Source organism: Aerococcus sp. UMB7834 (assembly GCF_030215145.1).
GTDB lineage: Bacteria > Bacillota > Bacilli > Lactobacillales > Aerococcaceae > Aerococcus.
This window is the reverse complement of record NZ_JASOLI010000009.1, coordinates 1-57,671: the sequence shown is the minus strand read 5'-3', so window position 1 is coordinate 57,671 and position 57,671 is coordinate 1. Positions and strand designations below refer to the sequence as shown.

Here is a 57,671-nt window from a genome sequence, read left to right as displayed (position 1 = left end):
TGTCTCAGTTTCACCCTGTGAATTACGAAAGTTGCGATCACAAGCTACTGTAAAGTTAGCAACAGCGATGCCGCTTTGCGTATAACGTAAATCGACTTCTCGAGTTAATCGGCCAACTAATACGACATTGTTAATCATATGATAATCCCTCTCTCGTAATCTTAGTCTTCATTAAGCTTCAATTTTAGTGATCATGTGACGTAAAATGCCGTCGTTGATCTTAGCGAGACGGTCAAATTCGTTGATGCCTTCAGCATCTTCAGCTTCACATTCTACGATATGGTAGATTCCTTCGCGGAAATCTTCAATTTCGTATGCGAAACGACGTTTTTGCCAGTCTTTTGATTCAATGATTGAAGTCCCGTTTGAAGTTAAGATATTGTCATAGTTTTCAACTAAGGCTGATTTTGACGCATCATCTAAATCTGGACGGATAATGTATAAAACTTCATATTTAGTCATTGGCTTTCGCACCTCCTTTTGGTCTTGTGGCTCTCCTCATTAGAAAAGAGCAAGGAGAGTATATTCATACTCACAATATTATATTTTAACAGACTGGGAAAAATGACGCAAGTAATTGCTCAGTATTTTTACATAATTATTTCTCTGATAGCTTCTGGGGCCCATCTAGCATTTTAGGGGCATTCCACCAAGCGATGGGCTATAATGGAGATAAGAGCTTTTATTGAAAGGGGTTTTTCCATGCAATTCTTTAACTATTTCCACCAGGGACAAGCTAGCTTGGGTGCTTACATAAACGACAAGCACTACGCCCTCAGTGACTGGATCTTTGACCATGAAAATTTAATAATCCATTCGATTGATGACCTCCTGCAGGCTGACCAGGCCAAGACCTTAATTGACCGGCTTAGACCTCTAACTGGACAAGACTTGCCTACTTTAGAAGGGGACTTTGACTTTTTGCCCGCTGTGTTAGAGCCAGAGAAAATTCTCTGCGTTGGGCTCAACTACCAGGACCATATCGATGAAGTGGACCGGTCGGATGCTCGGGAAGAACCGACGATCTTCTCTAAGTTTAATAATGCCTTGGCAGCGGCTGGACAAAAGATTCCTTTTCCAAGTTATGGCAGCCAGCTCGACTATGAGGCTGAGCTTGTCGCAATCGTGGGGGAAGAAATCAAAGACATCCGAGCAAAAGATTTCCGGACAGACATGATCTTTGCCTATACGGCAGGTAACGATCTCTCCTTGAGAGACCGACAATTCGCCAGTAGTCAGTGGTTGGTCGGGAAGACGGGAGATGGTTTTGCGCCAGTCGGTCCCTATGTCAGCTTGTCGGACCAGCTTGATCCCCAGCAGCTCGCCATTAGCTGCCAGGTGAACGGTCAGACGGTCCAGACCGCTTCGACCCAACAAATGATCTTCAGCATTCCTGAAATTGTCAGCTACCTGTCCCGTCATATGACACTTAAGCCGGGTGATCTCATCTTCACTGGGACGCCGGATGGGGTCATTGCGGGTAAAAAAGCTGAAGACCGAGTCTGGCTGCAGCCGGGTGATCAGGTCTGTGTGACGATTGAAGGGATCGGCAGACTGGAGAATACTATTGCTTGAGCGAGCCCTTCATTTGCGCTAGTTTGACAAAGACTGTCAGGTAGATGAAGGCTGCCACAATAAGTAATAAATAGGCCGGTAAGTGGAAGAAATAAACGATAACTAAAATAAAGGCTAGAACCGTTCCAGCAAATAGGAGGCTAACCCCCAATCCCTGGGCAAGTAGGTGGTTGTGGTCGGCCTGGTTTTGGTCAAGACTGTAAAAAGCGATCCGGTCCTGCTTCAGTGCCCAAAAACCAAGTCCTAGGGTCACTACAGCCAGGATAAGAAAGATAAGATAAAGCATCACGAGCCCTCCTTTCTTAGGCTTAACTATATTCTACCGGATTTATTCTCTTGGCTGCAAATGGGAGGACTGAGTTCTTTTATTCGCTTGCTGGCCTGGCTTGTGATAAAGTGGAGGGTACGCAATTATGATCAATAGTGATCGTTTGATTAGATTGGAGGCACTCGATTGTGCAAGTATTTGCTTACCTAAGAGCTTACCGTTGGCGAATCTTACTCGTTATTTTACTGACCTTCGGAAATGCTCTGGGTGAACTTTTTCTACCCAAATTAATGTCTACGGTGGTCGACCAGGGGGTGGCCAATGGGGATACCCAGCTGATTCTTAGGATAGGGGGCGTCATGTTGCTCGTTGTTCTTGTGACCGTCCTCTGCCGGGGCTCAGCCGCCTACCACTCGGCTAAGGCAGCTATGGGCTTCTCCCGGGACGTCCGCCACCAAATGTATACCAAGGTCAACCACATGACCTTCGATGAGACCGAAGACTTCGGGATTTCCTCTTTAATTACCCGAACAACGGATGATGTCAATCAAATTGAACAAATGGCCTTGATGGGCATGCGGCCCTGGGTCCGGGGACTCTTAATGTTTGTGGGTGGGCTGATTATGGCCCTGACCACCAATCTCCGCTTGTCTTTTGTCATTTTTCTCAGTTTACCCTTAATTCTAATCGGGACCTATATTGTCTTTCGAGTGGCCTTGCCTTATTTTCCTAAGTTGCAAGCCTATCTCGACCGCATCAACCTGCTTTTCCGCCAGCGTTTGACGGGGCTGCGGGTTATTCGAGCCTTTTCCCGTAACCGTTATGAAGAAGAAATCTTCAGTGAGGCCAATGAGGACTACTACCAAACCGCTCTCAAGGTGAACCGTATTATGATTACCGTTATGCCTCTTTTGACCATTATCTTGAACTTCTCCCTAGTTGGGGTGGCTTATTTTGGTTCTCACCTGATCGACCAGGGGGACTTGCAGATTGGAGATATGATGGCCTATCTCCAGTACATTACCCAGGTCCTTTCGGCTTTGATTATGATCTCCCACCTCTTAACCATGCTGCCGCGGACCTTTACTTCGGCCCAGCGGGTGAATAAACTCTTGACCTATCCAACGCGTGAAATTGGGGGGCAGACTTCCCTCCAAGAGCCGATTCAACGGATTGAAGCCCGTGAGTTGACCTTCTATTACCCAGGCGCCAATCTGCCAGCCTTAAAAGGGATTAACTTTAGCATCGAACGTGGCCAGACCCTGGGCATTATTGGGGGAACCGGATCAGGGAAGTCGACCCTACTCAAACTCCTGCTCCAATTCTATGATCCAAGCACCGGCCACTTACTCATTAACGACCAAGATATTGAAGACTTAGAAGCCGCTAGTGTGCGCGACCAGATGAGCTATGTGCCCCAGCAAAACTTCTTCTTCACCAAGTCTATCCGTGACAACTTGTCCTATAGTAACGAGGGAGTTAGCGACGATCAATTGCTTAATAATCTAAGCATTGCCCAGGCACGTGATTTTCTGCCCGCAGAAAACCCACTCGACGAAGCTATGATTCGCGGGGGGAACAACTTCTCGGGAGGGCAACGCCAGCGTCTAGCCATTGCCCGGGCCTTGAGTCGTCAGGTTCCTGTCTATATCTTCGACGACTCCTTCTCTGCCCTCGACTATCAGACGGACTATGAGCTCCGCCAGGCCCTCCAGGAAGCCCTAGACCAGGCCATCTTAATTATTGTCGCCCAGCGTGTGGCCACAATCCGCCATGCCGATAAGATCCTAGTCCTCGATAATGGCCAGGTCAAAGGTTTCGGCAGCCATGAGGACTTGCTAGCTCATAATCAAATTTACCGTGAAATTGCCCTAAGCCAAGGAGAGGAGGCGGCTGACCATGACTAAGAAAACACAAAAAACTTTACCCCGGCTCCTTGCCTATCTCGGCCAATACAAGCTCTTCTTAGGGCTTAGTGTTCTTTCTACCTTAGTTATCGCTGCTTGCGATATCATCGCCCCACGCATGATGGGGGACCTAACCAGCCAGCTCTTCCACGATGTCCAATCGGGCCAGGCTATTAACTTCCAGGCTGTAGCTAGGCTCTGTGTAATTTTATTGGGGATCTACTTGGCCCTTGGTATTTTTAATTTCATCCAAGGCCAACTGCTCACTTATATCTCTCAGAACTTTATCCTAAGGCTCAGAGAAGAAGTCTCCCGTAAAGTCAAACACATCCCCCTAGCTTACTTCGACCAATCCCGTACAGGTGATCTCTTGAGTCGGATGACCAGCGATGTCGAAATTTTGGGTAAGAATATCCAACAGACCATCAGCCAAGTCTTCTATGGGATCATTCTCCTCCTAGGTATCATCGTAATGATGCTCCGGATTTCCGGTGTCATGACAGCTATTTTCTTCATCACGATACCTATGAGCTTCTTTGCTACTCGATTTATTACCAACCGGTCGCAGAAATACTTCCGTGCCAAGGCAAAAGGACTGGGAGCTATGGTCGCCTACGTTGAAGAAAGCTTTACTGGGACGGACCTGATCAAGGCTTATAACTATGAAGACCGGGCCGACAAAGAATTCCGTACCTACAATGACAAGCTCTATGATGTGTCTTACAAGGCCAGCTTTATGGCGGGGGTCCTCCTACCTGTGATGACTTTTGTCAGCAACATGGGCTATGTCGCTATTGCCATCGTCGGCGGCCTCCTCGTCCTCAACCGGCAGATACTCGTCGGGGACGTTTTGGCCTTTATCCAGTATAGTCAGAAGATGACTCGCCCCATCAATACCATGGCAGAGATGGCCAATCTCCTCCAAGAAACCCTGGCTTCGGCCGACCGGGTCTTTGAATTTCTGGATGCACCTGAAGAAGTCGACTGCGATGAGGCACGAATTGAATCGCCTATCGAAAGCATCAGCTTCGACCACGTGGGCTTTGCCTATGAAGCCGGCCATCCCATTATCAAAGACCTGAGTTTAGAAGTGGACCAGGGGCAAACGATTGCCATTGTGGGGCCAACGGGGGCCGGTAAGACCACCCTGATCAACCTCCTCTTGCGCTTCTACGATGTCAGCAAGGGGGCGATCCGGATCAACGGAACAGACATTCGCCAGGTACCGCGCGATAATCTGCGCCAACATTTTGGCATGGTCCTCCAAGACACTTGGCTCCTCCAAGCCAGTATCGAAGAAAACATCCGCTATGGTAAGTCCGGAGCTAGCCAAGAAGAAGTGATCCAGGCGGCCAAACAAGCCTACTGCTACCACTTCATTGAGAGCCTCCCAGATGGCTTCGACACCCTACTCAACGAAGAAGCCTCCAACATCTCCCAAGGCCAACGCCAGCTCCTCACCATTGCCCGGGCCTTCATCTCGGACCCTGATATCCTCATCCTGGACGAAGCTACCTCCTCCGTCGACACCCGGACAGAAGGCCTCATCCAAGAAGCCATGGCCAATCTCATGACCGGACGAACCAACTTCGTCATCGCCCACCGCCTCTCCACAATCGTCGACGCCGACCGCATCCTCGTCCTCGACCAGGGGGATATCGTCGAACAAGGCAGCCACCAAGAACTCCTCGCCCTCAACGGCACCTACGCCAAACTCTACCAAAGCCAATTCGCGGAATAGTAAGGGTGTGAGCAAGAGCGTTTAGACTTGAATGATTGGAAGCTCATCGAAAAAGGCTGACGATAGTCAGACGTTTCGATAAGCTGAAATCACTTCAAGTCTGCTCTTGCGAACCCGACTAAGGGTGTGAGAGGATGCGGGAGAAAGGGACCTCTGGAGTAAAAGATCAGAGAAGGCTGCAAGCCTTCGACAGACTTTTGCGAAGAGGAGCCCTTTCTGCATCCTCGAACCCGACTAGACCAGGGTGTGAGCAGAGGAGGTTAGAAGCTTACCACTGGAGCACGAACGAATAAGAGCAAGCTCTGCTTGCACGTTTCGTTCGTGTGAAGTGGAGAAGCTTCTGCCTCTGCGAGCCCAACTGGAAAGGGTGTGAGGACGCACGTTTAGAACTGGACCTCTGGAGTAAAAGACCAGAGAAGGCTGCAAGCCTTCGACGGACTTTTGCGAAGAGGAGCCCTTTCTGCATCCTCGAACCCGACTAGACCAGGGTGTGAGCAGAGGCGGTTAGAAAGGAATGACTGGAGGCAAAAGAGACAAGAGCGGCTTCAGCCGATCGGTCTCTTTTGCTGAAGTCACTTCCTTTCTTCCTTTGCAAACCCGACTGGAGGGTGTGAGACTTGGCGCTTAGCTTTGGATACATGCAGTATCAATCTTGAAAATATAAAATAAGAATCAACAAGCTAGCAAGGGCCCTTGCTAGCTTGTTTACATTATGAGGAGGCTAGGCAGCTTGCCTAGCAGGGGGCCAACTTGCGAACAAGATCTGTATTCGAAAGTTAACACAAGCAAGTCGCAGGTCAACAAATCCCTACACGTCAAACTAAATCTTGAGTCCTAAAACTGAATCTTTCAATCTATACCTATAGTCTATATTTCACAGCGATAATTTTTTATTAAAAAGTAAGCGTTTTATTTTTTAATTTAAGGCTTTTATGTTAATTTAAGAGTATAAAGAAAGTGTTTTCATTAAGCTTTCATTATTCACAGAAAAGGAGAAAAATTATGTCAGCCGAATACAAAGCACCTTCTGAGGTGAAAGATTTAACTATTTACAATACGATTGAATTAGAAGATTTAGCTAAAGAAGTCATGCCTAAGGGAGGCTTTGACTACCTAGCCGGTGGTTCTGGGGAAGAATTCACCTTAAAACGCAATGTTCAATGCTTTAAATCGCAAGGCATCCTTCCTCGTGTCTTGGCCGATGTGGAATTCCCAGAGACAGAAACTGAAATTTTTGGCCAAAAACTTAAAGTACCTTTCATCATGGCGCCTATCGCTGCCCACGGTCTAGCCCACGAAAGTAAAGAAGCTGGGACAGCCAAGGGAATTTCTGAATTTGGTGGATCCATTATGTCCATTTCTGCTTATTCTGGCGCAAGCTTCCAAGAGATCGATGAAGGGCTCCAAGGTAACCCACGCTGGTTCCAAATTTATATGTCTAAAGATGATGAATTAAATATCAATATCTTAAACGAGGCTAAGGCAGATGGTGCCTCCGCTATTATTCTAACAGCTGATGCCACGATTTCTGGTAACCGGGACCGCGATGACAAGAATGAATTTGTTTATCCCTTTGGTATGCCAATTGTTTCCCGCTACCTAAGCGGCACTGGGGAGAATATGTCCCTCAACAATATCTATGGCCAGTCTAAGCAGAAGATTACGCCACGTGATGTGGAATTTATCAAGAAAAACACAGACCTCCCTGTCTTTGTTAAAGGTCTGCAAACAGCTGAGGATGCCAATGTGGCCATCGGAGCAGGGGCTGACGGTGTTTGGGTATCCACACACGGTGGCCGCCAATTAGACGAAGCACCAGGCTCCTTTGAATGCTTAGCCGAAGTTGCTGATGCGGTTGCTGGCCGGGTACCAATTGTCTTCGACTCAGGTGTCCGCCGCGGTGAACACATCTTCAAGGCCCTAGCCCAAGGTGCCGACCTGGTTGCTCTGGGCCGTCCTGTCCTCTTCGGCTTAGCCCTAGGCGGCTGGAAGGGCGTGCGGTCCGTCTTTGAGTATTTCGAGACCGACCTCAAACGCGTGATGCAATTGGCTGGAACGCAAAACATTGACCAAGTCAAAGCAGCCCGCTTAAAAGCCTTAGATAACTGGAATTAGGACCAAAGTCACTGGCTTCCTCCTTTTGGGGAAGCCAGTTTTTTTTCTAAAGTAAATCGTATGAGTGAGCATGCCTTCTGCTCACAATCCAAATTGTAATCGCTATCATTTAGTTAATCACTGTCAATACACAAATATTTTTCCCCAGAAGATCTAGTCTTTAATTTATGTCTTTGGGTACACATGCTATACTAGGGATAAATTAATTTTAAGAAAAATTAAAGGAGTGAGGGAAATGCTTGAAGCTAAGCACCTAACCAAGACTTTCGGGCAGAATGTTGCGGTTGATGATGTCTCCTTCCAGCTGGAGAACGGAAAGATTCTTGGCATGATTGGCCGTAATGGGTCTGGAAAAACGACCATCTTCCGGATGATCTTGGACTTTTTGACACCAGAAGGCGAGGGTAGTGTGACCTGGAATGGCAAGGCCATGAACACCCAAATTTATAATATTATCGGCTACCTACCAGAGGAGCGGGGGCTCTACGAGAAGATGTCCATCGAAGAGCAGATTGTTTACTTCGCTGAATTGCGGGGGATGAAGCGCCAGGATGTCTTGGGTCGGATTGATGAGTGGATGGACCGCTTCAAGGTTAAGGGCAAACGCCAGGACAAGATTAAAACCCTGTCTAAGGGGAACCAGCAGAAAGTCCAACTGATCGCCACCCTCATCCATGAACCTGAATTTGTGATCCTAGATGAGCCTTTTTCTGGCTTGGACCCGGTCAACGCTGACTTGCTCAAGAATGGCATCCTCTATCTGAGAGACCAGGGGAGTTCTATCATCTTCTCCAGCCATAATATGGATAATGTCGAGCGGCTCTGTGATGAACTGATTATGATCCATGATGGCAAGCGCGTGCTCTATGGCCCCATCCACCAAGTCCGTGAAAGCTTCGGCAATACCCGGCTCTACCTGGAGACAGACAAGTGGACAGCTGAACAATTGGCCGGATTAGAAGGTGTGGACAAGGTTGAAAGCGACCGCCCTGGCGTCTATCAATTGGAGCTCCAGGATGAAAGTTATGGCTCGCAGATCTTCGACCAAGTGACCCAGGGCCATTATATTAAAGCCTTCAGCCAGCAACCGCCTACACTCGAAGCAATCTTTAAAATGAAAGCAGGTGGCTCCAATGAGTAAATTATGGACTGTCGCTAAGAATGTTTACCGCAAGAATGTCTTTTCTTGGTCCTTCGTCTGGATGGTCGTCTCACCCCTGGTTATGGTCGCTGTCTTTGGCCTCATCGGCTACTTCATTGGTCAGAGCGAGGCTACTAAGTCGGGGGATATCGCCTTGGTCCAGGCTTCTCCCGAAATCCAAGAGATTGTAGAGGCGAATAAGGGCCACAATCAAATTATCTTGGACCTCAACCAGGAAGAGGCCCAAGCTGCCTTACGCGATGATAAGATTGATGGCTACCTGGAAGTTGGCGAAGAAGAAGGGCAAATCAAGGCCAACTTCTTCCACAAGACCACTTCTAGCGATGTTAATTTAGACACGATTGAAAAAGGCCTCCAAGATTTACAGGTCTTAAGTCTGGCAGAAAGTCTAGGCCTCAGCCAAGCTGACCTGGCCAAGCTCCAAAACCAATCGGTAGCAATCAATGTCAATAATTTGAATTTCGGAGACGATGGTCAGCTTTCCCAAGAAGAGGGGAATTCAGTCAAGTATATCATTCGCTCATTTATGGCCTATTTTACTTGCTTTATTGTTTTCTTCTTTATCATCTCCTATGTCAACATCATTGCCCAAGAGATTGCAGCAGAGAAGGGCTCGCGGATTATGGAAATTATCCTCTCCAGTATCCCAGCCCGGACCCATTTCTTCGGCAAGATGATTGGGGTGGGGCTCATGATCCTAACTCAAATTGGCTGCTACCTAATCCTCTATCTCCTAGGAGCGGCTGCCTTTGCTAGCTCCCTAGTTAGCCTGCCGATTCCAGATGAGCTCTTAGACAACTTACAACTAGGCAGTCTGGTCCAAGAAGCTCTGCCCATTTTTGCCTTGGGCCTGGTCTTTGCCCTCATCGGTATCCTGATCTATACAAGCTTTGCGGGCTTCTATATCGGCCTCTTCGCCTTCGCTTCCTCAGCCAACAATGCCTTGGTGCGGATCAGCTCACAGATTCCTTTCTTCACGCCTTTCGTGATGCCCTTCCGTATCGCTGGAGAGAGTGTCTCAGGCTTCGAAATTGGCCTCTCTATCGTCCTCAGTCTGATCACGATGGTAGCCATCTTCTACCTCTCAGCGGCCTTCTACAAGAGCAATGTCCTCACCTACAGTGACAAGGGCATGCTGGACACCCTGAAGCGGTCCTGGACCCTCTGGCGCAGCGAGAAAGAGGCTTAGAAATACGAACAAAAATTCATAAGAAAAAGCCAGCTTGAAAGCTGGCTTTTTGCTTACTTTTATTCCTATTCTTGGTCGTCGTCTTCTTCGTCCAAGAGTTCATTGGTGAAATGGTGCAGGTTTTCTTGGATTTGGTCATCCGACAGGCGAGCTTGAGGGATATCCTGGTCATCATAAACCGATTCATCACTGTCTTCGGTTTCTTCATTGACCTTTTCAGCAATAGCTGAGAAATCATCCTCGCTCTCTGGCTGCTGGGCTGAGCCTGCAGAAATAGTTTCTTCCTCTTCTTCAGGTGCCACCTTGGCCATAGTTGAGACCTTGGCGTCATCATTCAAGCGCATGAGGCGGACGCCCTGGGTCACCCGGCCTGTTTGTGAAATATCAGCTGCATGGAAGCGAATAACCACGCCTTCATCGGTCATCAGCATGATATCTTCAGTTAGGTCAACGGTTGTCATGCCCACAAGCATCCCGTTCCGCTGGCTGGCATTGATGGTTTTGACCCCTTTACCACCACGCTTGCGGATGGCATATTCGCTGGCTGGGGTTCGCTTACCATAACCGTTTTCGGTCACGACAAGGACATCCGCATCGTCAGCCAGGACGGCGGCCCCAATCACATAGTCACCAGGGTCCAAGCGGATGGCCCGAACACCGGTAGCTGTCCGTCCCATCGACCGGGCGTCTTGTTCATTGAAGCTGACCGCATAACCATTGTGGGAAGCCACGATCAGGTTGCGCTGGCCATTGGTAAAGAGCACATCGACGAGCTCATCATCCTCCTTGAGATTGAGGGCGATCAGGCCATTGTTACGAATATTGAAGTAGTCGCGAACAGGAGTCCGTTTAATGACACCCTGGCGCGTAATAAAGGCTAGGTAGCCATCAGAATCGCCGTCATGGTCCATCGGGGTTACATTAACGGCATCGCGGACCTTCTCATCCTCTTCCAGGTTCAGGAGGTTGACGATCGGAATCCCCTTGGCTTGCCGGCCATATTCTGGAATCTCATAGCCCTTCATCTGGTAGACCTTCCCCTTGTCCGTAAAGAACAGGATAATATCATGGGTAGAAGTTGAGAACATGGTTTCAATATAGTCCCCATCATTCATGCTCATGCCTTTGACACCGAGACCGCCGCGGTTTTGGACGCGGAATTCATCATCGGCAATCCGCTTAATATAACCGTTCCGAGTCAGGGTAACGAGCACATTCTCTTCTTCGATCAAGTCCTCATCTTCCAGGCTGGTGATTTCACCTACCCGCAGTTCGGTCCGGCGGTCATCACCATAGCGGGCCTGGATTTCTAATAATTCTTGGTAAATAATTTCATAACGTTTCTCTTCGCTGGCAAGGATTTCTGTCAAGCGGGCAATTTCAGCCATGAGTTCGGCATGTTCCTTGTCAATCTTTTCTCTTTCCAAACCGGTTAAGCGAACCAGACGCATATCGAGGATGGCTTGGGCTTGCTTATCTGAGAGCTTGTACTGGGTCATAAAGATTTCCTTGGCTTCGTCACCAGAACGCGATGAGCGCAGGATATTGACGATTTCATCAATATGGTCCAGGGCCACTTGTAAACCTTCCAGGATGTGGGCCCGGGCTTCAGCCTTTTTCTTCTCAAAGATTGACCGACGACGGATAATCTCTTCTTGGTGGTCTAGGTAATAGGTCAAGATTTCCTTGAGACTCAGAGTCTTAGGCACACCGTTGACGATGGCCAACATATTAAAGTTGAAGTTGGCTTGGAGCTGGGTCAGCTTGTAGAGGTTGTTGACGATCACACTGGCACTGGCGTCCTTGCGGCATTCCACCACAATCCGCATGCCATCCCGGCCGGATTCATCCCGGACCGCCGTGATGCCTTCAATTACCTTATCTCGAGCTAAATCCGCAATCCGTTCCACTAATTTGGCCTTGTTGACCATATAGGGAATCTCATGGATCACAATCCGTTCGCGGCCACTGGACATCTGGTCAATATCCAGCTTGCCGCGGACAATGATGCGTCCTTGGCCTGTTTCATAAGCCTTGCGGATCCCCGACTTGCCGATCACAATCCCCCCGGTCGGAAAGTCCGGCCCAGGGATGGCTTCCATCAGCTCGGCTGTCGTTGCTTCTGGATTCTTCATCAGGGTGTGGATACCTGAGATTACCTCATTTAAGTTATGGGGTGGAATATTGGTGGTCATCCCAACCGCAATCCCGGTCGCCCCATTAACTAAGAGGTTAGGGAAGCGGGAAGGGAGAACTTCTGGTTCACGCTCTTCGCCGTCGTAGTTGGCAATAAAATCTACCGTGTCCTTGTTGATATCCCGCAACATTTCAGTGGCAATCTTACTCATTCGCGCTTCGGTATACCGCATGGCAGCGGCCTGGTCCCCATCGATGGAGCCGAAGTTCCCGTGGCCGTCTACCAGCATATAGCGGTAGGAGAAGTCCTGGGCCATCCGCACCATGGATTCATAGATGGCGGAGTCCCCATGGGGGTGGTACTTACCCATGACATCTCCGACAATCCGCGCTGACTTCTTATAAGGTTTATCTGGGGTAACCCCCAATTCATTCATCCCGTAGAGAATCCGCCGGTGGACAGGTTTCATCCCATCCCGAACATCCGGCAGTGCCCGTGCCACGATAACACTCATGGCATAGTCGAGGAAGGATGTCCGCATTTCATGGGAGATTTCTCGACGTTCTAATCTATTGTCTAAAGCCAAAATACTAGCCTCCTATTCTAGCTTGCCTAGTCGTCCAATTGGTCATGACTAAAGGTCGATGGTCGCATAAGTGGCGTTCTCTTCGATAAAGTTCCGACGCGGTGCCACATGGTCGCCCATTAACATGGAGATCATTTGGTCGGCTTCCACTCCGTCTTCAACGCTGACTTGAAGCATGCGACGCGTACTTGGGTCCATGGTCGTATCCCAGAGCTGTTCGGCATCCATTTCGCCCAGCCCCTTATAACGTTGGACAACGGGCTTGGGTCGCTCAGGAAGACTGGCCATATAAGCCTCTAATTCGGCATCCGATTCAATATATTGGATCTTCTTCCCTTGGCGTACCTGGTAGAGGGGAGGAACCGCAATATACACATAACCCGCATCCAAGAGGGGACGCATATAACGATAGATCAGGGTCAATAAGAGGGTCCGGATGTGGGCCCCATCGACATCGGCATCGGTCATGATAACGAGCCTATGGTAGCGGGCCTTGGAGACATCGAAGTCATTGCCCCAGCCCGTCCCCATCGCTGTAAAGAGGGAACGAATCTCTTCATTGGCTAAGATCCGGTCCATAGATGCCTTTTCAACATTCAAGATCTTACCACGGATAGGCAAGATAGCTTGGAAGTGACGGTCCCGGCCGTTCTTAGCGGAACCCCCAGCGGAATTTCCTTCGACGATGAAGAGTTCGCATTCCTCGGGCACCCGGCTGGAACAATCAGCCAATTTACCCGGTAGGTTGGAGATCTCTAGCCCAGACTTCTTCCGGGTCATTTCCCGGGCCCGTTTGGCTGCCTTCCGTGCCTTAGAAGCAACCAGCCCTTTATCGACAATTTGCCGGCCGATATTAGGATTCTCTAAGAGGAAGGTCGAAAAGTGCTGGCCAAAGAGTCGGTCGGTAATCGTTCGTACTTCCGAATTCCCGAGTTTCATCTTGGTTTGCCCCTCGAATTGAGGATCGGGATGGCGGACTGAAACAATCAGAGTCAGGCCTTCACGCACATCTTCCCCGGTCAGGTTCTCATCATTGTCCTTGAGAATATTGACATTCCGGGCATAGTCGTTGATGGTCCGGGTGAGGGCGGTCTTAACCCCAGATTCATGGGTCCCCCCTTCAAAAGTATGGATATTGTTAGCAAAACTCATAAAGTTCACATGGAAGTCGTCCGTATACTGGAGAGCAACTTCGACTTCAATATCATCCTGTTCCCCTTCTAGATAGATCGGTTCAGGGAAAAGCGGAGTCTTATTCTGGTTGAGGAAGTCGATATACTCCTTAATCCCACCTTCGAAGTGGTAGCTGTATTCAACCGTTTCCTCTTCCCGCTTATCAGTCAGTGAAATCCGCAAGCCCTTGTTCAAGAAGGCGAGCTCCCGGGTCCGTTTATTCAGAATTTCTCGGTTATAGACCGTTGTTTCTTGGAAAATCTCACTATCGGCTTTGAAGGTGACGACCGTTCCTTGTTGGTCGGTTTCTCCCGTCACTTCGAGCTCAGTCATGATCTTCCCCCGGCTGTATTCTTGGTGGTAGACCTTACCATTCTTGTAGACATCGACGTGGAGCCATTCGGAGAGAGCATTCACCACTGAAGCCCCAACCCCGTGCAGACCGCCAGAGACCTTATAAGAGCCTCCGCCAAATTTACCGCCAGCGTGGAGAACATTAAAGACCGTCTCTACCGCTGGCCGGCCAGTTTTTTGTTGGATATCGACAGGAATCCCCCGGCCGTCGTCTGTAATCCGAATCACATTATCTTCCAAGATTTCAATTTGGATATGCTTGGCAAAACCAGCTAAGGCCTCATCGATTGAGTTGTCGACAATCTCCCAAACTAGGTGGTGGAGGCCGGTCTCACTGGTCGACCCAATATACATCCCAGGCCGTTTCCGAACCGCCTCGAGCCCCTCTAGGACTTGAATTTGGCTGGCATCATAACTCTCTGCCAGATGGGCCAGCTCCTCCTTGCTTGGTTCGTGGCTTTCTTCCTGTGCTTGGTCTTCAAAGTGTTTCTCATCTGCCATCGCTTTCCATCACTCCTTTTAGTCATCCAATCGTTGGACTTGTCCCTGCGCAATCTCAAACAGCGCCGGCTCATCAATCTGTTCTTCCTGGACCCCATCGAGACTGGTCGTCGTCAAAAAGGTCTGAACTTTCTTTTCAATGGTTTTGAGCAAGTGGGTCTGCCGGTCATCATCCAACTCACTCAAGACATCATCCAATAAGAGAATGGGGTATTCCCCCGTCATCTCCTGCATACACTCAATTTCTGCTAATTTCATACTCAAAACGGTGGTCCGCTGCTGGCCTTGTGAGCCAAACTTCTGGACATCCTGGCCGTTAATCAAGAATTGAAGGTCATCCCGGTGGGGGCCAGCTAAGCTCACCCCGCGGTCCAATTCCCGTGCCCCAACTTCTTCAAACTTAGCCAAGAGGGCCTCATAGACATTCTCCTCAGAGGGAGCCTGGGGCAGGTCGACCGCAGTCCGATAGCGCAGGCTGAGTTCTTCCTTGCCCTGGGAGATATTGTGATGGAGCTCGCTCGCCCAGGCCTCTAACTTATCGAGGAAGGCCAAGCGCTGGCAAATAATCCGGGCGCCCGCAGCAGCCACTTGCTCCGTCAATATCTCCAAGTAAAGCTTATCTTGGGCCTGCTGACTGAGTAGCTGCTTTAGATAGGCATTACGCTGCTTTAAGATCTGCTGGTAGTCAACCGAAGTATGCAGATAAACAGGGCTCATCTGGCTGAGCTCCATATCAATAAATTTCCGCCGCAATTGCGGGGCCCCCTTGACCAGGTCCAGGTCTTCAGGGGCAAAGAGCACCACATTCAAGCGGCCAATATAGTCACTCAGACGACGCTGTTCGAGGTGGTTGACCTTAACCAACTTGCCGCTTTTGGTCAGCTTGACACTCAAGGGCAGCTGGCCGAAACGGTTGCTGACCCGGCCTTCAACCAGGGCTTCCTGACTCTCCCAGCGCAAGAGCTCGCGGTCATGGTTAGTCCGGTGGCTGCGGGCTAGGGAGAGGATATAGATCGCCTCTAAGAGACTGGTCTTCCCCTGGGCATTGTCCCCGATAAAGACATTGATCCCCGGTGAAAAAGTCACCTCAGCAGACTCATAATTTCTGAAATTGAGCAGGCGGATCTCATCGAGGATCATGGGCATCTTCCAAAGCCGCGTCAGAAGCACTGACAAGCTGGAAAATGGCTTCCTCAGCAGGCACTTCAACTACTGACCCTGGATAAATCTTTCGTCCTCGACGCTGATCCTGCTCACCATCAATATAAACCGCAAATTCAGACAGGTACCATTTCGCCTGGCCACCCGTTGCAATAATGCCTGTTTCCTTCAACAATTGGGTCAAAGTCATAAAGTCACCCGTTATCTCAATGGTCTCAGTCATTGCGTCACTTCCTTTCCATCTTCCTTAGCTTCCGCTAAATAAAAAATCGCAATCCCTGCTCGAACCGGCAGAGATTTGCGATTTAGCCAAATACGAGCCAAAGCGGTCGTCGCAAATTAAAAAATCTATAGCTCATTTAGATCTATACTGTCACTTCTTATTATACCCCAAAAACCGCTTTTTTGCAAAGAGAGGGGGCTATTGGCTTGTTTTTTATTGGGAGGGAAATTCGTCTCTAAATAATGAAAAGCCTTCTCAGGACAAAATAAGGCCACTTTAAGAAAAAACTTGTCTTATTTTTGTGAAAGCCGAGTATTCAATCAAAAGAAGCAAGCAGAGAAGATAAATGAAACTTATTTCATGCGATGGAAAGTTCCGATTGACAAAAGACGAACAAACTGCCTATAATCAAGACACAGGAAATGAATGTCTTCCTTGGGCCTAGCCCTAAACCGCTATTGATGATTCAAAAGCTGATGACTTCTGCTGTAAAGAGCAGGGGCATCAGCTTTTTTGCTCTTTATTCAACTAAATATTCAAAGGAGTGATACGATGTTACTAATGAGCTTTGCTTATATCTTTATCTTTGGGCTCTTGATCGACCGGATCTGCAAGCAGTTCAAGGTGCCGAGCTTGGTTGGTTTTCTCTTTCTAGGAATTGTCCTCGGCCCCCATGTCTTCAATCTCTTGGATGGGGGGATCCTTGACCTGTCGGCTGACCTCCGCCAAGTCGCCCTTATTATTATTCTCAGTCGGGCGGGGCTGTCGCTCGACCTCAAGGGCTTATTGAAGGTGGGGCGCCCAGCCTTACTCATGTGCTTTGTCCCAGCGACTTTCGAAATCTTGGGGACGGCGCTACTGGCTCCTAGCATTTTAGGCATTTCTCGGATTGATGCCTTGCTTTTGGGGACCGTCTTGGGTGCTGTTTCGCCGGCTGTCGTCGTCCCTAAGATGATTAAACTCATAGACAAAGGTTACGGTATGGACAAGCAGATCCCTCAGATCGTCTTAGCGGGGTCTTCGGCTGACGATATCTATGTCCTAGTCCTCTTCTCCTCCTTCCTTGGGCTAGCCCAAGGTGGCGATTTCCAAGCCAGCCAGCTCCTAAATATCCCAGTCTCTATTGTCCTCAGTATCCTGGTCGGTGGACTAGTTGGGGCAGGGCTCAATGCCTTCTTCAAACGCTTCAACTGGTCGAGCATTAGTCAGGTCGTCTTCCTTCTTGGCTTCTCTTTCGTCTTTGTCTCCTTGGAGAAAACCTTCCCTCAAGTCCCCTTCTCCGGTATCTTGGCTGTCATGAGCATGGGTATCCTGATCAACCGTTTGGACGGCAACCGCGCCCAGGACCTCTCCCGCTACTACAATGCTTTGTGGATTCCAGGCGAAATCCTACTCTTTGTCCTGGTAGGGGCCTCTGTCAACCTGCCCTACGCCTTCCAAGCCGGCTGGCTGCCCATCTTACTGATTGCCCTAGTACTCTGCTTCCGTGCTGTAGGCGTCCTCATCAGCCTCAGCCGGACCAATCTTAGCCTCCAAGAACGGGCCTTCAGTGTTATCGCCTACCTGCCTAAGGCCACCGTCCAAGCAGCTATTGGGGGGATTCCCCTAGCTATGGGCCTGCCTGCTGGCGAAATCATCCTCACCGTCTCTGTCGTCGCCATCCTCCTCACCGCCCCCCTAGGCGCATTCGGCATCGATCTGACCTATCGCAAATGGCTCAAGCAAAAATGATCATCCACATGTGGATAAAACAAAGACCTTCCCACTGCTCGTGGGAAGGTCTTTTTAAGTCTTAGTTTTTTATTTGTTTAAATAATAGATAAGCTATATAGGCAAGTAAGACCAAAAAGAGGGCTAGACGACGCTGAGAAGCTTCTGGGAACACTTGGATAATTAGGTTGACTAAAAGTAAAATGACCCCCATTTGCACCAAAGCTCGGACTAAGTTGCTAGGCCATTTATCAAAACCATGCTCTTCGCAAGCCTTCTTAAAATAAATCATCGTCCAAGAAGTATAGAGGGCCAAATTTTCAACGAAGCGGCTGACATCTGAAAAAACTAACACAACATATGCCAGCAAAGGCAAGCAAATAAGCGCATTGGTTACTTTTCTTAGCCTATCTTCTGTCATCACGACCACCTCTCTTGAAATCCAATCATTCGTCTTATATTTATAGTATAAAATAAAAAGGCAAAGACATAAAGTTGCTAGTCGGTAAACTACACCATAAACAAAGCGCCCCTAGGCCAGTCTTAGCTCATCTCAGCTAAAACAGGTCAGGAGGCGCTTTTTTAATTTTTTAAGTCTAGTTCCCCGGTGTCCGGATAGGGGTAATCAATTGAACAAAGTTGAAGTTATCCTGGGCATTGGCTGGCAGGAGAATAAATTGGTGGGAAGGGGATTGGAAGCGCAGAGCAATCTCTTGGGCGCCAAAAGTTCTCAGGGCTTGGCGCATGTAGTCCGGGTTGAAGGAGATCGCTAGGCTTTCCCCATCAGCAGAGGAAATATTTAATTCTTCTTCCACCTCACCGACTTCAGCAGACTGACCGGATAGGACAACCTGGTCACTGTCAATCGTCAACTTAACCACATTGTTGCGGCCTTCATGGCTCAGGATCAGTGCCCGTTCAATGGCACTCAATAGGTCTGGCGCATCAATCTGGATCCGGGTCTGGTAGTCTTCAGGCAGGAGCCGGTCCGTATCAGGGTACTTGCCTTCAAGGAGACGGGAATAGAGGTAAATGTTATCGGTCTTAAAGAGAACCTGCTTATCTGCCACCATCATCTCAATGTTATCGCTATCTTCAGCAATCCGAGTCAGTTCACTCAGACTGCGGCCCGGAATATTTAAGGCAAATTCTTGATCAGCTAGGCTTTCAGGAACTTCCAAGGGCACAATTCGTTGACTGAGCCGGTGGGAATCTGTGGAAACTGCCTTGAGATGATTATCCGCAATTACAAAATGGATCCCTGTAAAAATCGGCCGAATTTCCTGGTTGGAGACAGAGATAATGGTATGGTTGATCACTTGCCGGAAGATATTGGCTGGAATGGTAAAGCTGGTATCGGAATCGATTTCCGGTAGCTTGGGGTATTCACTGCCTGCGGTCCCATTGAGGGTGAAGGCAGCTTGGCCAGCAGTAATATCTGTCTGTAGATTGTCCTTAACTTCTAAGTGCATGATCTCATTCGGCAATTTCTTAACAATTTCGCCAAAGAAACGAGAAGGTAAGACAATGGAACCTGCTTTTTCCACTTGCAATTGGTTGTCTTCATTATTGGCATCGATAAAGGCTTCGATTGAGATAGTGGAATCACTCCCGGTAAGGAGGATGCCGTTATCAGTTGCTAGAATTTTGACTCCTGTAAGGACAGGAATGGTAGTTCGTGAACTGATCGCACGTTGGACATTGCTGAGATTTTCAACGAAGACAGCACGGTTCACTGAGAATTTCATTTGAGCACTCCTTTATTTATATATATTAATATAAAGATAATAATAGTAATAGGGCCTGTTAAATCTGTGGATAAGTGGCTAATCCTTATAAGACTCCTGCTTTTCCACATGTGGAAAGTCTGTTTATAAGCTGGGGACTTTTCCTATAATTATCCACAGGGGCTTTTTTACTATTTTAACATAGTGAGCTTGTGGATACATTGATTAGCTATTTTTGAGTAGCTTTTCGATGTTTTCGACATCGCGTTTAACATCGGTCGATTCGTCGATTTCGCCAAGAATTTTTTCATGGGCGTGGAGGACGGTGGTGTGGTCCTTGCCGCCAAATTCCTGGCCGATCTTAGGCAGGGAAGCTTCGGTAATTTCCCGGGAGAGGTACATAGCGATCTGGCGGGGGACAACGATTTCCCGCTTACGTTTCTTCCCTTTGAGGTCTTCAACGGTGAGGTCGAAGTACTGGGCTACCGTTTCTTGGATTTCGGCTATCGAGGGCAAGGCCTGGGCTGAAGTGTCTTTATAATTGCGGAGGGCTTTGGCTGCCATGCTAGGGGTAATTTCTTCCTGGTGCATGACGGCATAGGCTTGGACGCTGGTCAGGGCCCCTTCTAGTTCACGGATATTGGTGTCGATTTGACCGGCAATATAGGTGAGGGTGTTGTCCTCAATGTCGATGTGGTTGACCTGGGCCTTATTGCGCAAGATGGCAATCCGTGTTTCCAGGTCAGGTGGGGTAATATCGGTTGACAAGCCCTGCTTGAAGCGGGAAACCAGCCGGTCTTCTAATTCGGGAATCTGGCTAGCGTCCCGGTCAGAGGTTAGCACAATGTGTTTGTTCTTATTATAGAGGGCATTGAAGGTATGGAAGAATTCCTCTTGGGTGGACTGCTTGTTCCCAATGAATTGGATATCATCCACGAGTAGGATATCGACTGTCCGGTACTCTTCGTGGAATTCAGAGGTTGAGTTAGTCCGAATGGCTTCAATAAAGTCATTGGTAAAGGTCTCACTAGTGACATATTTAACCCGGGCTTCGGGATTGGTCCGTAAGACTTCATGGCCGATTGCCTGCATCAAGTGGGTCTTCCCTAGCCCCACGCCCCCGAAGAAGAAGAGCGGGTTGTAGTCCCGGCCTGGTCCCTCAGCAACCGCTAGAGCAGCGGCATGGGCCATCTTATTGCCTTCCCCAACGATGAAATTATCGAAGGTGTATTTAGGGTTCAACATGGTGCTGCGGTCGTGGTAACGGTTGGTTTTCTCTTCTTCCTGGGGGCTCCGACCATTGAGTGTGAAGTTAGTGGCTGGTTGGCTAGCTAAGTGGACGACCACATCGATGTCATAACCTAGGTAGTTAAAGGCCACCTGTCGGATTTGGACCAGGTAGTGGTTTTCAATATGTTTCTTGTGTAGTTCAGAGCCCGCCACAAGATAGAGGGTATTATTCTCTAAACGCTCCGGACGTAACTCTGAAAACCAGGTTTCGTGACTGGCTTTTGAGAGTTCTTCTTTAAAATAATTGTCAATATACTCCCAAAGTTTCATCATTTCTTCCATGCGTATATCTCCTTAATAAACAAATTTGTATATCGTTTCTATCGTGGATAACTTATGATAAGTGGCAAGGAAAAGATCATTTCAATAAAAAAAGCTAAGTTATCCCCAAATTAATGGTAATAAAAGGATAACATGAAAAAAAGTCTTTTTCCACAGATAATTAAGCTGTGAATAGAAATTATCCCAAGTTGTGATTTAGTTTATCCACAAACTGTGGAAAGACACTTGTATAAATGGGGATAATTTGTCCTTGTGGATAGTTTTTAGCATTAAAAAGCTCGCTTATTAACACTTCATGCAACTTATGCACAGCTGTGGATAACAATTAACATTCTGTTGATATGTCCACAAGCCTGTGAAGAAGGCTGGGAAAACTTCCCCACAAGTCGCCTTATCCACCTCCTTGTTTAAAAGAAATCCACAATTGTGAAGAAAAAAATAGAAATTTATCCGAAAAAGGGCTTGAGTCAAACGCTTGTGTTATGGTAAAATAACCCTTGTGTTGACATTCAACTTTTCAATAGCAAGTCGACAGGTTGAAATCAAATGATAAAAACATTCAATCATCATAGGAGGTGTAGTCATGAAGAGAACCTACCAACCAAATAAACGTTCACGCCAAAAGAAACATGGTTTCCGTAAACGTATGAGTACTAAAAACGGACGTCGCGTATTAGCAGCTCGCCGTCGTAAAGGAAGAAAAGTTATTTCTGCTTAAGACCACAAAAGCTGTGGTCTTATTTTTTTTAGGGGGGATTTGAATGCGTAAAGCCTATCGGGTGAAATCTGAAGCAGACTTTGGTCGGGTCTTCCACCAAGGTAAAAGTACTGCAAACCGTCAGTTTGTTGTTTATACTATAGATAAGGAACAAACGCATTTTCGCCTGGGGATCTCCGTCGGTAAGAAGATTGGCAATGCGGTGACTCGTAACTATGTCAAGCGCCGGATCCGCCAGTCCGTTTATGAATTGCGAGATGTCATTCGCCCTAACCAAGACTTTATTGTAATTGCCCGTAAACCCACGGCACAGATGTCCATGGCTGAAATTAAGAAGAGTCTGGAACACGTCTTCAACTTAGCCGGCATCTTCAAGTCCGAGGCCAAGTAGTCGGGCTGGACGACAGATATTTTGGAGGAGTCAATTGAAATCAAAATTTTGGACCAAGAAAAAGCTAAGCCTTAGCTTAGTCTTAATGGCCTTGCCCCTCTTCTTGGGGGCTTGTGCAACGGCACGTGAACCCATCACAGCGGAATCTACCGGCTTTTGGGACCGCTATATTGTCTATAGTTTCTCGCGTTTGATTATCTGGCTATCAGACCTCTTCGGAGGGAATTATGGCCTGGGGATTATTGTCTTTACCTTAATCATTCGCCTGGTCCTGGTGCCTCTCTATCACTATCAGATTAAAAGTACAGAAAAAATGCAGGTAGTCCAACCTGAAATGCAGGCCCTGCGTGAAAAATATGCCTCAAAGGATCCAGAAACCCAGCAAAAACTGGAAGAGGAAATGGCCAAGCTCAATGAGAAGTATGACTATAACCCCCTCTCAGGCTGCTTGCCCATGCTGATCCAATTACCTATCCTTATGGGCCTCTACCAGGCCATCAGCCGGACCGAAGTGCTCAGCAATGGTCACTTCTTATGGATGGAACTCGGTCAACCGGACCCTTACTTCATCTTACCTGTCCTAGCTGCTGCTTTAACCTGGTACAATACCCGCCTGATGACGATCGGCAATCCGCAAAGTAACCAGAGCATGGCTGCCATGCAGTGGATGATGCCTGCCATGATCCTCTTTATGGGGGCGACGCTGCCAAGTGCTATCGCTCTCTACTGGGTGGCATCGAATGCCTTCACCATTGGTCAGACGCTCATTTTGAATAACCCTTATAAGAAGCGGGAAGCCCGTTTAGAGAAGGAAAAGGCTGAGCGTGACCTCGAGAAACGTTTGGAAAAAGCTAAACGCCACCCCCGGACGACCAAAAAGAAGCGTTAAGTAATGAAAAGTCAATGAGTGAAAGGAGTTTGAAGCAAGCATGCAAGCCAAAATATTTCAAGCCGACTCTGTGGAAGCCGCCATCAAGGCTGGTTTAAAAGAATTAGGAGCCGCCCAAGAAGAAGTTGAAGTGGAAGTGCTGCAGGAAGCACGCAAGGGTTTCCTAGGCATTGGGGCCCGCGATGCCATTGTTAAATTATTTGTCAAGGCAGCTGATCACTCAGAAGAAGGTCAAACAGAAGCTAGAGAGGATGCTGACGATCCAGATGACCCCGTCAGCAAGTCGGTCGCTGATCCGACCAATGAAGCGAGCACGTCCGCTGTCTATGTCGCAGATGATAAGCAAGCCCGGAGTCAACAAGGGCATGATCCTGCTAGCGATTCTGTCGAAGAAGTCCAAGCGATTTCAGCTGAAGAAGCGCCTGTCCTCGCCAAGGATGAGATCCAGGAAGATGGTCGTCCCCTAGCTGACCCTGTCCAAGAATCTGTTTCTGAAGAAGAAACAGGCACTGAGACGAGCCAGCAAGAGGAAGCAGCCCAAGATTCGGATAACGAAGAAGTAGCGGCTGTAGAAGAAGCGGAAGCTAGTAAGCAAGCTTCAGAACAGGCTGATCAAGCGGCTAACCAAGAGGAAGAAGACACACCGGCTGAAGACGAAAATGACAAAGTTTTCTACGATGTCGACTTCCCCGCCCGCTACATTATCGATGTCTGTGAAGCTTATGGGGTCGATGTTACAGTGGATGTAGAAGACCACGACCGGGAAATTATCTACCACATCAACACCGATAAGCCAGGCCTTGTCATTGGCAAGCACGGTAAGATCTTGAATTCACTCGAAGCCCTAGCCAAAGTGCTGGTCCACCGCCATGTCCGCAATCGCGTCAACGTCGTGGTCAATGTCGGCGACTACCGGGAACGCCGCTTGAAGACCTTGGAGCGCCTGGCGGAACGCACAGCGGATGAAGTGACGGTCAAACAATCCTCCGTCCAACTCTCCCCCTTGCCTGCCAATGAACGAAAAATTGTCCACCAAGCCCTCTCCAAGTATGACCACATCGAAACCCGGTCAGAAGGCCGAGAGCCCCACCGTTATCTGATTGTAGACTATAGACATTAGGGTGTGAGCAAAGGCGTTTAGAAAGGGATGACTGGTGGCAAAGAGGAAAAGAGCGGCATTAACCGGTCGTTCCGCTTTGCTGAAGTCACTCCCTTTCTGCCAAGTCGAACCCGACTAGAAAGGGTGAGAGACTTGGCGGTTAGAAGCTTACCACTGGAGCACGAACGAAAAAGGGCAAGCCATGCTTGCACGTTTCGTTCGTGTGAAGTGGAGAAGCTTCTGCCAAGTCGAACCCAACTAAAGGGTGAGAGGGAGCGCGGGTAGAAGTGGACCTCTGGAGCAAAGCAACAGAGAAGACCAAGAGTCTTCGGCGGCGCTTTGTGAAGAGGAGCCACTTCTGCGCGACTGAACCCAACTAAAGGGTGTGAGGGCACGCGTTCAACTTTCGTTCACTGGAGCAAGTCACCAAAGCAGTCTGAAGGACTGCGGCGGAGGCTTGTGAAGTGACACGAAAGTTGCGTGACCGAACCCGACTAAGGGTGTGAGCAAGCCCCTGAAAATTAAATCAATAAAAAAGATGAAGGAATCCTAAGACTCCTTCATCTTTTTTTGATTCTAGTCCAGCAGATAGGTCACAAGGTCTTCGAAGCGGTCAAAGACTTGGTCAGCTCCTGCCTCTAACATCTTTTGGCGAATTTTTTCTTTTAACTGGTCTTGTTCACCAGCTGGCAGGGCTTCGAATTCTTCCTGGCTTAGGGCCATTTCAGAGGAACCCTCAATGACGCCACAGGATAGAACGCCGGCGTTTTTCCCTTCTTTGATATCCGTTAGGGTGTCGCCGATTTTTAGGACCTGGCCAACACTTTCGATTTCGAAGTGGGTCATATTGGCGAAGATCATATAGGGATAGGGTCGGCCGAACTGGCCAACTGCTTCTGAAGTCACGGAGTAATCTGGCACATAGCCTTGGTCTGCAGCGGCGGGTTCAACGAGTTCCATCATTTCAGCGGTGTAGCCGGTGGTCGCGCCAATCCGGATGCCAGCTTGCCGTAATTTGTCTATACCTTCGACAACACCAGGCTTGGGTTGGGCGAATTCAGGAGCCTTTAGGGTCTCTAAGATGGCTTCGTTAAAGTTGCTGTAGAGGCCTTCGACATTCTCTTCATTTGGAGCCTGGCCATAAGTTTCCGTCCAGGCTTCTTGGATACGTGGCATATCGAGCATGGTGCGGATATGGTCTTTCTTGCCCATGCCCATGGGTTGGCGCAATTCCTCATCACTTACTGGGATACCTGCCTTATCGAAGGCTAATTTCAGGGCTTGGATTGGGGCGAAGCAGCCATAGTCAACAGTTGTTCCTGCCCAATCGCAGATTAATAATTTAATGTCTGTCATTGTCTTTCTCCTCCATATAAGCTTTAAAAATATCGAGCACGCGGGTAATATCTTCAGGATAAATCTCACCGATATTGCCGATGCGGAAGGTGTCCACATCGGTGAGTTTACCTGGATAGATCACATAACCTCGTTCCTTGATGTAGTGGTACATGTCCTGGAAGTCCCAAGCTTGACCTTCCGGATAAAGGAAAGTCGTGATGATTGGGCCTTGGTGCTCCCTAGGGACATAGGCCTTGAAACCGAGGTCTTCCATACCTTCTTGGAGGAGTTCTTGGTTTTTCTGATAGCGGGCGTGTTGGGCCGCTACGCCACCGCGTTCCTCGAATTCTTTGAGGGCTTCATGGAAGGCCATAACCACATGGGTGGGAGAGGTATAGCGCCACTTCCCGTCTCTGGCCATCTCTTGGTACTGGTCGAAGAGGTCTAAAGATAAGGTAGACGAATTCCCCTTGCTAGATTCAATAAGATCTTTACGGACAAGTACGATAGCAAAGCCGGGGACCCCTTGGATGCACTTATTGGCACTGGTGATCAGGGCGTCAATAGGCCCCATGTCAATCGGCACACCGCCAAAGCTGGACATGGCATCGACAAAGAAGAGGCAGTTGTGGTCTTTAGCGACTTGGGCAATGTCAGCAATTGGATTGAGGATGCCTGAAGTAGTCTCTGAATGCACCATCATGACATGGCTGATGTCTGGGTTCTTATCGAGTAAGCAGGCGACCACTTGGGGATCATGGACCTCATCATAGGCGACCTTGTAAGCCTCATAGTCTAGCTTTTGGTAATCGGCCATTTGCAGGATCCGTTCCCCGTATTTGCCATTGGACAGGATCAGGAACTTGGTGTCTGGACGACTGAAGGTCGACAGGCAGGCTTCGACAGCATAGGAGCCGCTGCCCTGGAGGAGGACGCTGGTATAGCGGTCAGGGTCCACTTGGGCGATCTGGAGCAGCTTTTGGCGGATCTCTTGGGTCACTGCTTTATAGTCCTCGTCCCAGGTACAGTAATCGAAGTCCATGGCTTGGCGGACACGGTCCGTCACAGTGAGCGGACCAGGAGTGAGTAGTTTATATTGAGTCAAAGTAAACACTTCTTTCTAGACGAGATTATTGTTGGGCCATTTCCTTAGCTTTATTGGAAATTTCTTGGTGTTTGGCGAGTAATTCAGCAGTCAGTGGCTCATCGAACTGTTTCGGACGGGCAGATTGCTTGCTGGAATCTGTTTCTTCCCCTTCATAGAGGGCAACGGGGTAGAATTCTTGAACCTTAGGACGCCCTTTTTTAATAATTGTTTCGCTCATTTTTTGCGCTAGTTCGGCCTTTTCACTGTCTTCTTTGTCGATCACAGCGACCGATTCGGTTAGGGAGAAGTTACCTTCTGTCGGATCAATGAGAGAAATTGGGGCGCCTTCATTTTGTTTCACCGCAACCTGGTGGCGGAGACCAAAGCCGAATGGGACTTCTCCACTGACTACCTTGTTCAAAGGCCCTGAACCAGAAGATTCGATATGGTTGCTGGCATTCTTATAGATACCGGCAAGGATTTCTTGAGCTTCTTCTTCACCATATTCTGCAACCAAAGCTTGGACCATCAACCAGGCCGTTGAGGAAGAGTCAATATCAACGACAGAAACCTTGCCTTCATACTTAGGATCGGCTAAGTCTTTAATGGATTGAGGAAGATCTAAGTTCTCTGATTTCGCCATTTCGTCATTGACAATAATGGCACCTTCTTGGACGGTTAAGGGAGCGACATAGTCTGGGAAATCTTGCTGGGTATTCACATCCCAGGTCAAATCTTGGAACATTTCATGCTGGTTCTGGGCGGATTCGAGGTAGAAGGTGGACATAGTCACCATGTCTGCTTCGATATCCTTGCCTTCAGCTAAGAGTTTGCCCCCTAATTCAGAGGTACCGAAAGTTTGAATCTCGTATTGGCCTTCATAACCGTCTTCGTTTAGGCTGCTTTCAATAGCGGCAATGGCTTCGTCATCAGCGTTCGAATAGAGGATGACCTTGTCGGACGCCGAGGAACAGCCGGTGAGGGTAAGGCCAATCAAGCCGAGGAAAGTTGTTAAGCCGAGTAAAGATTTTTTGAGTGGTTTCATTTTAGTGAGCCTCCATTTTCTTTTGATTGCGTTGACTGAGATAATTAAAGAGCGCACGTACGATTAAATTCGTGAGGAAAAGCATAATCGATAAGATAAAGACCTCATTGAATTTGTTGTAATATTGTAATTCTTGGATCTTGGTGGTCATGAGAATAGTCCGTGTCGAATAGAGGAAGACCACAGCGGAGATGGTTACCATGGAATTGGTGAAGTAATAGCTCATCACTTCCAGAATGGCTGCCACAGCATTGGGCGTCAGAATCCGCCAAACGGTTTGGAAGAAGTTGTCGCCCATGAGAGCGGCCGTGGTTTCCCAGGACTTGGAGAGCTTATCGAGACTGCTCTTCAGGGTAAGATAAGGCGTTGAGAAGTAGTGGATAATGTTAGCGATGATAATGATTGTGAAGCTGGACTTAAGCGGGGTCCCATTGATCACCAGAAGGAAGGCCAGACCTAGTACCATCCCTGGAATAGTATTGGAGATGGTGGCCATGAGGTCGATGGCCTTCTTGATGAAAGCAGGCTGCTTGCTGCGGGTGGTTAGGATGGCAGCCAAGTAAGCCAGTGCCGTTCCGATGACAGCCACTAAGAGACTGATGAAGACCGAATTAGTGAAGGCCTTGGTAATGGTTGAATCCCTGAAGGCCGACACCAAGTGCTTGCTGGTCCAGGACAGGTTATAAGGCCAGGACTCGGTAAAGGGAACAATAAAGATTGGGATAAAGATCATCAGGATAAAGGCAACCACCAGGATGGCCAAGATAGCGAAACACAGGTCACGCACTTTGTTCTCCTTGGCCCTAAAATCTGAGAAATTATCATATTCAATGGATTGTTTGTCCAGGTAGTGGAGGATGGCCATGGAGATAATGGACGGCAGGAGCATCATTAGAGAAATCACGGCCCCATTGTTGAAGTTAGGGATGGTCCCTAGCATCTGATTGTAGAGGGAGGTAGCGATGACTTCATAATTGCCTCCGATATAAGACGGAATCCCATAATCGGTAAAGGCCATGAAGAAGGCTTGGATGACGGCAGCCCCCAGAGAAGGCAAGAGAGGCACCAGGGTGGTGGTCCAGAGCCGCTTGAAGTACTTATCCCCCATCAAGCGCGAAACCAGGGTGAAGCGCTTGTCGATAAAGGACATGCCGTTATTGATCATTAAGAAGGTGACAGGTAAGGTATAGATGGTATAGCCCAGCAGTAAGCCCTTGAATCCATAGAAATCCGGGGCATCGATATTTAAGAGCCGGGTAAAGAGGCCCTGGTTACCGATGGAATAGATAATGGTGAAGCCATAGGTAATGGTGGGCAGGAGCATGGGGATCATAATCAGAAGACTGAGCGCTCGCTTCAGACCGGGGCTCATATTGGTAAAGTTCACCGCAAAGGCCATAAGGAAGGCAATAAAAACAGAGAGGAGGGCCGAGCTGAGGGCGATGACCAAACTGTTCTTAAAAATTTGCCCGATATTCCCTGTTTGGAAGACATTCTGGAAGTGCTGGAGGGTGAACTGGCCCTCTTCAAGGAAGGCCACCCCAAAGGAATTGATTAGAGGATAGAGCAAGGCTAAGAGAAAGAAAGCGATAATGGTCCAGCTGAGGAATGTTGTTGTCTTTGACTCTCTCATCCTAGACGCTCTCCTTTACGGGCTCTTCCTGGAAGAGGCCCACAATATTATCCCGCTTGATCCTTAATTGGTTGAGGATGAATTGGTCGACAAATTCACTCGCCGGTTGGGCGACAATCTGATGGCTGCTTGAATATTGTTCCACATGCCCCTGGTTTAAGATGATGACCTTATCCGATAGGGTCAGAGCTTCTTCGGGGTCATGGGTAACCATGATTGTGGTCAATTGGTATTTCTTGGCGATGGTGTGGATCCGCTCCTTAATCTGTTCTTTGATGACGCCATCTAAGGCAGAGAGGGGTTCATCGAGGAGGAGGATCTTGGGCTTCATCACTAGGGTACGGGCCAGGGCCACCCGTTGTTTCTGCCCGCCAGACAATTGCCGGATGGATTTTTCCAGGTGTTTCTCTAGGTTAAGTAATTGGATGAGGTCTTGGACCTCGGCTTGACTGGAAATATCGGGATTATTCTTCAAGCCGTAAGTAATGTTGTCGTAGACATTGAGGTTGGGGAAGAGGGCATAGTCTTGGAAGACAATATTGAAGCCCCGTTTCTCCATAGAGGTCTTGGTAATATCTTGGCCCTGGTAGCGAATTTGACCAGAGCTAGCGGGGATAATGCCGAGGATTAGATTCAAGAGGGTGGTCTTGCCACAGCCGGAAGGGCCGAGAATGGAGACAATATCACTCTCCTCAATGCTGAGGTTGATATCGTGCAAGACTTGGGTATCACCGTAGCTCTTGGTGACATTGATTAACTCAAGCAAGTTAAGGACTCCTTTCGATTTTTAACAGACATGACTTAACAATGGTTTACATCAGTTCGAACTAATTCAAGTATACACATCTAATGTAAACTTGATGTAAAAATGCCGTTAATTATCGGTAAATGATAGCCCGCTTCTGTGAAGAAATCATTTCAGATCAGCCAATTTATGTTAAGATTTGTAAAGACGACAATAACAAGAAAGGAGCGCTTGACATGCTTCAAGCCGAACGCCACCAAAAAATTTTGGAACTCTTGGCCAGCCAGCAAGTAGTCAAAACCTCTGAATTGAGTGATTATTTTAACTTATCACGGCAAACCATCCATAATGATATTGATGTCATGGAGAGCAAGGGCCTCTTGCAGAAGGTCCATGGCGGGGCAGTCTCCAATAAGGTAGCTATCGAACCGGAAGCCCACCAGCGCAAGCAGCAATTCCCCCGTGAGAAAGATGCCATTGCCCGCCAAGCCGTCCAATTTGTTAAAGAAGGGGAGACCCTCTTCATCGATATGGGAACGACGACGGCTGCCATGGTGCCCTATCTTCTTGCCTTCAACCAATTGACTATTATTACTAATAATGTCCAGGTCGCCATGGAGGTGCGGGAGAAGGCTGGCTTTACCGTGATCCTCCTAGGAGGGAATTTAAGGGCTAAGGAAATGTCGACGTCAGGTCCTGACACTGTCCAAGCCTTGAAGAAATATTATGCCGACCGGTGCTTCCTCGGGGCTAGTGGGGTCTCAGCTAAGCAAGGTTTTACGGATTACCACCTCGACGAGAACCAGGTCCGCCGGCAGATGATTGCCAATGCTAGGCACAGCTATGTCCTCTGTGACCATTCCAAGTTAAACCAGCATACCCTGGAACAGTTCGCTTCCTTATCAGATATTGAGAGCCTAATTGTGGATGCTTGCCCAGACGAAGACCTAAGAGCAGCCCTAGTTGACCAGGGCCTTGAATTGATTGAAACGGAAGCTAAGACCAGGGTCTAGGTCAGACATGGCCCTAGCTTTGCAAGCTTGCCTTCCCATGCTATAATGCGGTAAAAGCGTTCGAAAGAGACGGAGGTTCGTGATGACAGTTAAATTACTTGCGATCGATATGGATGAAACCCTCTTAAGGTCGGATAAGACCTATGATGCCGAGGCCTTCTTAGACATGGTGAAGGACTTGCGCAAGCGCGGAGTTGTGACTTGCATTGCTAGTGGCAATAGCCTCTCCAAGCTGGAATACTACTTGTCGGGTCCCCTGCAAGACCTGGTGTATTTGGCTGGTGAGAATGGCAATGTCATTGAAAAAGAAGGCGAGCGGATTGAAGAGAAGGTCATCGCTTTAGATGACTTACTGGCCCTGGACCAGGAAGTCCACGCCAATCCCAACTACAGCTCCTTAGTCAGCGCTGGGGATGGCTTCTATTCCACCCGCTTGATTGCTGAGAATGAGGCCAATATTCGGATTTATTGTCCCGATATTACCCTCCTAGATTCCTATGCAGAGCTTGAAGATTTGGGCCACCATCCGGTGAAATTAGCGGTCAATTCCTTTGAAGGGCTGGCGGCCAATAAGGATTTCGTGACTCAGATGAATGCGACCTTCCCGCGGATAACGGGCGTGACCTCTGCGACCATGTGGATGGACTTCATCAATGCCGAGGGAGGTAAGGGATCAGCTGTCCGCTACTTACAGGATAAGTACCAGATCCGTCCCGAAGAGACCATGGCCTTCGGGGATAGCCTGAATGACGCTTCCATGATGGGAGAGGTTGGCTACTCGGTGGCCATGGCCAATGCCGATCCCGATCTCAAATCCCTCTGCCGCTACGAGATTGGCAGCAATAATGAAGGGGCGGTCTTGCAAGTGATTGACCGCTACTTGCAAGCAGGAAACTTGGACTTTATGGCAGACTTTGTGCGGTCAGGAGATTAAAGAAAAAACAAGATCAAGTAGTTTACAAATTCCAAAAGAATCGGTATAATATGGTCGACTTTATATTTACCATTAAGCAACGACAGTCAAAGTGTCCGTCTGCTTCCTTGTTATTAGGGGGCAGACTAGGCACTTTTTTTGTTAGATAAATTAAGACGATTATAGGCTAAGGAAGAATGCTAAGGAAAGGGAGCGTGGGTTTATGTTTACGGAAGCTTTTGATACGATTGCTGCGATTTCGACGGCGCCTGGTGAAGGGGCGATTGGGATTGTCCGCTTGTCGGGGACTGATGCGGTCGAGATTGCGGATAAGATTTACCGGATGGGGAAGAAACACCTGGCTGACCAAGACAGCCATACCATCCACTACGGCCATATTGTGGACCCCAAGACGGATGAAGAAATCGATGAGGTCATGGTGAGCGTGATGCGGTCGCCGCGGACCTTTACCCGGGAAGACATTGTAGAGATCAACTGCCACGGGGGGATGCTGGCGACTCAGCGGATCCTGGAATTGGCCCTGCGCGAGGGCTGTACCATGGCGGAACCTGGTGAATTCACCAAGCGAGCCTTCCTGAACGGTCGGATTGACTTGACCCAGGCCGAAGCCGTCATGGATGTGATCCGGGCCAAGACAGACCGGTCCATGCAGCAGGCGGTCAACCACTTGGACGGCCACTTGTCTTCTATTATTAAGGACCTGCGCCAGGAAATCTTAAACACCCTGGCCCAGGTTGAAGTGAACATTGACTACCCAGAATATGATGATGTGGAAGAAATGACCCTCTCCCTCCTAGCTGAGAAAACAGCCCAGGTCAAGGCAGGCATCCAGTCCTTGCTAGCGACCTCCAAGCAGGGGAAGATTCTGCGTGATGGCTTGAACACTGCCATTATCGGCCGGCCTAATGTGGGCAAGTCCAGCCTGCTCAATACTTTGCTCAGAGAAGACAAGGCTATTGTGACGGACATTGAAGGGACCACCCGTGACACTATCGAGGAATATGTCAATGTCCGCGGCGTTCCCTTGAAGCTCATCGATACGGCAGGCATCCGGGAGACTGAAGACCAAGTCGAACGAATCGGCGTGGAACGGTCTCGGAAAGCCCTGGAACAAGCTGACCTGGTCCTCCTCCTCCTCAACCAGAGCGAGCCTTTGACTGATATGGACCGGGAATTATTGGAACTGACAGCAGGAAGCCAACGGATTGTGATCTTTAATAAGACCGACCTGCCAACAAAACTCGACCGGGCTGAATTAGAAAGCTACTTAGCAGATGATCCAGTGATTGAAACCTCCATGGTCGAACGAAGCGGCTTAGATGCCTTGGAAGAAGATATCGCTGAGCTCTTCTTCAGTGGACAGACGGGTGAACGAGATGCGACTTATGTGACGAATTCCCGCCACATCGACCTCTTGCAGAAAGCCGACCAAGCCTTGGATGATGTCGAGTCCGGGATTGCAGCCGGCATGCCCGTCGACCTGATCCAAATCGACTTTACCCGGGCCTGGGACTTGCTCGGTGAGATTACTGGAGAGAGTGCTCCGGATGAACTGATTACTCAACTCTTTACCCAATTCTGCTTGGGCAAGTAAGGACAGAGAAAGGATGAAATGATGGTAGAACAATTTGCAGCTGGAGATTATGACGTTGTCGTTGTCGGGGCTGGCCATGCGGGCTGTGAGGCAGCCTTAGCGACCGCTCGGATGGGACAGAAGACCCTCCTGATTACGATTTCTATTGATATGGTGGCCTTTATGCCTTGTAACCCTTCGATTGGGGGACCAGCCAAGGGGGTAGTGGTCCGTGAGATCGATGCCCTAGGCGGGGAGATGGGGGTCAATATCGATAAGACCTACATCCAAATGCGGATGCTCAATATTGGCAAGGGCCCTGCTGTCCGCGCCCTCCGCGCCCAAGCCGACAAGGAAGCCTATGCCCGAACCATGCGCCAAACCATTGAAAATCAAGAAAACCTGGACCTGCGCCAGGGTATCGTGAGTGACTTAATTGTTGAAGACGGCCAGTGCCGGGGTGTTATCACGGAAACAGGGGCTGTTTTCCGTAGCCAGGCAGTGATCTTAACAGTCGGGACAGCAGCTCGCGGTGAAATCATCATCGGTGACCTGAAATATTCTTCGGGTCCCAACAACTCCCAGGCCGCTACCGAATTGACTAAGAACTTAGCTGAGAAATATGGTTTCGACATTGTCCGCTTTAAGACGGGGACCCCACCCCGGGTAGCCAAGGATAGCGTGGACTATGACCAAACCAGCATCCAGCCCGGGGATGAAGCTCCCCACCACTTCAGCTTCCTCTCTGACGATGAAGACTACCTGCCTGCAGACGAGCAGATCCCTTGCTGGCTGACCTATACCAATGAAGGCACCCATGAGATTATCCGTGACAACTTAGACCGGGCCCCTATGTTTACAGGGATTGTGGACGGGGTTGGTGCCCGCTACTGCCCATCGATTGAAGATAAGATTGTGCGCTTTGCCGACAAGGACAAGCACCAGCTCTTCTTGGAACCAGAGGGCCGCTATACCAATGAAATCTATGTCCAAGGCCTGTCGACTTCTATGCCGGAAGAAGTCCAAGAAGCCATGATCCACTCCATCAAGGGCTTGGAAAAGGCCCGCATCATGCGCGACGGCTATGCCATTGAATATGATGTGGTTCGGCCTAATCAATTGAAGGTCACTTTTGAAACCAAGCATATCGATAACCTCTATACTGCCGGCCAGACCAATGGGACTTCAGGCTATGAAGAAGCAGCCGGCCAAGGTCTCTATGCGGGGATCAATGCGGCGCTGAAGATCCAGGGCAAGGACCCCTTCATTATTGGCCGCGACGAGGGTTATATCGGTGTCATGGTGGATGACTTGGTCACCAAGGGAACGACGGAACCCTACCGCCTGCTCACTTCTCGGGCTGAATACCGGCTCCTCCTCCGCCATGATAACGCCGACCTCCGCCTGACGGAATACGGCCGCCAGCTTGGCCTAGTGACGGACGAGCGCTACCAACGTTATCTCTTCGAACAGAATGCGGTCATGTCCGAGCTCAACCGCCTGCAAACCACTCGGCTCAAGCCGACTGCCGACCTCCAAGCCTACCTCGAGGACAAGGGGTCTTCCCGCTTGAAGGATGGCATCCTGGCCGCTGACCTGCTCAAACGACCTGAACTAAAAATTGCTGATATCTTGAAATTCGCCCCATCCGACACCGACTACCCCCACGAAGTCTGGGACCAAGTCGAGATCCAAGTTAAATATGCCGGCTACATCGAAAAAGCCCAGCGCAATGTGGACAAGCTCCACCGCATGGAATCCAAGGTTATCCCTGAAGACATCGACTGGGAAGCCATCGAAGGCATCGCCACCGAAGCCCGCCAACGCCTAGCCGAAATCGGCCCCCGCACCCTGGCCCAAGCCAGCCGCGTCTCCGGCGTCAACCCCGCCGACATCTCCATCCTTGCCGTGTACCTGCAATCAGGGAAAGTTAAAAAAAGGGTGTGAGGGCTGGCGGGAGAAATAGACCTCTGGAGCCAAAAGCCAGAGAAGACTAAAAGTCTTCGGCGGATTTTGGTGAAGAGGAGCTATTTCTGCCAGCCCGAACCCGACTATGAAGGGTGTGAGACTTGGCGCTTAGGCTTGGATGATTGGAGCAAGTCAGAATAAGAGCGAAGCATTCGCTCGTTTCAGACTTGTGAAATCATGCCAAGCCTGCCAAGTCGAACCCGACTAGGGTGTGCGTAAAGGCGCTTAGCTTTGGCCAACTTTCAAACAAAAGCCTGGATTGTGTGTTGGCTGCTGTCAACACACAATCGTAAGCTCCAAGTGTGGACTGCTAGACTTCAATACACACTCAGGGTCTTGGATTGTGTGTTGACAAGTTTCAAGCCACAATCAACCCTTTCCAGTGAGGCTTACTAGGTCCCAACACTCACTTAAGCCTCTCGAGTGTGCTTTGGTCTTATCAAGGACAAATGAAGATTCGCATACAAATAAGGAAAACCAAGCTTGCAAGGAAGAGGTCCCTTGCAAGCTTGGTTTTTCTGCTTATGGTCTTGATTATCTAAGCAAGGCCCAGGGGGAAGCCGGCGCTATTCCAATCCGATAAATAAAAAAGACCAGTAACTTCCAAGAGTTCAGAAGTTTACTGGTCGTAGATGATAGATTTATTTTTCCTTTGCCTTCCGAGCGCGCTGATCCTTCACTGCTAGAAGGAGGAAGAGGGCGGTGGATAGGCTGAGTAAGAAGTATTGGATAGTTTGGTCTGCAGGGACAAAAGCTATTAGGTTGAAGAATAGAAAAAGATAGATTAATGAATTGGTATGTTTCATATATTTAAAAGTAAGTAAGCCTTACCCTTACTTCACTTCCTATCATTGACGGTTTTTCTTGCCTTCTTCATAGAAATATTTAGTCAAGCGAGTCAGTGGCCAACACACAATTGCTATGAAGATGACAAAAATGAAGAGGCGGAAGAAATAGTTCTCCCAAGAGTCAAAGTCGCGGAAAACACTGAGGACAGAATAGACAATAAAGATCCTAGTCGAATAGCCGATAAGTTGATTTTTATACTGTTTAAAGAAATCCATGAAATCCCTCTATTCCTTAGTCTTCGGTCTGCGGAAGACCATGCCTAAAACGACAGCAAGGATAAAAAAGGAAAGAGAGAGGAGCATCCGATGGCTGGGTGCGGAGAAATGCTCGACCAGCAAGATGTAATTACTGATGAGCAGACCAGCTATAATGAGCAATTTAATTAATTCCGGTGTGCGGTATAAGAATTGGTGAACTCTATCCATAAAACGCCTCTCCTTTCGCTGTCTATCCTGTGCTTACACTTTTATCTTAACAAAGATAAGAAGCGCTTTCAAAGAGACTTGCTTCTATTCGATATATATATATATATATATGGAGCATTTTTATATGGTTCGTTATTTATTAATTTGTATGACAAGCTTAGTGGGATGTCCTAGCCAGTCTATCTGCTCTCACTCCCTTTCTCATAAATCTTTTAGGGGGCCAAGCTTGACTTTTCGCTCAAAGATTGCCAAAATGATCGAATACAATGCTATTGGTGAAGTTTTTAGAGTGGAGGTAGAAGATGACGAGAAGTTTACGGGGAAATGACCAAGCCATGCCCTGGCCGGTGATTCTCCTGATGAGTGTGATTACATTATTAGCGATTATTTCGGAATTATTGCCTGCGGGTCTCTTGACGGAGATGGGCGAGAGCCTGTCCGCAGATTATTCCATGGTGGGCCAATTTGTTGGGGCCTATGCCCTGACCGCTGCCCTGGGTGCGATTCCGGTGACCCGGCTGGTGACTAAGGTGAACCGACGTCCCCTCTTGATTGCGGTGGTCCTAGGCTTTGGTCTGGGCAACTTATTGACAGCTATTTCGCCTTACTTCTGGCTGGTCATGGGGGCCCGCTTGATCGGCGGGGTCTGTGCCGGTTTGATGTGGTCCATGTTGGCGGCCTATACCCTGCAGATGGTGCCGACTGCCCATGCGGGTCGGGCGGTAACCTTGGTCTTCTCGGGTTCTACCATTGGCCTGAGCCTGGGCGTGCCCTTGATGACCTATATTGGCCAAGCCATGCACTGGCGCTTAGCCTTTGGACTGGTAGCTCTAGGCTTCTTCATTGTTGCCGCTTTTGGCTATAAGCTCTTGCCTTCAGTGCCTGGCCAATCCAGTGCCCACCTGATTAGCCCCAAGGATATGGTGAAGAACCGCAACGTGATGATGGTGGTTGTCCTCACCTTCCTCTTTGTCTGTGCCCATTACACCAGTTATGTCTATATTCAGATGATTGCGGAAAGATTAGGCATGGGCCTTCAAGCCATGCAGATTGTCTTTGGATTGGGTGCTATCTGTGCGGTAGTTGCAGTGGCCCGTTTGATCGACGACCACCTCAAGTCCATCATGCTGACGGTCTTTATTATCGGGATCATCGCCATGGCTATCTTCATCTGGGGGGCTTCTTCGCTCTGGCTGGGCTTCATCGGCATGTTCCTATGGGGGCTCAGCTTCGGTCCGATTTCGACCCTGATGCAGACAGCTACCACCCGGCAAACCTCAGAGGGTCAAGATATTGCCATCTCCCTGCAGACGACCAGTTTCGACCTGTCAATTATGATTGCCAGCGGGGTCGGGGCCTTCCTCTTGAAGTCATTTGGCCTCTCAGCCACCCTGGTCTTCGCGATCTTTATGTTTGTGATGGGATTGGCCTTAGTTGTGACCCATCCTAAGAACTTTGAATAAGTGTTATCTCCTCCTAGGCACGAGCTTGGGAGGATTTTTTTGTGGGGGGAAGTATGCTATACTGACAATGATAATAGACGAGAAGGAGTCGATCGGAATGAAACGTGTGGTATTCCATGTCCATGAAATGAAATCATGGCCAACATTATTTACTTATTTAGAAAAAGCCTATGAAGTGACCCCTGACTTGAAAACGGTGGTTGTTGCCAATGGCGCAGCCGTTCGGATTGCTGAGCGTGAGGAGCTTCTCGACCAGGCCAAGCCTTGGTTGGACCGCGGAGTGACCTTTGAACTCTCCAAGCCCAGCTTAGAGCGGGAAGGGATTGACGAAGACCGAGTAGCCCAAGTTGGCCTAGAAGTTGCTTTAGATGGTGTAGCAGCCCTGATTAACTACCAACACGACCGCTATGCCTACATTAGAGTCTAGGAGGCGCCATGAATCCCGAACAATTTCAAAATAAACTCCAAGAGTCAGGTATCTCCCTGACCGACCAACAGATGGCCCAATTCGCCCGTTACTATGAGCTCTTGGTCGAATGGAATGAGAAGATGAACCTGACGGCCATTACCGACCGCGATGAGGTCTACCTCAAGCACTTCTACGATTCCCTGACCCTGGCCTTCCACGTTGACCTCAGCCGCCCGCTGACCCTAGTGGACGTCGGAGCAGGTGCAGGCTTCCCGAGCATCCCGCTCAAGATCGCCTTCCCAGAACTCCAGGTCACTATCGTGGACAGCCTCAAAAAACGGATCGGTTTCCTGGATACGGTTATTGACGAACTCGGTTTAGACCAGGTTCAGGCCATCCACGACCGGGCCGAAACATTCGGCCAGAACAAGGCCCAACGCGCCCACTATGACCTGGCCACCGCTCGCGCCGTAGCTCGCCTTTCCGTCCTCGCTGAATTCTGCCTGCCCCTGGTCAAAAAAGACGGCCTTTTTGTTGCCATGAAGGGAGCCCAGGCCGAAGACGAACTCGCGGACGCCAAGAAAGCAATCGCCACCCTCGGCGGAAAATTCCTCGAAGACGCCGCTTTCGAACTCCCCGAAAACGCCGGCGAACGCCACATCATCCGTATCGCCAAGAAAAAAGAAAGCCCCAACAAATACCCCAGAAAACCCGGCACCCCAGCCAAAAAACCAATTCAGTAAAAAAAAGGTGTGAGCGAGAGCGTTTAGCTTTGGATGCTTGGAGTAAGTCGGAATAAGGGCAAGCCCTGCTTGCACGTTTCCGACTTGCGAAAGCACTCCAAAGCTGCTCTTGCGAACCCGACTATAAAGGGTGTGAGAGGATGCGGGAGAAAGGGACCTCTGGAGTAAAAGGACAGAGAAGGCTAGAAGCCTTCGACGTCCTTTTGCGAAGAGGAGCCCTTTCTGCATCCTCGAGCCCGACTAAGAAAGGGTGTGAGGGCTGGCGGTTAGCTTTCGTTCACTGGAACAAGTCACCAGAGCAGTCTGGAGGACTGCGGCGGAGACTTGTGAAGTGACACGAAAGCTGCCAGCCCGAACCCGACTAAAGGGTGTGAGCAAGAGCGCTCAATCCCAAAGCAAGGTCTTAGCTAGCTTATTTTTATTATGGTGGTGCAGGGTGGCTTGTCTAGCCGCTGCCCAGCTTTCAAATGGAAGCGGAATTTGAGAGTAGCGTGGGCCGCACTTTTAAATGGACATGGAGTTTGAGAGTAGCAGAGGTCAAACTTTCAAATGGACATGGAGTTTGAGAGTAGCTGAGCCCCAACTTTCAAATAGAGCTGATGGTTAGAAGTTGCACCACCCTACTCACTAATAATGCCTATCAAGACAATTTAATTCAAAACAAATAAGGAAGCAGTAGATTTTCTAAGTATCTACTGCTTCTTTTTTGCTTATTTCTGTTTTAGTGTCAGTGACTAATGATTTAAAAAAATTTATTACAATTGTTTTGAGCAGGAGTGGAGCTTTGAATTTGATCGTTAGCCATGAACAAGCAAGCTTAAGGGTGTGAGGGCTGGCGGTTAGCTTTCGTTCACTGGAGTAAGTCGTTGGAGCAGTCTGCAAGACTGCGGCGGAGACTTGTGAAGTGACACGAAAGTTGCCAGACCGAACCCGACTAGATGTGAATTACGGATAGTCGGCGTAAGCCGTTACTAACCGTTTGAAGCTCGCTAGGTGAGAGACCTTGGCTCGAGCCGGTGCCATGGCTCTTCAACGATCAAATTCAATAGCGGAGCGTATGCTCGCTAATACAATACATCAAAGCTTCCTTATTTTTTTCAAATTCAATCCTAGCACATATAAAAGCAGGATCAGAAATTGAAGGGCAAATGGAATCGTTAGGGAGAATATTTTTTCGATAAGGGCTAGGACTAAGAAGATAAAGCAGGCATGCAAACAAGTAACTATGAAAGACCGTAAAATTTCTCGTGACATAAGTCCCCCTCCTAAAAATTAATTCAATGCTTTCATTAAGGCCAGGCTAACATATTAAAGGGCTTCAGCCCAATCAATCAAAATGCTTCTAAGACTTATTGCTTCGGTTTGGAAATAAAACATGCTAGACTGGTTACTGAATGTAAGTAAAGACGGAAAAAGTAAAACAAAGGAGCAAATATTCTATGACTAGACATGTGACCGAATCAGCGACTCAAGTGACTACTAAAGCGGTGGCAATTAATGCGCTCGATCCCAAGGCCTTGGCAGACTTCTACCAAGAAACGATTGGGCTCAGCCAAATTGAGGTTAAGGATGGTATTTATTACCTGGGAACGCCAGATGGGCAAGTTCTCCTCGAGATCTATCCCACTGATGAGCGCAAGAAGGACTATACCGGCCTCTACCATATGGCCTTCCTCCTGCCCAGCCGCAAGGACCTAGCCAATAACTTCAACCACCTCCTTCAGGTTAAAGCGCCCCTGGAAGGTGCTTCCGACCACGGCTACAGCGAGGCTCTCTACCTCCAAGACCCTGAAGATAATGGGATTGAGATCTATGCCGACAAGGACCAGTCAGAGTGGGATGTTAAGGAAACAGGAGCTATCGCAGGAATTGTTGAGCCCATGGCGGCTGAAGAAGTCCTCGCCCTAGCTGATCCAGGCGACTACCAGGGCATGCCGAACGGAACCATCATGGGCCACATCCACCTCCACGTCCATGACATTGAAGAGACCATGAACTTCTACTATGACGTCATGGGTCTCGGCGTCAAATTCCTCATGGGCAAGTCCGCCCTCTTCATGGCGACCGGTGACTACCACCATCATTTAGGCGCCAACGTTTGGCGGAAGGACATTGAACCCCAAGCAGACTACACCAGCCAGGGCCTCCGCGAAAGCATCTGGCAGGGGAGCCAAGACGACCTGGACTGGGTCGAAGACCAACTCAAGGCCAAGGCGATCGACTATGACAAGGACCGCTCCAGCCTGATCTTCCACGACCCCGCCCAAACTCAAATTCGCTTAGTGTTAGCCTAATTTTAGACGATATATGAAGTAGCTGTCAGGGCTCACTCTTGGACTAGAGTTTTGAATAACTTTATAGCAAATAAAGAGGCCAGGACCATTGTCCTAGCCTCTATTTTTATACTTATATTCTCTAGTCTTCCTCCTTACGACCCTCCCACCAGTAGTAGAGCACGATTAGAAAGGCGATGTTTCCAGGTATGGAGCTGAAGGCCTCCAAGAGGGCGGGTGACCAAAAGTATTCCAAGATACCGTTTAAGAGTGTATCGATGACAAGACACCAAAAGACAATTTTTAAACTAGAGTGTGGCATGTCGATTCCTCCTTGCTTAGGGGGCTGAGCTCGCTCCTTCACTAAGCGAGCAAGTGACGGCTGGCAAGTCAATATAAATTATATTTACGCTTACATGATAACATGTTAGGCTTTTAGCGTGAAATGATAGGCTCCTAACTTGTGGAAGTCTTCTAAAGATAAAATTATGAGCACAGGGGGCTTTTTTTTGATACAATGAAGGAGACAGAATAAAATATGTGCGAAGAATGTCAGACTCGAGCTGGGATTCGGAAGAAATGCGAGGGGGAAGGAGCGCATTTCCTTCCTTTTTTCTTTCTTGGCTTGTGACTGCGCGGCAAGCGACTAAGGAGGTAATTAAAATATGGGAAAGGTAATTGCGGTTGCCAATCAGAAAGGTGGCGTTGGTAAGACCACCACGACAGTGAACCTGGCGGCCTGCCTGGCTTACAATGATAAGAAGGTTCTCTTGATCGATAGCGATGCCCAAGGGAATGCCAGCAGTGGCCTAGGGATCAACAAGGCAGAGGTCGAAGAGGATATCTACGATGTGCTCATTAATGGCAAGGACTTGGCAGATGTGACCCTGCCTTCTTCCCGGGAGAATGTGGATGTCGTCCCAGCGACCCTGCAATTGGCGGGGGCTGAGGTGGAATTGACCAATGTTCCCCACCGTGAGCAGCGGATGAAGGAGGCTATTGCGCCGGTCCGCGACCAGTATGATTATATCTTTATCGATTGCCCGCCTTCCCTGGGGCACTTGACCCTCAATGCCTTCACCGCAGCGGATTCCGTCCTCATTCCTGTACAGAGTGAGTACTATGCCTTGGAAGGGTTGAGCCAGTTGCTTAACACTATTCAACTGGTTCAGAAACACTTCAATCCGCACTTGAAGCTGGAAGGGGTCTTGATGACCATGTATGACGCGCGGACCAATCTCAGCAATGAAGTGGTCCAAGAGGTGCGCAAGTACTTCGGTGACAAGGTCTATGACACCCTGATTCCGCGCAATGTCCGTTTATCCGAAGCCCCTTCTTATGGCCTAGCCATTATCGACTATGACAAGCGATCGCGGGGTGCGGAAGTCTATCTTGAATTAGCAAAGGAAGTGCTGGCAAATGACGACTAAGAACCGTGGTTTAGGTAAAGGAATCGGCGCTTTCTTCTCAGATGAAAGCAATCCTTTTGAAAAAGATTATATCGGAAGCGACAGCCAGGAAGCCGCCCAGGCGCCGCTTGATCCTGATCATGAGCAGGTGGTAGAGGTTGCCCTTGATGAGATTCGCCCCAACCCTTACCAGCCGCGGCTCAATTTCTCAGAGAAGGCCCTGCAAGAATTGGCGGATTCCATTGCGGAGCAGGGACTCCTCCAGCCCATTATCCTCCGCAAGTCCGCCATTAAGGGCTATGAGATCATTGCAGGGGAGCGCCGTTACCGGGCGACCAAGCTGAATGGGGCCGAGACCATCCCCGCTATTGTACGTGAGATGACCGATGCCCAAATGATCGAAACCGCGATCATTGAGAACTTGCAGCGGGAAGACCTGACGCCTTTAGAAGAGGCCCAGGCCTATCAGAATTTAATTGATAGCTTGTCTCTGACCCAGGCTGAAGCGGCCAAGCGTTTGGGTAAGAGCCGGTCTTATATTGCCAACTACCTCCGCCTTTTGGACCTGACACCGGAAGTGAAGGAATTGGTCCAAGCCGGCGACTTGTCCATGGGCCAGGCCCGGACGCTTTTGGCCTTGAAGAATCCTAAAGACCAGACCCGACTAGCTAAGAAGGTGGTCAATGAGGGGATGACGGTCCGCCAATTGGAGAAGATGGTACAGAGTCTGAATGAACCCGTCGAAGCTCAGAAGAGTCAGAAGGTCCAAGCGCCGCAGAAACCGACCTATATCCGCGAGAGTGAGGATCTCTTGATGGACAAGTTCGGGACCAATGTGCAGATCCAGAGCAAGGGGGACCACGGCAAGATCGAGATTGAGTACTTGTCTGAGGAAGACCTGACCCGGATCTTAGATTTATTGAATATTCGCCTAGATGATTAAGGAGGGGATAGGATGGTAGATAAGAATTATGGCCTCCATGATGTGGTCGAGATGAAGAAGCCCCACCCTTGCAAGACCAATGCCTGGGAGATTATCCGCATGGGCATGGATATCCGGATGAAATGTCAGGGGTGTGGCCAGTCCGTGATGATGCCACGGCGCGAATTCGAAAAGAAAATGAAAAAAGTTCTTGAAAAAGCAGAAAATGAATAGGAAAGTGAGTGAACAATAAGCAATGGCTTTAACAGCAGGAATTGTCGGCTTGCCAAATGTGGGTAAGTCAACCTTATTTAACGCAATTACCAAGTCGCAAGTGGAAGCAGCCAACTACCCCTTCGCGACGATTGACCCCAATGTAGGCGTGGTGGAAGTCCCTGATGACCGCCTCTGGAAGATTACCGAAGTGGTAGAACCTAAGAAGACGGTCCCTACGACCTTTGAATTTACCGATATTGCCGGTATCGTGAAGGGGGCCTCCAAGGGAGAAGGCCTGGGCAATAAGTTCCTAGCCAATATCCGTGAAGTGGACGCCATCTGTCATGTGGTCCGTTGTTTCGATGATGAGAACATTACCCATGTGAGCGGCGGTATCAATCCCCAAGACGATATTGAGACCATCAACCTGGAACTAGTCCTGGCTGACCTGGAAAGTGTCAGCAAGCGCTACGAAAAAGCAGCTAAAATGGCTAAGTCCAAGCAGCATGAAGCCGTTGTCGAAGCCAATGTCCTGGGCCGGATCAAGGAAGCCCTGGAAGCTGGTACGCCTGCCCGGGCCTTAGACTTCAACGAAGAAGAGATGGGCTTTGTTAAGCAACTCTTCCTCCTGACCATGAAGCCGGTCCTCTATGTCGCTAACGTCGAGGAAGAGGATGCCGCATCTGGCGACAATGAACACGTCCAAGCGGTTCGTGAAATCGCCGATGCTGAAGGGGCCCAAGTGGTTGTTGTCTGCGCCAAATTGGAAGAAGACCTGGCGACCATGGAAGAGGATGACCGGGCCATGTTCCTGGAAGACCTCGGCATGGAACAATCAGGCCTAGATGTCTTGATCCAACGGTCCTACACCCTGCTTGGCCTAGCCACTTACTTTACCGCTGGGGAGCAAGAAGTTCGCGCTTGGACCTTCAAGAAGGGCATGAAGGCTCCCCAAGCCGCGGGGATCATCCACTCTGACTTCGAGCGCGGCTTCATCCGGGCTGAAACCGTCCACTACGATGACTTAATGACTTACGGCAGCATGCAGGCTTGCAAGGAACACGGCAAGTACCGGTCGGAAGGTAAGGATTATGTCGTTGAAGATGGCGATATCATGCTCTTCCGCTTCAATGTTTAGGAGGTTCTCTAATGACACAAGACCAATCCGTTAAAGACCAGGAAGTCAGCCTGGCTGACCTCCAAGCAGAAAACCAGAAACTCTACCCTGAACTGACCAAGCGCAACCAAGACTTCATCTTCCAATTCAATAAGGAAATGAAGGCCCAGGGTGCAGAAGAAGCGGCCATCTGCCATGAAAATACTATGATCAAGGAAATGTTGGACAAGCAGGGCCAGGGGATTACGGCCAACCACCTCTACGGCACGCCTACCCAATATGCCCAGCAAGTCCTGTATGGTCCTAGTGAAGTCGAGGTGAAGCCTGCGACCTTCCAACAACTCTGGTTGGACAGTGCCCTCTTCATCGGCGGTATGTTCGCTGCCCTAGCTGGCATCGGTGCCATCAGTAGCAACCAAGAGGCTAACAGCCAATCCTTCGGTGTGATTTCCTTAATCATTAACTTTGTCCTTGGTGGTTTGGCTATGGCGATTCTGACTTACTACCAACAAAACATGGACCGAGAGGCTAAACACCCCGTCCTCCGCTATATTGGTGTTGGCGCAGCGGTGGTTATCGTCTGGATTGGCGTGGTTAGCCTGAGCACCCTCCTTATCCCTGCCAGCATCAACGTCGTCCTCCCCGCCTTCCTCTACTTCGCCATCGCCGTCATCGCCTTCGTCGGCAGATGGTGGTACAAGAAAACCTATAACATCCAAACAAACACACTGTTTTAAATCAGGGTGTGAGACTTGGCGCCTAGGCTTGGATGGTTGGAACAAGTCAGAATAAGAGCGAAGAATTCGCTCGTTTCTGACGTGTGAAACCATTCCAAGCCTGCCAAGTCGAACCCGACTATAAGGGTGCGAGCAGTTGCGTCCAGACTTGAATGACTGGAGCCCAAACGGAAAAGAGCGGCCTTAGCCGATCGTTCCGATTGGGTGAAGTCACTTCAAGCCTGCAACTGCGAACCCGACTACACAGGGTGTGAGCAAGAGCGCTTAGACTTGAATGATTGGAGACTCATCGAAAAAGACTGACGTCAGTCAGGCGTTTCGATGAGTTGAAATCACTTCAAGTCTGCTCTTGCGAACCCGACTACACAGGGTGTGAAGGCTAGCGGGAGAAATAGATCTCTGGAGCCAAAAGCCAGAGAAGACTGAAAGTCTTCGGCGGATTTTGGTGAAGAGGAGCTATTTCTGCTAGCCTGAGCCCGACTATACAGGGTGCGAGCAGTTGCGTCCAGACTTGAATGACTGGAGCCCAAACGGAAAAGAGCGGCCTTAGCCGATCGTTTCGATTGGGTGAAGTCACTTCAAGCCTGCAACTGCGAACCCAACTAAGGGTATGAGCAGACCATCTAAACAGACAAACACCCCTTCACTAAGCTAGCCTCCTGTTGCTAGCTTAGTTTTGTTAATAGGGAAACTTTCAATTGGTCATCGTAAGCATGCTAGACTTGATAGGATCATTTTTTTTGATATTGTAAAATATGAAGCAAGATACTAAATAATTGAGGTGATTTCAGAAATGACTCAGCCCGTGATCTACCGAAAAGATGTCTTGGCCATTTCTATCCTGATTCAAATTCTTGTCCTAGTTTTGTTTAAAGCATCCGGCATATCACTTCGAAGCTGGTTGACGATAGCCTTCCCAATTTACCTTATGCATGCTTTTTATGTGATAAGATTCATCCAATACCATAGAAAGCATCGGCATAACTAAGGAAAGCCAGTAGCCAATGACTCAATAAAAAGTCAGTATCAAGCCCCCAAATTTTGGCTTTAAAGTCTAAATTTGAGGGCTTTTTCAATAGTTAAGGCCAAATTCAAATGCGGAAGGCATGCTCACTAATACCATTCACCTATTAGATTTTCCCTATCCCTACTGGAGGCCTTTTTATAGTCCTTGCCCCTTCTTCTTGTTACAATGAACTTAACTTAACTGAGGAGGTTGTTTCTATATGAATACGGCAGATATCAATACCAAGGGAATCGGCACAGAGCTCGGTTTGAAATTGGGCTGCGATGAGGCCCCTATTAAATCCATTGAATTTATTAACTACCGCTGTCCTTTTGCCCGGAAGTTCTTCCAAAGCAATTCTTACTTATTAGACGAGTGGGTGGCAGCGGGCAAGTTGCAGCGGATTATCAAATCTTATGACCGCGACAAGCATGACCTGTCCAAGGCTAATATCCTCCACCAATACATTGACTATGGCCGGCCAGAAGAAGCTTATGAATTGATCCATTATTTCTATGCTAACCAGGATGTCTGGGGGGAAATGGACCACGATGGCGTCAAAGATTGGGTGGAGAATGTGGTCGGACTCGAGCGGCAAGCTAATGAAGAAATCGCCCAGGCCATCCGCCAAGAAGGGGAAGACAATGGTGTGCGTTTCGTTCCTACTGTTATCCTCGCTGGTCATATCTTAGATGAACACGAAGACCATTTCACTATCCGTAAGTGGCTAGCTGAAGCCTTGGAAGACCAAGACTTAGCCAATGATTTTGACCCGTCTGCCCTGAACGATTCCAACGGTTTTGTCCTCGGCTCGGACCAGGCAGAAAAGACCATCTATCAATTTATCGACCTCTATGAAGCGGAATCAGCAGCCTATGTCAAGGAAGCTTTCCCTATTCTGCGCCAAGCCCTCGCTTCGGGCCAAGTGAGCTTAGTGACTAAAATCTTTAGTTTACGCCATGGGGGCGGCTACAAGGGTGAAGTGATGCAGCGCTTTGTGGACTATCAAACGCCCGAAAAGGCCCTGTATCAAGTCGAAGAGATCCTCGCTCGGCGTCCCGAATGGGTAGCCTCTGACTTTGAAGGTGTCTTCAAGTTTGCGGAAGAAGAGCTGGGCTACGACTACCAAGGTAACCAAGCAGCCCTCAAAGCCGCTTACAGAGAAGGTAAGGCAGTGGGCGTGGAAGCCAGTCCAGCCGTCTTCATCGATGGCCAAGGCTTCCAAGCTGACCAAGCCCTCTCAGCCCTTCAAAACAAGCTATAAGACGAACGATAAAATAAAATTCGTATAAAAGGTTCGCTATTAACCGCAAAAGATTAAAATAATTGTTGACAATTTCGGAAATTCGGGCTATCCTATTGAATAATCTAAAAAGGAAAAGGAGCGGATTAACACCATGTCGAACTGGGAAAATAAATTTGTCAAAGAAGGAATTACCTTCGATGATGTCTTACTCGTGCCTGCTGAAAGTGATGTCCTACCTGATGAAGCGGATTTAGGGATCCAGCTATCTGACCACTTGAAATTGAATGTCCCTATCCTATCAGCTTCGATGGATACGGTAACGGAAGCGGATATGGCTATTGCCATGGCACGGTCTGGCGGCTTAGGAATTATCCATAAGAACATGACCATTGCCCGTCAGGCTGAGGAAGTTCGCAAGGTGAAACGCTCGGAGAGTGGCGTCATCACCAATCCTTTCTATCTCTTCCCAGACAATAAGGTGCAAGAAGCTGAAGATTTGATGGCGCGCTACCGGATCAGTGGAGTTCCTATCGTCAAGGATGAGAGTTCGCGTGAATTACTGGGGATCATCACCAACCGCGACATTCGCTTTGTCCGTGATTTATCCGAACCTATTCATGAATATATGACCACAGAAGAAATGGTCACCGCTCCTTCGAATACCAGCCTAGAAGAAGCCGAAGCTCTCCTACAAAAATACCGGATTGAAAAACTCCCCTTGGTTGATGACCAAGGTCGTTTGACCGGCTTAATTACCTTCAAAGATATTCAAAATGTCACTGACTATCCCAATGCAGCCAAAGATGCCAAAGGACGTTTGGTCTGTGGGGCAGCTGTCGGTGTGACTTCAGATACCTTCGAACGGGCCAAAGCCCTCATTGAAGCAGGTGTGGATGCCATTGTCATCGACACTGCCCACGGCCATTCCAAGGGCGTCCTCCGCAAGGTCAAGGAAATCCGCGACCAGTTCTCAGAGGTCACCCTGATTGCTGGGAATGTGGCCACAGCGGAAGGTACCCGGGCCCTTTTTGAAACAGGGGTCGATATTGTCAAAGTTGGCATTGGACCTGGTTCAATCTGTACTACCCGGGTAGTGGCTGGGGTCGGCGTGCCCCAATTAACCGCCATTTATGATGCCGCTGAAGTGGCCAATGAATTTGGCAAGACCATCATCGCTGATGGAGGGATTAAGTATTCAGGAGATATTGTCAAGGCCCTGGCTGCTGGGGGCCATGCCGTGATGCTAGGTTCCATGCTAGCAGGGACGGACGAATCGCCGGGTGAAATTGAGATCTACCAAGGCCGCCGCTTCAAGACCTACCGCGGCATGGGCAGTCTGGGTGCCATGAAGAAGGGCTCAGCTGACCGCTACTTCCAAGGAGAAGTCAACGAAGCCAACAAGCTGGTCCCAGAAGGTATCGAAGGCCGGGTCAGCTACAAGGGCTCAGTCGTTGATATCATCTTCCAAATGGTCGGTGGTATCCGGTCCGGTATGGGATATTGCGGGGCACACAATATTGAAGACCTCCGTCAAAATGCCCAGTTCGTTCGCATGTCAGCCGCTGGTCTGATCGAATCCCACCCCCACGACATTCAAATTACCAAAGAAGCACCTAACTACTCACGTGGATAAGTGCCAAGGACAAGCGTCTAGCCCAGGCTAGGCGCTTTTCTTATAGAAAGGCTGAGCGGATTACTCGCCTTTCGTTCGCTCACATGTTAGGATGAAAGAGAAGTTGAACTTGTAATGAATTGAAGGAGGTTCCATAATTTATGGCAAAAATTGCAGCAATTATCACAGACCTATTCGAAGATTCAGAGTTTACATCACCTAAGGAAGCCCTCGAGGCTGCGGGTCATGAAGTAGTGACCGTGGGGCTCGAAGCTGGCCAAACTGTTACCGGTAAGAGTGAAGATACAGAAGTCGAAGTCGCTGTTGGCATTGATGCGGCAGAAGGTGCGGATTACGATGCCCTGCTCATTCCTGGCGGCTATTCCCCTGATAAATTACGGGGCGACGAGCGCGTAATAGATTTCGTGCGCCACTTTGCCTTCAAGCGCAAACCAATCTTCTCCATCTGCCATGCCCCTCAATTACTCGTCAATGCTGACGTACTGAAAGGTAAGTCCATTACAGCTGTTAAACAAGTGGCCGTTGACGTGAAAAATGCGGGCGCCAACTTCTTTGATGAAGAAGTTGTCATTGACCCATCCGGCATTATCTCCAGCCGGACCCCAGCCGACTTAGATGCCTTCAATGAAGCCATTGTCGATGCTTTGAAATAGGCTCTATATGAATAAAGCAAGGAGCAGGGCAGCCTGCTCCTTTTTATTTGGAGTGCTGAGGGTGGAGTAACCCACACTCGGAAGCTTCGATTGGGGGTTAGATTCTAGCCCTCCACACTCCATGTCTTTATTTGTGGGTTGCTAGTCCCCAATCCACACTCGAATGAGGAAATTGGATGCTAAAAGATTTCAAGTCACACTTCGCCAGTTTGATTGGGGATTGGTTAATTTAAGCGCCCTCACAGCCTTTGCTTACACCCCTAGTCGGGTTCGACTTGGCAGGCTTGGAGTAATTTCACAAGTCAGAAACGAGCGAATGCTTCGCTCTTATTCTGTCTTGCTCCAATCATCCAAGCCTGAGCGCCAAGTCTCACACCCTTGTATAGTTGGGTTCGGTCTGGCAGCTTTCGTGTCACTTCACAAGTCACCGCCGCAGTCTGTGAGACTGCTCTGGCGACTTGTTCCAGTGAACGAAAGCTAAGCGCCAGCCCTCACACCCTTTAGTTGGGTTCGCAAGAGCAGTTTTGGAGTGCTTTCGCAAGTCGGGAACGTGCAAGCGGGGCTTGCCCTTTTTCGTTCGTGCTCCAGTGGTAAGCTTCTGACCGCCTTTGCTCACACCCTTTATAGTCGGGTTTGCAAAGGCAGAAAGGGAGTGACTTCAGAAAAGTGGAACGATCGGCTAAAGCCGCTCTTTTCCTCTTTTCTTCCAGTCATCCCTTTCTGACCGCCTTTGCTCACACCCTTTATAGTCGGGTTCGGTCGCGCAGAAGTGGCTCCTCTTCACAAAAGGGAACGACCGGCTAAAGCCGTTCTTATCCCTTTTGCTCCAGAGGTCCACTTCTACCCGTGCGCCCTCACACCCTTTGCAGTCGGGTTCGCAAAGGCAGAAGCTTCTCCACTTCACACGATCGAAACGTGCAAGCGGGGCTTGCCCTTTTTCGTTCGTGTTCCAGTGGTAAGCTTCTAAACGCCTTTGCTCACACCCTTTGATTTAATGCTTTCTTAAGGAGATTTGTGGGTTTTCTTTAAACAATTATAGGGATGTTTTGCTAAAATATAGGGGAGTATGTTCTTAGTAAAGTAATAGTATGTAAATAAGTTTTGTGTAAGGGAGTGGCGAGATGAAATTATTGATTGTAGATGATGATAAGGATATTGTTGAGTTACTGACGATTTATTCTAAGAATGAGGGCTACCAGGTGGTCCAGGCTTTTGATGGGGATGATGCCCTCAAGCAGATGGTGGATAATCCAGATATTGATTTGATGATCTTGGATATCATGATGCCAGGTAAGGATGGTTTGACCCTCTTGAAGGAGCTCCGGGGGCGGAATGTTGAGATCCCCATCCTCTTGTTGTCGGCTAAGTCCAGCGATATGGACAAGATTTCTGGTTTGACGACGGGGGCGGATGACTATGTGACCAAGCCCTTCAATGCCCTCGAAGTGATGGCCCGGGTGAAGTCCCTCTTGCGTCGGGCTAACTTGTCGGATGAGAATAATACCGATACGATTGAGATTGGGCCTTTGACGATTCATAAGAATTCTCATGAGGTGAAGACCATCGATGGCAAGGAGATCCAGCTCACGGCTTTAGAATTTGGGATTCTTTACCTCTTGGCCAGCCATCCGAATGAAGTCTTCAGTGCGGACGAAATTTTTGAACGGGTTTGGCAGCAAGATTCTGTTGTTTCTGCCAAGACGGTGATGGTCCATGTCAGTCACCTGCGCGATAAGATTGGTAAGGCAACCAATGGCGATAAGGTGATTTCAACAGTTTGGGGGGTAGGCTACCGGATTGTCGATCCGACAGCTGACCAAGCCTAGTACCAAGGGATGAAGGGAGGCAAGTGCATGTATCATTCCAAGCGAAGTAAATACCGCGTCTTTCTTGAAGTTTTCTTTGAGGCGGTGGTTTGGACAGCCATTCTTTTGCTGGGGTATTTTGGCATTATGTTCGTTTTGATCTTTGCCTACGATTATTACTATGTCCAGATTATGCAGCAAAATCCCTTCTCCATTATTCTCCAACCCTATTTCCAGCAGAATTTCTTCTTAGGATTCACCCTTTGCTATGTGGTGATTGGTCTGGGGGCAGTCGCTTGGCGGATTTATCGCCGTTATCGGACGGTCCAATTGGGTTATATCTTGGATGAACTGCATTTTATTTCTCAGGGAAACTATGACCACCGGATTTCCAGCAAGCACTTGGATTCGATGAAGCCGGTGGTGTCCTCGATTAACCGCCTGGTGGATAGCACGGTTGAGGCCATGGAGGAAGAGCGCCGAATTGAACAGTCCAAGGATGAGTTGATTGTCAACATGTCCCATGATATCCGGACCCCGCTGACCTCGGTGATCGGCTACTTAGGTCTCTTGGAGAGCGGCCATTACAATGATGAGGAAGAAATGAAGTACTATGCCCATATTGCTTATACCAAGTCCCTGCAATTGCAGCGGATGGTGAATGACCTCTTTGAATACACCAAGATTAGCCAGGTCAATATCCAGCTCAATGTTATGCCCATCAATGTGGTACGGATGCTCCAGCAGATGCTGGTTGAATTTGAGATGGAGGCGGAACAAGCCGGTCGCGAGCTCCGCTTGGATGTCCCAGAAGACCAGGAAATAATTGTCGATGTGGATCCAGAGCAATTGGCCCGGGTTTTCTCTAACCTACTGACCAATGCCTTTAAATATGGTGGCGATGGTGACTATGTCCGTGTGGCGGTCAGCCAGGATGCTAAAGAGACCACTTTTGTCGTCGAAAATGATGGCGACCAGATTCCAGAAGAGGCCTTAGACCGGCTTTTCCAACGCTTTTACCGGGTGGATAGCTCACGCTCCCAAGAAAAATCCGGTAGCGGCCTAGGCCTGGCTATTGCAGAAGGGGTGGTCTTCCATCACCATGGCAAGATATGGGCGGAATCGGATAGCCAGAGCACACGTTTTATTTTTAAAATTCCGAATCATTACCAGGAAGAGAGGTTGAATGGATGACTCTTGGAAAGAAGCTGAAAGTTTTTAAAGTGGGGCTCGTTTTGACTTTGTTATGGACGGTTTTCAGCCCGACTCTGGTTCTTGCTGAGGATCGGGGAACGAGCCTGGGGGACTTTTCTAGCCAGCTGGCGAGTCAATTGAACTTGGGAGTTGACCAGGCCGCAGCTATGGATCCAGCGACTGGCCAGGCCCTCTTCCGCTACCAGGATGATGACTTGCACGGGATTGCTTCCTTGACCAAGTTGCTGAGCTTGTATGTGGTTTACGATGCCATCAAGGCTGGTCAATTAGATTTCGATACCAAGATTCCCGTCTCTGAAGGGGTGGCTGAACTCTCCCGCCTCCCCAACTTATCTAATGTCCCTCTGGATGCGTCAACGGACTATTACACTGCCGGCGACCTGATCGATGCCACCTTAATTTATTCAGCTAATTCAGCCATTGTAGCCCTGGCCCAATATGTGGCAGGGGACGAGGCAACTTTTGTGGAAAAGATGGGCGATAAGCTGGAGTCTTTAGGGATCACAGATTACAAACTCTACACGGCTTCGGGTTTAGATGGGAAATATCAGACGACCCATGGTGACCAGTACACCAGCCAGGACGAGAACCAGATGCGGGGGATTGACCTCTTGCGGATGACCCAGCACTTATTGGAAGACTATCCTGATATTCTCAAACGCTCGGCGGTTCCTGTTAAAGACTTCCAAGTTAACCCAGAGACGACTTTTCGGATGGTGAATTTCAATGAGTTTCTCCCGGGACTGGCTCATGGACGCGAGGATGTCTTGGGCTTGAAGACCGGGACGGAAGACTTAGCTGGAGCCTGTATCCTGATTGTCAGCCGGATCAACGACCGTCCTGTCTTGCTTTTGACCCTGGGGGCGAGCGATAATGAGGCCCGCTACCGGGAAACTAACAAGTTATTGAACGGCCTGCAGGACAATCTAGCTTGGACTCTCCTCCACCAAGAAGGGGAAGTCTTCGCTAGCCGGGACCATGTGGATGTCTACCAAGGCCGCCAAGACCAGGTGGACCTGCTCTACCAGGATAATTCAGCTGCCTTCTTGCCCCAAGGAATCGATTGGGCCCAAGAAAAGGTGGAATCTTATAGCGATAATTGGCGGTACACCCCCCAAGGGACCCTGCAGGTGAAGGCTCCGCTTGATCCTAGTCAGGCTGTTAACCAGGTGACCATCCGTCTGCCCTTCCTTGAAGACGTGGAGGGCCAGGATATGGCCTTGACCAATGCTATTGTGCCGAGTGAAGAAGTGGAAGGCCTGAGCCCCATTGTCCGGGTGACACGGCGCATGTCCCAGTTGATTGAATCCTTGGTGGACCAGGTGGAAGACTGGCTCGATACGCAAAGTGCAAAGGCAAATTGACATTTATTGAGAGAAAGATTATAATAGCATTAATAGATAAAAAGTAGGATTGTGACTAGTAAGTGATGGATAAGTTCAAGAGAGTCCGTGGTCGGTGGGAACGGATACTTGTTATCATGGAATCCACACAATCGCTGAGTGCGAGCCCGCAGATGGGTGAAGCATTTCCGGACAGACCGTTAACTGAAGAGTGCAGCAAGCATATAGTGATATGCTGAAGCAGGGTGGTACCGCGCAATAATGCCGAAACAAGCAGCTATTCCGTCCCTTTCTTAATCGAAAGGGTATGGAATAGCTTTTTTATTTTAATTTTTTACATTAATGGAGGAGGAAGACCCATGATTGATATGCGTCAATTACGAAATAATTTTGAAGAAACAGCCCAATTGTTAGAGACTCGCGGGGTGAGCCGGGAAGAGTTGGACCAAGTGATGGCTCTCGATGAAGACCGTCGTAAGCTCTTAGTTCAAGTCGAAGAACAGAAGAAAGTCCGTAACCAAACCTCAGAAGAAATTGCCCAGTTGAAACGGAACCAAGAAGATGCAGATGACAAGATTAAGGCCATGCAGGAACTAGGCGAGGAAATCTCTAAGCTAGACCAAGAAGTCAAAGCGGTTGAAAACAAACGTCATGATATCTTAGCCCGCATTCCGAATTTGCCTGCAGAAGGCGTTCCAGTAGGGGAAGATGAAGACGATAATGAAGAAATCCACCGCAAGGGCGAGCTGCCAAACTTTGACTTCACGCCTAAAGCCCACTATGAAATTGGTGAAGACTTAGGCATCCTTGATTTCGCAGCAGGCGGCAAGGTAGCTGGCTCACGCTTCCTCTACTACCGTGGGATGGGGGCTAAGCTAGAGCGTGCCCTCTACAACTTCATGCTCGACCAACACGCTAAGGAAGGTTATATTGAAACCATCACCCCTTACCTGGCCAATGACCAAGCTATGTACGGGACTGGTCAGTTCCCTAAATTTACTGAAGATGTTTTCCAAATTGAACATGACGACCGCGACTTGACCTTGATCCCAACTGCCGAAGTGACCTTGACCAACTACTATGCAGGAGATATCATTCCAGGTGAAGAATTACCTATTAAGTTCACCGCGATGTCACCTTGCTTCCGTTCAGAAGCGGGTTCTGCAGGCCGGGATACCCGGGGCTTGATCCGTCTCCACCAATTCCACAAGGTTGAAATGGTCAAATTTGCTAAACCAGACCAATCCTTCGATGAACTCGAAAGCATGACCCAAAATGCGGAAAATATTTTAGATATGCTGAAATTACCTTACCGCCGCATCGTTCTCTGTACCGGTGACATGGGCTTCTCAGCTTCTAAGACTTATGATATCGAAGTTTGGATCCCAGCCCAAGATACCTACCGGGAAATTTCATCATGCTCAAACTGCGTAGACTTTCAAGCACGCCGGGCTAAGATCCGCTACCGCGATGAGAACGGTAAACCGCAACTCGCCCATACCTTGAATGGTTCAGGTTTGGCTGTCGGTCGGACCGTAGCAGCAGTCCTTGAAAACTACCAAAATGCGGATGGCTCAGTGACCATCCCAGAAGTACTCGTTCCTTACATGGGTGGCGTAACGAAGATTACTAAAGAGAATGCACTGGGTTAGAAACAAAGTGGAATAATAGATAAGAAGAGGTTGGAGGCAAAAGCCCAGCCTCTTTTGTCATTTGAGACCTAGAAGTAGGTGAACGATCGAAAAGCTGCTACAATAGAAGTAAGTTAGCAAAGGAAGGTGATGCGATATGGCAGAAAAGAAAGCTATTTTTGCAGGGGGATGTTTTTGGTGTATGGTCCAACCCTTCGACCAATATCCTGGTATTATTTCAGTTGTATCGGGTTATACAGGTGGACATGTGCCCAATCCAACTTATCAGGAAGTCTGCCGGGGCAATACCGGCCACACAGAAGCTGTCGAAATTACTTACGACCCTGAAGTGATTTCATATGAAGACTTACTGAAGATTTACTGGCAACAGACAGACCCAACGGATGCCATGGGTCAATTCGTTGACCGGGGAGATTCTTACCGGCCAGTAATTTTTTATGCGGATGAAGAGCAGAAGCAAGCAGCACTTGATTCTAAAGCGGCACTCGAAGCCAGCGGACGTTTCGACGATCCGATTGTGACTCAGATTGAACCCGCCCAAGCCTTTTATCCAGCAGAAGATTACCACCAAGATTTCTATAAGAAGAATCCCGAACACTACCAACGCTACCGTCGAGGCTCTGGCCGCCAAAGCTTTATTGACGAAAATTGGTAGGAGAACGAGTAAAGAGTGACAAAAGCTGCTAGCTGGGCTTTTGTCACTTTTTATTTTTCTAAGTAAAATTAAGAAAAAGACTTTACAAAGATCTAGAAAGGTGATAATATATTTCTTGTCCTCAAAAAGGCCGTAAGCAAAATAAATGTTTTTGAAAAAAGCCTTGACGAAGATCTGTGAGAAATGCTATACTATAAAAGTTGTTTCTCAAGAAAACAAAAAAGAATTTGAAAAAGTTCTTGACATTTCGTTCTTGATGAGATATCATTAAATAGTTGTCTCAAAGAGAGACGAGATAGACCTTTGAAAACTGAACAAAGAAGACGAACCAATTGTGTAGGGCATCAACTTCGAGTTGATGAACCA

At 48.8% G+C, this 57,671-nt stretch carries 50 protein-coding genes and 1 riboswitch (1 of these 51 running past the window's edge); of the genes, 32 read left to right on the top strand and 18 right to left on the bottom strand.

The features are described from left to right. Together ssb and rpsF are read right to left on the bottom strand one after the other, a co-directional pair. Positions 1-138 carry the start of a single-stranded DNA-binding protein gene (gene ssb / locus QP339_RS08085; RefSeq protein WP_070616411.1) on the bottom strand. The gene continues 453 nt to the left of window position 1, outside the view, so 138 of the gene's 591 nt are visible here — the first part of the coding sequence; its start codon is at positions 136-138; the stop codon falls past the left edge of the window. Positions 139-171: 33 nt separating this feature from the next. After that, positions 172-462 (bottom strand): 30S ribosomal protein S6, encoded by a 291-nt coding sequence (gene rpsF / locus QP339_RS08080; protein ID WP_284911086.1) that lies wholly within the window; start codon positions 460-462, stop codon positions 172-174. A 240-nt stretch (positions 463-702) separates the two neighbouring features. Here rpsF and QP339_RS08075 point away from each other — a divergent pair, with 240 nt between their 5' ends. Next, on the top strand, positions 703-1,575 hold the full coding sequence (locus QP339_RS08075) for a fumarylacetoacetate hydrolase family protein (RefSeq protein ID WP_284911085.1): 873 nt from the start codon (positions 703-705) through the stop codon (positions 1,573-1,575). On the opposite strand, the gene QP339_RS08070 is transcribed toward QP339_RS08075, so the two are convergent. After that, a complete protein-coding gene (locus tag QP339_RS08070; protein WP_284911084.1) occupies positions 1,565-1,861 on the bottom strand; it encodes a hypothetical protein in 297 nt (98 codons plus the stop codon). The two genes, QP339_RS08075 and QP339_RS08070, sit on opposite strands and share 11 nt — an antisense overlap. Before the next feature lie 170 nt (positions 1,862-2,031). On the opposite strand from QP339_RS08070, the gene QP339_RS08065 reads away from it, so the two are divergent. The 5 genes from QP339_RS08065 (at position 2,032) to QP339_RS08045 (ending at position 9,957) form a co-directional block, all read left to right on the top strand. Beyond that, on the top strand, positions 2,032-3,750 hold the full coding sequence (locus tag QP339_RS08065; RefSeq protein ID WP_070616405.1) for an ABC transporter ATP-binding protein: 1,719 nt from the start codon (positions 2,032-2,034) through the stop codon (positions 3,748-3,750). Beyond that, positions 3,743-5,491: an ABC transporter ATP-binding protein gene (locus tag QP339_RS08060; protein WP_284911083.1), complete on the top strand. Its 1,749-nt coding sequence runs from the start codon at positions 3,743-3,745 to the stop codon at positions 5,489-5,491. The genes QP339_RS08065 and QP339_RS08060 overlap by 8 nt, the downstream gene beginning before the upstream one ends. 1,002 nt (positions 5,492-6,493) lie before the next feature. After that, the gene (locus QP339_RS08055) at positions 6,494-7,606 is read left to right on the top strand and encodes a lactate oxidase (RefSeq protein ID WP_070619946.1); all 1,113 of its coding nucleotides are present in this window, start codon (positions 6,494-6,496) and stop codon (positions 7,604-7,606) included. 235 nt (positions 7,607-7,841) lie between these two features. Further along, a complete protein-coding gene (locus QP339_RS08050) occupies positions 7,842-8,747 on the top strand; it encodes an ABC transporter ATP-binding protein (protein WP_284911082.1) in 906 nt (301 codons plus the stop codon). Next, entirely contained in the window at positions 8,740-9,957 is a 1,218-nt protein-coding gene (locus QP339_RS08045; protein ID WP_284911081.1) for an ABC transporter permease, read from the top strand. Before QP339_RS08050 ends, QP339_RS08045 begins: the two co-directional genes overlap by 8 nt. Before the next feature lie 65 nt (positions 9,958-10,022). On the opposite strand, the gene gyrA is transcribed toward QP339_RS08045, so the two are convergent. The 4 genes from gyrA to yaaA form a co-directional block, all read right to left on the bottom strand. Then, positions 10,023-12,635 (bottom strand): DNA gyrase subunit A, encoded by a 2,613-nt coding sequence (gene gyrA, locus QP339_RS08040; RefSeq protein WP_502869661.1) that lies wholly within the window; start codon positions 12,633-12,635, stop codon positions 10,023-10,025. A 93-nt stretch (positions 12,636-12,728) separates the two neighbouring features. Then, positions 12,729-14,708 (bottom strand): DNA topoisomerase (ATP-hydrolyzing) subunit B, encoded by a 1,980-nt coding sequence (gyrB, locus tag QP339_RS08035; RefSeq protein WP_284911080.1) that lies wholly within the window; start codon positions 14,706-14,708, stop codon positions 12,729-12,731. A gap of 18 nt (positions 14,709-14,726) precedes the next feature. Beyond that, positions 14,727-15,848: a DNA replication/repair protein RecF gene (gene recF, locus QP339_RS08030; RefSeq protein WP_284911079.1), complete on the bottom strand. Its 1,122-nt coding sequence runs from the start codon at positions 15,846-15,848 to the stop codon at positions 14,727-14,729. Then, positions 15,835-16,092 carry a S4 domain-containing protein YaaA gene (yaaA, locus tag QP339_RS08025; RefSeq protein ID WP_284911078.1) on the bottom strand — a complete coding sequence of 86 codons (258 nt, stop codon included), beginning with the start codon at positions 16,090-16,092 and terminating at the stop codon, positions 15,835-15,837. The genes recF and yaaA overlap by 14 nt, the downstream gene beginning before the upstream one ends. A gap of 409 nt (positions 16,093-16,501) precedes the next feature. Next, positions 16,502-16,585, top strand: a riboswitch (Fluoride riboswitch). A gap of 59 nt (positions 16,586-16,644) precedes the next feature. On the opposite strand from yaaA, the gene QP339_RS08020 reads away from it, so the two are divergent. Beyond that, positions 16,645-17,823: a cation:proton antiporter gene (locus QP339_RS08020; protein ID WP_284911077.1), complete on the top strand. Its 1,179-nt coding sequence runs from the start codon at positions 16,645-16,647 to the stop codon at positions 17,821-17,823. A 61-nt stretch (positions 17,824-17,884) separates the two neighbouring features. Here QP339_RS08020 and QP339_RS08015 read toward each other — a convergent pair whose 3' ends face one another. The 3 genes from QP339_RS08015 to dnaA all read right to left on the bottom strand — a co-directional run bounded on the left by QP339_RS08015 (position 17,885) and on the right by dnaA (position 21,101). After that, complete coding sequence (locus QP339_RS08015) at positions 17,885-18,223, bottom strand: hypothetical protein (RefSeq protein ID WP_070619924.1); 339 nt, start codon at positions 18,221-18,223, stop codon at positions 17,885-17,887. Positions 18,224-18,398: 175 nt separating this feature from the next. After that, a complete protein-coding gene (gene dnaN / locus QP339_RS08010) occupies positions 18,399-19,550 on the bottom strand; it encodes a DNA polymerase III subunit beta (RefSeq protein ID WP_070619921.1) in 1,152 nt (383 codons plus the stop codon). 204 nt (positions 19,551-19,754) lie between these two features. Continuing rightward, a complete protein-coding gene (dnaA, locus tag QP339_RS08005) occupies positions 19,755-21,101 on the bottom strand; it encodes a chromosomal replication initiator protein DnaA (protein WP_284911076.1) in 1,347 nt (448 codons plus the stop codon). Positions 21,102-21,684: 583 nt separating this feature from the next. On the opposite strand from dnaA, the gene rpmH reads away from it, so the two are divergent. From rpmH to jag, 4 genes are read left to right on the top strand one after another with little or no spacing between them, the layout of a single operon-like run. Beyond that, positions 21,685-21,819 carry a 50S ribosomal protein L34 gene (rpmH, locus tag QP339_RS08000; RefSeq protein ID WP_083272416.1) on the top strand — a complete coding sequence of 45 codons (135 nt, stop codon included), beginning with the start codon at positions 21,685-21,687 and terminating at the stop codon, positions 21,817-21,819. A 43-nt stretch (positions 21,820-21,862) separates the two neighbouring features. Further along, positions 21,863-22,210 (top strand): ribonuclease P protein component, encoded by a 348-nt coding sequence (gene rnpA / locus QP339_RS07995; RefSeq protein WP_070619915.1) that lies wholly within the window; start codon positions 21,863-21,865, stop codon positions 22,208-22,210. 34 nt (positions 22,211-22,244) lie between these two features. Next, on the top strand, positions 22,245-23,099 hold the full coding sequence (gene yidC / locus QP339_RS07990; protein ID WP_284911075.1) for a membrane protein insertase YidC: 855 nt from the start codon (positions 22,245-22,247) through the stop codon (positions 23,097-23,099). A 40-nt stretch (positions 23,100-23,139) separates the two neighbouring features. After that, positions 23,140-24,219, top strand: coding sequence for an RNA-binding cell elongation regulator Jag/EloR (gene jag, locus QP339_RS07985; protein WP_284911074.1), 1,080 nt, complete (start codon positions 23,140-23,142; stop codon positions 24,217-24,219). Positions 24,220-24,774: 555 nt separating this feature from the next. Here the strand turns inward: jag and phnX are convergent. Genes phnX through QP339_RS07960 form a run of 5 tightly spaced genes read right to left on the bottom strand, consistent with a single transcriptional unit; the run spans position 24,775 to position 30,067 of the window. Further along, a complete protein-coding gene (gene phnX, locus QP339_RS07980) occupies positions 24,775-25,554 on the bottom strand; it encodes a phosphonoacetaldehyde hydrolase (protein WP_284911073.1) in 780 nt (259 codons plus the stop codon). Then, positions 25,541-26,641, bottom strand: coding sequence for a 2-aminoethylphosphonate--pyruvate transaminase (locus QP339_RS07975; RefSeq protein ID WP_284911072.1), 1,101 nt, complete (start codon positions 26,639-26,641; stop codon positions 25,541-25,543). The genes phnX and QP339_RS07975 overlap by 14 nt, the downstream gene beginning before the upstream one ends. A gap of 25 nt (positions 26,642-26,666) precedes the next feature. After that, entirely contained in the window at positions 26,667-27,668 is a 1,002-nt protein-coding gene (locus QP339_RS07970; RefSeq protein ID WP_284911071.1) for an ABC transporter substrate-binding protein, read from the bottom strand. A gap of 1 nt (position 27,669) precedes the next feature. Next, a complete protein-coding gene (locus tag QP339_RS07965; protein ID WP_284911070.1) occupies positions 27,670-29,301 on the bottom strand; it encodes an ABC transporter permease subunit in 1,632 nt (543 codons plus the stop codon). A gap of 1 nt (position 29,302) precedes the next feature. Then, positions 29,303-30,067: an ABC transporter ATP-binding protein gene (locus QP339_RS07960; RefSeq protein WP_070619896.1), complete on the bottom strand. Its 765-nt coding sequence runs from the start codon at positions 30,065-30,067 to the stop codon at positions 29,303-29,305. Between the two features lie 215 nt (positions 30,068-30,282). Here QP339_RS07960 and QP339_RS07955 point away from each other — a divergent pair, with 215 nt between their 5' ends. The 4 genes from QP339_RS07955 to mnmG all read left to right on the top strand — a co-directional run bounded on the left by QP339_RS07955 (position 30,283) and on the right by mnmG (position 35,513). Beyond that, on the top strand, positions 30,283-31,059 hold the full coding sequence (locus QP339_RS07955) for a DeoR/GlpR family DNA-binding transcription regulator (RefSeq protein WP_070619893.1): 777 nt from the start codon (positions 30,283-30,285) through the stop codon (positions 31,057-31,059). Between the two features lie 82 nt (positions 31,060-31,141). Continuing rightward, positions 31,142-31,993, top strand: coding sequence for an HAD family hydrolase (locus QP339_RS07950; protein ID WP_284911069.1), 852 nt, complete (start codon positions 31,142-31,144; stop codon positions 31,991-31,993). A 202-nt stretch (positions 31,994-32,195) separates the two neighbouring features. Beyond that, the gene (gene mnmE / locus QP339_RS07945) at positions 32,196-33,587 is read left to right on the top strand and encodes a tRNA uridine-5-carboxymethylaminomethyl(34) synthesis GTPase MnmE (RefSeq protein ID WP_070619854.1); all 1,392 of its coding nucleotides are present in this window, start codon (positions 32,196-32,198) and stop codon (positions 33,585-33,587) included. A gap of 21 nt (positions 33,588-33,608) precedes the next feature. Beyond that, positions 33,609-35,513 carry a tRNA uridine-5-carboxymethylaminomethyl(34) synthesis enzyme MnmG gene (gene mnmG, locus QP339_RS07940; RefSeq protein ID WP_284911068.1) on the top strand — a complete coding sequence of 635 codons (1,905 nt, stop codon included), beginning with the start codon at positions 33,609-33,611 and terminating at the stop codon, positions 35,511-35,513. An 869-nt stretch (positions 35,514-36,382) separates the two neighbouring features. Here the strand turns inward: mnmG and QP339_RS07935 are convergent. Together QP339_RS07935 and QP339_RS07930 are read right to left on the bottom strand one after the other, a co-directional pair. Continuing rightward, a complete protein-coding gene (locus QP339_RS07935; RefSeq protein ID WP_284911067.1) occupies positions 36,383-36,598 on the bottom strand; it encodes a hypothetical protein in 216 nt (71 codons plus the stop codon). Positions 36,599-36,607: 9 nt separating this feature from the next. Beyond that, the gene (locus QP339_RS07930; protein WP_070619844.1) at positions 36,608-36,808 is read right to left on the bottom strand and encodes a hypothetical protein; all 201 of its coding nucleotides are present in this window, start codon (positions 36,806-36,808) and stop codon (positions 36,608-36,610) included. A 302-nt stretch (positions 36,809-37,110) separates the two neighbouring features. Here QP339_RS07930 and QP339_RS07925 point away from each other — a divergent pair, with 302 nt between their 5' ends. The 4 genes from QP339_RS07925 (at position 37,111) to QP339_RS07910 (ending at position 41,717) form a co-directional block, all read left to right on the top strand. Further along, positions 37,111-38,271: an MFS transporter gene (locus QP339_RS07925; protein WP_284911066.1), complete on the top strand. Its 1,161-nt coding sequence runs from the start codon at positions 37,111-37,113 to the stop codon at positions 38,269-38,271. Between the two features lie 97 nt (positions 38,272-38,368). Next, positions 38,369-38,698, top strand: a complete 330-nt coding sequence (locus QP339_RS07920) for a DsrE family protein (RefSeq protein ID WP_284911065.1) — start codon at positions 38,369-38,371, stop codon at positions 38,696-38,698. 8 nt (positions 38,699-38,706) lie between these two features. Further along, positions 38,707-39,423, top strand: coding sequence for a 16S rRNA (guanine(527)-N(7))-methyltransferase RsmG (gene rsmG, locus QP339_RS07915; protein ID WP_284911064.1), 717 nt, complete (start codon positions 38,707-38,709; stop codon positions 39,421-39,423). Positions 39,424-40,862: 1,439 nt separating this feature from the next. Then, on the top strand, positions 40,863-41,717 hold the full coding sequence (locus QP339_RS07910) for a VOC family protein (protein WP_284911063.1): 855 nt from the start codon (positions 40,863-40,865) through the stop codon (positions 41,715-41,717). A 121-nt stretch (positions 41,718-41,838) separates the two neighbouring features. On the opposite strand, the gene QP339_RS07905 is transcribed toward QP339_RS07910, so the two are convergent. Next, entirely contained in the window at positions 41,839-42,018 is a 180-nt protein-coding gene (locus tag QP339_RS07905; protein WP_284911062.1) for a hypothetical protein, read from the bottom strand. Between the two features lie 343 nt (positions 42,019-42,361). On the opposite strand from QP339_RS07905, the gene QP339_RS07900 reads away from it, so the two are divergent. From QP339_RS07900 to msrA, 13 genes are all read left to right on the top strand, one after another. Beyond that, positions 42,362-43,126, top strand: a complete 765-nt coding sequence (locus QP339_RS07900) for a ParA family protein (protein ID WP_070619827.1) — start codon at positions 42,362-42,364, stop codon at positions 43,124-43,126. Further along, the gene (locus tag QP339_RS07895) at positions 43,116-44,048 is read left to right on the top strand and encodes a ParB/RepB/Spo0J family partition protein (RefSeq protein ID WP_284911061.1); all 933 of its coding nucleotides are present in this window, start codon (positions 43,116-43,118) and stop codon (positions 44,046-44,048) included. The genes QP339_RS07900 and QP339_RS07895 overlap by 11 nt, the downstream gene beginning before the upstream one ends. 12 nt (positions 44,049-44,060) lie before the next feature. After that, on the top strand, positions 44,061-44,261 hold the full coding sequence (locus tag QP339_RS07890; protein WP_284911060.1) for a DUF951 domain-containing protein: 201 nt from the start codon (positions 44,061-44,063) through the stop codon (positions 44,259-44,261). A gap of 22 nt (positions 44,262-44,283) precedes the next feature. Then, a complete protein-coding gene (ychF, locus tag QP339_RS07885; protein ID WP_284911059.1) occupies positions 44,284-45,381 on the top strand; it encodes a redox-regulated ATPase YchF in 1,098 nt (365 codons plus the stop codon). Positions 45,382-45,392: 11 nt separating this feature from the next. Continuing rightward, positions 45,393-46,097, top strand: coding sequence for a DUF1129 domain-containing protein (locus tag QP339_RS07880; RefSeq protein WP_284911058.1), 705 nt, complete (start codon positions 45,393-45,395; stop codon positions 46,095-46,097). Positions 46,098-47,323: 1,226 nt separating this feature from the next. Then, on the top strand, positions 47,324-48,367 hold the full coding sequence (locus QP339_RS07875) for a thioredoxin domain-containing protein (protein WP_284911057.1): 1,044 nt from the start codon (positions 47,324-47,326) through the stop codon (positions 48,365-48,367). A gap of 133 nt (positions 48,368-48,500) precedes the next feature. Next, positions 48,501-49,982: an IMP dehydrogenase gene (gene guaB, locus QP339_RS07870; RefSeq protein WP_284911056.1), complete on the top strand. Its 1,482-nt coding sequence runs from the start codon at positions 48,501-48,503 to the stop codon at positions 49,980-49,982. A 140-nt stretch (positions 49,983-50,122) separates the two neighbouring features. After that, on the top strand, positions 50,123-50,635 hold the full coding sequence (locus QP339_RS07865; protein ID WP_284911055.1) for a type 1 glutamine amidotransferase domain-containing protein: 513 nt from the start codon (positions 50,123-50,125) through the stop codon (positions 50,633-50,635). Between the two features lie 1,121 nt (positions 50,636-51,756). Further along, positions 51,757-52,461, top strand: coding sequence for a response regulator transcription factor (locus tag QP339_RS07860; RefSeq protein WP_067973754.1), 705 nt, complete (start codon positions 51,757-51,759; stop codon positions 52,459-52,461). A 27-nt stretch (positions 52,462-52,488) separates the two neighbouring features. Then, entirely contained in the window at positions 52,489-53,634 is a 1,146-nt protein-coding gene (locus QP339_RS07855; RefSeq protein WP_284911054.1) for a sensor histidine kinase, read from the top strand. Positions 53,635-53,675: 41 nt separating this feature from the next. Continuing rightward, on the top strand, positions 53,676-55,019 hold the full coding sequence (locus QP339_RS07850) for a serine hydrolase (RefSeq protein ID WP_284911053.1): 1,344 nt from the start codon (positions 53,676-53,678) through the stop codon (positions 55,017-55,019). Between the two features lie 338 nt (positions 55,020-55,357). Next, positions 55,358-56,650 carry a serine--tRNA ligase gene (gene serS, locus QP339_RS07845; RefSeq protein ID WP_284911052.1) on the top strand — a complete coding sequence of 431 codons (1,293 nt, stop codon included), beginning with the start codon at positions 55,358-55,360 and terminating at the stop codon, positions 56,648-56,650. Between the two features lie 136 nt (positions 56,651-56,786). After that, complete coding sequence (gene msrA / locus QP339_RS07840; RefSeq protein WP_284879008.1) at positions 56,787-57,305, top strand: peptide-methionine (S)-S-oxide reductase MsrA; 519 nt, start codon at positions 56,787-56,789, stop codon at positions 57,303-57,305. Positions 57,306-57,671: the final 366 nt, after the last annotated feature.

Excerpts from the sequence above, each read along its gene's own strand:
- rpsF (WP_284911086.1), bottom strand. The coding sequence starts at position 462 with ATGACTAAATATGAAGTTTTATACATTATCCGTCCAGATTTAGATGAT.
- QP339_RS08075 (WP_284911085.1), top strand. The coding sequence starts at position 703 with ATGCAATTCTTTAACTATTTCCACCAGGGACAAGCTAGCTTGGGTGCT.
- QP339_RS08070 (WP_284911084.1), bottom strand. The coding sequence starts at position 1,861 with ATGCTTTATCTTATCTTTCTTATCCTGGCTGTAGTGACCCTAGGACTT.
- QP339_RS08060 (WP_284911083.1), top strand. The coding sequence starts at position 3,743 with ATGACTAAGAAAACACAAAAAACTTTACCCCGGCTCCTTGCCTATCTC.
- QP339_RS08055 (WP_070619946.1), top strand. The coding sequence starts at position 6,494 with ATGTCAGCCGAATACAAAGCACCTTCTGAGGTGAAAGATTTAACTATT.
- QP339_RS08050 (WP_284911082.1), top strand. The coding sequence starts at position 7,842 with ATGCTTGAAGCTAAGCACCTAACCAAGACTTTCGGGCAGAATGTTGCG.
- QP339_RS08045 (WP_284911081.1), top strand. The coding sequence starts at position 8,740 with ATGAGTAAATTATGGACTGTCGCTAAGAATGTTTACCGCAAGAATGTC.
- gyrA (WP_502869661.1), bottom strand. The coding sequence starts at position 12,635 with ATGCGGACATCCTTCCTCGACTATGCCATGAGTGTTATCGTGGCACGG.
- gyrB (WP_284911080.1), bottom strand. The coding sequence starts at position 14,708 with ATGGCAGATGAGAAACACTTTGAAGACCAAGCACAGGAAGAAAGCCAC.
- recF (WP_284911079.1), bottom strand. The coding sequence starts at position 15,848 with ATGATCCTCGATGAGATCCGCCTGCTCAATTTCAGAAATTATGAGTCT.
- yaaA (WP_284911078.1), bottom strand. The coding sequence starts at position 16,092 with ATGACTGAGACCATTGAGATAACGGGTGACTTTATGACTTTGACCCAA.
- QP339_RS08020 (WP_284911077.1), top strand. The coding sequence starts at position 16,645 with ATGTTACTAATGAGCTTTGCTTATATCTTTATCTTTGGGCTCTTGATC.
- QP339_RS08015 (WP_070619924.1), bottom strand. The coding sequence starts at position 18,223 with ATGACAGAAGATAGGCTAAGAAAAGTAACCAATGCGCTTATTTGCTTG.
- dnaN (WP_070619921.1), bottom strand. The coding sequence starts at position 19,550 with ATGAAATTCTCAGTGAACCGTGCTGTCTTCGTTGAAAATCTCAGCAAT.
- dnaA (WP_284911076.1), bottom strand. The coding sequence starts at position 21,101 with ATGGAAGAAATGATGAAACTTTGGGAGTATATTGACAATTATTTTAAA.
- rpmH (WP_083272416.1), top strand. The coding sequence starts at position 21,685 with ATGAAGAGAACCTACCAACCAAATAAACGTTCACGCCAAAAGAAACAT.
- rnpA (WP_070619915.1), top strand. The coding sequence starts at position 21,863 with ATGCGTAAAGCCTATCGGGTGAAATCTGAAGCAGACTTTGGTCGGGTC.
- jag (WP_284911074.1), top strand. The coding sequence starts at position 23,140 with ATGCAAGCCAAAATATTTCAAGCCGACTCTGTGGAAGCCGCCATCAAG.
- phnX (WP_284911073.1), bottom strand. The coding sequence starts at position 25,554 with ATGACAGACATTAAATTATTAATCTGCGATTGGGCAGGAACAACTGTT.
- QP339_RS07970 (WP_284911071.1), bottom strand. The coding sequence starts at position 27,668 with ATGAAACCACTCAAAAAATCTTTACTCGGCTTAACAACTTTCCTCGGC.
- QP339_RS07965 (WP_284911070.1), bottom strand. The coding sequence starts at position 29,301 with ATGAGAGAGTCAAAGACAACAACATTCCTCAGCTGGACCATTATCGCT.
- QP339_RS07955 (WP_070619893.1), top strand. The coding sequence starts at position 30,283 with ATGCTTCAAGCCGAACGCCACCAAAAAATTTTGGAACTCTTGGCCAGC.
- QP339_RS07950 (WP_284911069.1), top strand. The coding sequence starts at position 31,142 with ATGACAGTTAAATTACTTGCGATCGATATGGATGAAACCCTCTTAAGG.
- mnmE (WP_070619854.1), top strand. The coding sequence starts at position 32,196 with ATGTTTACGGAAGCTTTTGATACGATTGCTGCGATTTCGACGGCGCCT.
- mnmG (WP_284911068.1), top strand. The coding sequence starts at position 33,609 with ATGGTAGAACAATTTGCAGCTGGAGATTATGACGTTGTCGTTGTCGGG.
- QP339_RS07935 (WP_284911067.1), bottom strand. The coding sequence starts at position 36,598 with ATGGATTTCTTTAAACAGTATAAAAATCAACTTATCGGCTATTCGACT.
- QP339_RS07930 (WP_070619844.1), bottom strand. The coding sequence starts at position 36,808 with ATGGATAGAGTTCACCAATTCTTATACCGCACACCGGAATTAATTAAA.
- QP339_RS07925 (WP_284911066.1), top strand. The coding sequence starts at position 37,111 with ATGACGAGAAGTTTACGGGGAAATGACCAAGCCATGCCCTGGCCGGTG.
- QP339_RS07920 (WP_284911065.1), top strand. The coding sequence starts at position 38,369 with ATGAAACGTGTGGTATTCCATGTCCATGAAATGAAATCATGGCCAACA.
- rsmG (WP_284911064.1), top strand. The coding sequence starts at position 38,707 with ATGAATCCCGAACAATTTCAAAATAAACTCCAAGAGTCAGGTATCTCC.
- QP339_RS07910 (WP_284911063.1), top strand. The coding sequence starts at position 40,863 with ATGACTAGACATGTGACCGAATCAGCGACTCAAGTGACTACTAAAGCG.
- QP339_RS07905 (WP_284911062.1), bottom strand. The coding sequence starts at position 42,018 with ATGCCACACTCTAGTTTAAAAATTGTCTTTTGGTGTCTTGTCATCGAT.
- QP339_RS07900 (WP_070619827.1), top strand. The coding sequence starts at position 42,362 with ATGGGAAAGGTAATTGCGGTTGCCAATCAGAAAGGTGGCGTTGGTAAG.
- QP339_RS07895 (WP_284911061.1), top strand. The coding sequence starts at position 43,116 with ATGACGACTAAGAACCGTGGTTTAGGTAAAGGAATCGGCGCTTTCTTC.
- QP339_RS07890 (WP_284911060.1), top strand. The coding sequence starts at position 44,061 with ATGGTAGATAAGAATTATGGCCTCCATGATGTGGTCGAGATGAAGAAG.
- ychF (WP_284911059.1), top strand. The coding sequence starts at position 44,284 with ATGGCTTTAACAGCAGGAATTGTCGGCTTGCCAAATGTGGGTAAGTCA.
- QP339_RS07880 (WP_284911058.1), top strand. The coding sequence starts at position 45,393 with ATGACACAAGACCAATCCGTTAAAGACCAGGAAGTCAGCCTGGCTGAC.
- QP339_RS07875 (WP_284911057.1), top strand. The coding sequence starts at position 47,324 with ATGAATACGGCAGATATCAATACCAAGGGAATCGGCACAGAGCTCGGT.
- guaB (WP_284911056.1), top strand. The coding sequence starts at position 48,501 with ATGTCGAACTGGGAAAATAAATTTGTCAAAGAAGGAATTACCTTCGAT.
- QP339_RS07865 (WP_284911055.1), top strand. The coding sequence starts at position 50,123 with ATGGCAAAAATTGCAGCAATTATCACAGACCTATTCGAAGATTCAGAG.
- QP339_RS07860 (WP_067973754.1), top strand. The coding sequence starts at position 51,757 with ATGAAATTATTGATTGTAGATGATGATAAGGATATTGTTGAGTTACTG.
- QP339_RS07855 (WP_284911054.1), top strand. The coding sequence starts at position 52,489 with ATGTATCATTCCAAGCGAAGTAAATACCGCGTCTTTCTTGAAGTTTTC.
- serS (WP_284911052.1), top strand. The coding sequence starts at position 55,358 with ATGATTGATATGCGTCAATTACGAAATAATTTTGAAGAAACAGCCCAA.
- msrA (WP_284879008.1), top strand. The coding sequence starts at position 56,787 with ATGGCAGAAAAGAAAGCTATTTTTGCAGGGGGATGTTTTTGGTGTATG.